We start from the raw sequence: 55,920 nt of genomic DNA, 5'->3' as shown, positions 1-55,920 counted from the left end.
GCACTACAATTTCGAATCAGGCGGTGATGTCGGGTGGTTGGCGTACGGCAACAGCGTGTTGCTGGCAAGTCTAACCGCCGTGATCGGTACACCGGTGATTTTCACCTGTGCCTACCTGATGGAGAAAACCCGCAGCGGCTGGCTTGATAACCTGCTGCGATTGCTGTGCATGTTGCCGATGGCAGTGCCTGGTCTGGTCATGGGACTTGGGTATGTATTTTTCTTCAACCATCCTGCCAACCCCTTGAACGGCATGTACGGTGGCATAGCGTTAATGGTTGTGTGCTGCGTAATGCGGTTCCTGACGCCGGCACAAATGACCGCGACCACAGCCTTGCGCCAACTGAACGAAGAGATTGAATCCGCTTCGCTTTCTCTGAAAGTGCCACTGCTCACCACCTACCGGCGAGTGACGCTGCCCATCTGCCTGCCTGCATTGCTGGAGGTGTTTCGCTACCTTTTCGTCTCCTCGATGACCTCGGTATCGGCGCTGATTTTTCTATACAGCCCCGACACAATTTTGGCGGCAGTCGCGGTACTCAATCTGGACGACGCAGGCAACATCGGCGCGGCTGCCGCCTTGTCTACGCTGATCCTCCTGACTTCAGCCCTTGTGTCCATAGTGCTTTACATGCTGTCGCGCGGCCTGGTCAGGTACACCCAACACTGGCGAACCGGAACCGCTTGAATCGGTAATTTCTGCTGTCACCCTCCCACTGAATGAGACCTACCATGATCAAATCCTGGACTACCCTCGTTGCCGCCATTCTTGGTGCCGGCATCGCCAGCACGGCTTTCGCCAGCACGGAACTGACCGTCTACACGGCCATGGAAAACGAGCAGCTTGCTGGATACAAAAAAGCCTTTGAGGCCAAGAACCCCGATATTCAGATCAAATGGGTGAGGGACTCGACAGGGATCATCACGGCCAAGTTGCTGGCTGAAAAAGCCAATCCGCGGGCAGATGCCATCTGGGGCCTGTACGCATCGAGTGTGGCGTTGCTGGGCAAGGAAGGCATGCTTCAAGCGTATGCGCCCAAAGATGTTGAGAAAGTAGATCAGCGCTTTCGTGACAGGCAAAATCCGCCTCAATGGGTCGGCAATGGAGTGGAAGCGACCGCCGTCTGCGTGAACACGGTAGAAGCCAAAAAACAGGGCCTCCCGATTCCCACCAGTTGGGAAGACCTGACCAAGCCGATTTACAAAGGCAAAATCGTCATGCCTAACCCTGCCTCCTCAGGCACGGGCTATTCAGCCGTCAATGCATGGTTGCAAATAATGGGTGAAGACAAGGCCTGGGCTTTCATGGATAGGCTCCACGCCAACATTGGCCAATACACCCACTCCGGCTCAAAGCCCTGCACTCAGGCAGCAATGGGTGAATACCCGATCGGCATTTCCCTCGATTACCGGGCAGTCACCTTGAAACGTCAAGGTGCGCCGCTGGACATTGTGCTGCCGACCGAAGGCCTGGGTCTGGACATCAACGCGGTGGCGCTGATGAAAGGCAGCAAAAACCTTGAAGCGGCCAAAAAACTCGAGGATTTCGCAGTCAGCGAACAAGCGTTCCTGCTGTATCAACCCAATGCAGCCGCATTGGCTCGCCCGGAATTCAACAGCAAGTTGGCGGAAATGCCCGACGCATACTACGACCGACTGATTACTGTCGATTTCGACCAGGCGGGCGGGCAGCGGGCCGCAGTGCTGGAGAAATGGCGAGCGCGTTACGACGGTAAAACCGAAGCAAAAAACTAACGCAAAGTAAGCGCCACGCGGCGCTGCAGCCTGCTGCGCCGCATGGGGTAAAACCCAATGGCTCCCCCGCCGCAAACAACCAATGAACCACACCGCGCCGATTGTACTTACCCCACGCCCGCTTACAGCACCCACTCGAACCCGTCAGGCAGTGATGATGGTTTGGGAGGCATAGGGCAGAAACATCGGAATACCTTACGTTGGCTCAACATCCGAATGTACGTGTTCTGGGCCAGGGCCGCCGAGTTGTCACTGCCGCCCAGGCGTCGGCGCAACCAACTGCACAGCCCGATATTGCGGACACCTCCCTGTAAGAGTTGGCTTGCCCGCGATGGCCGTTAACGATGACGCGGAGTAACTGGAGCTCCGCGGCAGTCTCGGGTTCATCGCAGTCAAGCACGCTCCCTCAAAGGCATGAACCGCCTACGCTGATCCGTCAGGATTTACCACCAACCCGCCCCACATAGTTCAACACAAACTGCACATGCGCCTTGACCCCAGTGGTCAGTGTTCCATCGTCCACCGAAAAATACGGGCTATGGTTGGGTGCCGCCTTGTTCATGTCCTGCGCCTCAGGCGTCGCGCCGAGAAACACGAACAGCCCCGGGACTTTTTCCGCGTATAGCGAGAAGTCTTCGCTGGGCGACAGTGGAGCCGGCAGCCGCTCGACTTTGCCCGGCGCCGCCAACTCCAGCGCCGGGACCATCGCTTCGGTCAAGCCAGGATTATTGGTGGTCACCGGTGCGTAGTGCATCACTTCCAGGTCGGCCTTGACCTCATAAGCAGTGGCGATGCCGCTGACCAGGGTCGGCATTTTAGCCAGGATGGTGTCGCGGATATCGGCGTTGTTGGTGCGGATGGTGCCGGACAGGATCACGGTTTCTGGAATTATGTTGGTCGCGGTGCCGCCGTTGATCGAGCCGACACTGATCACGCCCATACCCTTGGTCAAGTCGATGCGACGGCTGACTAGGGTCTGCAGGCCGTCGACGATTTTCTCGCTGGCGACAATCGGGTCGACCCCGGTCCAGGGTGCCGAGCCATGGGTCTGCTTGCCGTTGACCGTGATGCGGAAATCGTCGGCACTGTTCAACGCGGTGCCTGGCTTGTAGTACAGGTGCCCGCTCGGGTAGCCGGACATCACGTGCACGCCGAACACCGCTTCAACTTTGGGTGAATCCAGCGCGCCGTCGCGGATCATCGCCTTGGCGCCGATCACCGCGTGAGTATCGAAATCGTCGACGTCAGCCGCGCCCTCTTCCGCCGGCTGGAACAGGAACACCACGGTGCCTGGCACATCCTCACGGTGTTCGGCCAGGACCCGGGCAGCGCCCAGCAACATCGCGGTGTGAGCATCATGGCCGCAGGCATGCATTACCGGCACGGTCTTGCCCAGGCGCACGCCCTCCGCCTTGCTGGCGAATGGCAGGCCGGTCATTTCCTTGACCGGCAATGCATCCATGTCGGCACGCAGGGCGACTACAGCGCCAGGCTTCCCACCGCGCAATACCCCGACTACACCAGTCTTGCCCACGCCGGTGCGTACTTCGATGCCCCAGGATTTCAGTTGCTGGGCGACCAGCGCGGAGGTCTGGGCCTCCATGTTTCCCAGTTCCGGGTGTTGGTGAATGCTGTGGCGCAGGTCGATCACTTGCGCACTGGCTGCGGCGACGGCCGGATTAACCCAAGGTGCATCGGCAGCGTTGCACAGCGTGGGCGCCATGGCCGCGAATATGGCGAGGCCAAGAGGGGCTGGAAATTTCATCGGTAGGTATCCCTTTTGTTTTTTGTTGTTGGAAACGGTTTTGGATCGGCAGCACTGCGGTCAGAAGATCCGCAGCGGCCACTCGACCACGACAATGTTCATGGTGATGTCCCCATCCGGCTGGCCGCCAATGGCGTTGTGCATGCCCCGGCGTAGGCGCACGCGCATGTCCTTGGCCGGACCGCTTTGCACGACGTAGCGTGCTTCCAGGTCCAGTTCCTTGTGCGAGGCGCCGTCGGCATTGGCCCAGGCGCCGTAGTGCGGATTGGGCGAGCTGGTGATGTCGTAGCCGTAAACATAGCGCCCCATAAAGCTTAAGCCGGGCACGCCGTAGGGAGCCAAGTCGAGGTCGTAGCGCACTTGCCAGGACTTTTCATTGGGACCGTTGAAGTCGGACGCCATGACTGCGTTGCTGAGGAAGATAGAGTTGCCGAAGGCTCCGGAACCATTGTTGCCAAAGCCGATGTAGTCGAACGGGGTATCGCCGATGACGTGTTGGAAGGCGACGGTGAGCTTGTGATTGAGCAGCGAGTAGGCCATCAGGCCGGACCAGGCCGTGGTGTCGATCGCGCCGGCATTGGACTGACCCTGGTCCCGTGAGTGGTAGAGGTTGCCCTCCAGGTCCAATCTGCTGCCTGCGCTGGGCTTCCAGGCATAACTGCTGCCGATGTATTGCTGGCGCCACAGATCTTCGAACTCAGAGCCGTACAGACTGATGGCCCCCTGCTCGCCCAGCGCATAGCGGCCACCGGCGAAGTCGACAGCGGCGGTCTGCACATTGGCGTAGTTGGCCCACAGCCCGCCCCGGCTGCTGGTCGAGGCCGGCTCGATGCCCGCGGTAAAATGCCCGCCTTCGAGCAGCAAATCCTTGACGTCCTTGCTGCTCAGCAGAAAGCCGGTCGCGGTGCTGGGTAAAACCCGTAAGTCCGCGGTAGCGAACACCGGATTCAGCACTTCCATTTGACCGTAGCGTAATTGGCTTTGCGCGTACCGCAGCTTGAGCGAGGCGCCAGCACGGCCAAAAACATCTTTGGGCTCGCTCTCGTCATTGAGCTGGATGTTGCCGTAACCGGCGTGGCCGGCGCCACCGTCCAGTTTGAATGCGGCGTAGCCGAACGCATCGACGCCAAGTCCGACCGGGCCTTGGGTAAAACCGGAGGCAAAACTCAGGCGTTCTCCCAGGGCGACGTCGCGGGGATCGCGCCGATTGTGCTGGCGCTGATCATGACCGTCGCCGGAGATCCGGGTGTTCAAAACATTGAAACGGTTGACCAGGGTCAGGTGACTGTCCGCGAGGAAGCCCTGCTCATCGGCCACGCAGATTCCGGAAAAAATCGCCGTGCAGGCAGCAGCCAACGGCCACAACTTTGAAGTATGGGACATGCACAAATCCATTAGATTTAAGAGCGCTAAAGCGCCTGTTTTTATTATTCGGCCGTGGATCGGTGCCAAGGCCGTCGGGGGATTGCTCAGTCGAGGCGTTTGCCTGCGGTTTCCCTGGACATCGTCACGCCGACGAGGGTGGCGCAGAGACAGATCATCACGTACAGCGCAGGCGCATGATTGTTCCCAGTCAGACTGATCAGGCCGGTGGCAAAGAACTGGGCGAAACCGCCAAAGATCGAGACGCCGAGGCAGTAGACCAGGGACAGGCCAGTGGCGCGGATGGCGCGAGGGAACATCTCAGTCAGCATCACCACCGACGGCACGGTGATCATCACCAGCAGGAAGGTGTTGAAAATCGATACCAGCATCAGCGTGATAATCGTCGGGAAATGGGTCATCAACAGGAAGGCCGGGTAAATCAGGATCAGCATCGGCACGCTGCCCAGGACAATGGTGCGACGCCGGCCGATCCGGTCACTGAGCTTGCCGGCCCATAGCGACAGAATAATCTGCACGAGGGCGCCGAGGCAGGATGCGCCAATACCGACCTGCAGCGGCAGATGCAACACTGCAACGGTGTAGTTGGTCATGTAGTCGAGGACGATGTAACTGCTGGCGGTACCACCGATCGCCATCAGTATCCCGGCGATAAGTACGCCGCGATGATGGGTGAATATCTGCCGCAGCGGTGACGCCTGATGCGCGCTGGGCTCGGCTGCGGTTTCCTGCAGGTGACGACGGATATACACGCCGACCGGCAGCACCAGCACCCCCACCAGGAACGGGATGCGCCAGCCCCAGCTTTCCAGATCAGCGTCGCTGAGGCCAGCACTCAAGGCCAAGCTCACCAGCGAGCCCATGAGAAAACTCAAGCCCTGGCTGAAGAACTGCCAACTGCCATAGAAGCCGCGGTTGTGGTCATCGGCATACTCCATGAGCATCGCGGTCGAGGCGCCGACTTCACCACCGATGGCAAAGCCTTGCACCAGCCGCGCCGCAACAATCAACAGCGGCGCCGCCAGACCGATCTGCGCGTAGGTTGGGGTCAGCGCCAGTGCCGTTGAACCCAGCGCCATCAGGCACAGGGTCAGCAACATCGCCGGCTTGCGTCCGGCGCGATCGGCGTAGGCACCAATGATCAGGCCGCCCAGCGGGCGCATGACGAAGCCCAAGCCGAAGGTCGCCAGCGCCAGCAACAACTGGCCGAGCTCGCTTTGCGCGGGAAAGTACTGCCGACCGATCACAGTGGCAAAAAAACTGAATACCGAAAATTCAAAGAATTCCAGCGCCGAGCCGAAGGTAATGGCGGCGATTGCACGGGAACTCAGGGCAGGACGACGGGCGCTAGCCTCGCCTCCCTGCGCGGTTGCAGTAACGGACATGCTTTCTCCTTTGCCAGGCGCAGCGACTGCCCCGGCCGACAGTGGGCGATCAGGCCAGGAAGGATTCAACCAGGCGCACCCAGTAGCTCGCCCCCAATGCCAGGCAGTCATCGTTGAAGTCATAACCGGGGTTGTGCACCATGCAGCCGCCCTCGCCGTCACCGTTGCCAATCACCAAGTAGCAACCCGGACACTGCTCCAGCATCACTGCGAAGTCTTCGCTGCCCGTGAGCGGTGACATGTCGGTGATCACCCCGTCGCTTCCCAGCCAATCCAGCGCTACCTGGCGGGCAAATACTGTGCTCCGGAGGTCGTTGATCAACGCCGGGAAACGCTGCGTCTCATCGACTTCGACCGTCGCGGTGGCGCCGAAGCTGGCGGCTTGAGCCTGGACCACCGCAGTGATGCGCTCGATCAGCAGATCACGGACGTCGGGCTTCAGCGCCCTGACGCTCAGTTGCAATTCGGCGTGGTCAGGGATCACGTTGGGGGCGATGCCGGCGTGAAAGGAACCGACCGAGACCACTGCACAATCCAGCGGGTTGACGTTGCGCGAGACGACACTCTGCAGCGCCTGGACAATCGCAGAGCCGGCGAGGATGGCGTCGATGGCCTTGTGGGGCATCGCCCCATGACCGCCCACGCCATTGACGGCAATGGTCAGAGTGTCGGTGGACGCCATGAACGGGCCGGGCAGAAAACCGAACTTGCCTGTTGGCAGTCCCGGCATGTTGTGCATCGCAAATATGGCGTCACAGGGAAATAGCTCGAAGAGACCGTCCTCGATCATTCGCCGGGCGCCGCCATCGCCCTCTTCCGCCGGCTGGAAAATCAGCACCAGGATGCCGTCGAACTCACGGCTCTGCGCAAGATGCTTGGCGGCCGCCAGCAGGATTGCGGTATGGCCATCGTGCCCGCAGGCATGCATCACGCCTTCATTGCGGCTGGCGTACGGCAGGCCGGTCTGCTCGACGATGGGCAATGCGTCCATATCCGCGCGCAGGCCGATGACGCGGTTACTGGCACCCTGGCGCAAGCGTCCAACGACGCCCGTACCGCCCAGACCACGGTGCACTTCGTAGCCCCACGCCTCAAGCCGGGAGGCGACCAGGTCGCTGGTGGCGAACTCTTCAAAGCTCAATTCAGGATGGGCATGCAGGTGTCGGCGCAACGCAATCATTTCTTCTTCAAGCGCTGCGATACCGGATAATACGCATGGCTGGGTCATGGGTTTTCCTTGTTGTTATTAACGGGCATGCTGCGGGTCCGATAATAGGCAGCCGGCCCATCCGCCGGCAGTCGCAAAATGGTTGGACTGAAAACCATTGGTTTACGCCTGACGAAGGAATAAGACATGAAACTGCATCAGTTGCAGGCATTGGTGGCGATCGCCGATTGCGGCAGCATCCGCGCTGCAGCCCGCAAGATCGGAGTCTCGCAGACCGCCGTGGCGAAGTCGCTGCGGGAACTGGAGAGCCACCTGCAACTGCCGCTGCTAACGCGCAACGCCAGCGGCGTGATGCTCACCCAATATGGGCGCTCGTTGCTGCTGCACGCCAGGCAAATGCTAGGCCAACTGGCGCTGGCACAGCTGGAGCTGACTCACCTGCGGGGCCAGACTGAAGGTCACCTGCGCCTAGGAATTTCGCCGTGGATGGGCATGACCCTGCTGCCCGAGGTGGTGCAGTTGTTCCGCCAGCACATGCCACAAGTTCGGCTGGAGATTTTCGAGGGTTTGATGGCAGTCACCTTGCCGCGGCTAAGGGACGGCACCATGGAATTGGCGGTGGGCCTGGTCTCAGCGCTGATGCCGCGCCCGGAGTTCGCCTGCGACCCGTTGTTTTCCTACGAAATGACGGTGATTGCTCGCCATGGCCATCCCAGGCAGGATTGCCGCTCGATCCACGATTTGCTGGATCAGGATTGGGTCGTCAACTATCCGGACGCCAACCACGACAGTTTCATGCACGAACTCTTCGGGCAACACGGCGCGCAGATCGCCGTGGAGCATGTGCAGCGTGCCCACTCGCTGCAACTGATGCTTTCACTGACCGAGCAGACCGACATGCTTAGCTATTGCCCCGAGCCGATGCTGACCGTGCCGATCTTCGGCGACCGCGTGACCCGGTTGAACCTTACCGAATCCTTCGCCACCGACACCATCGGCATCGTCACCCCGCGCAACAGCCAGCCGGGCAGCGCCGCGCAGTGCTTCATCGAATGCATCCTGCAGGTGGTGCGTCGCCGCTCACGCTCGTCGAAGGCCGAAGACCGACGTCTGTTTGATGCCTTGCAATTGCTGATCTGAATCAGGCCGCTCGAACCACTACGACCGCGCAGCCAATGCTGCCGTCATCCACCTGTGACAGGCCTTGAGGACTTCGTCAGCAAACGGCGAGTCGTCCGGCCACGCACAGGGCAATCATTTTCTCGCGCCAATCCGCGGGCGGCGCATTGACAGCCTTGGGTCCAGGCTGTGTGAAAACGCTATAAATACGTCGAAAACTGAGAGTCACGAGCGAGACCTCTTAAAAAAGGCTCAGATCCAACATCAAAAACAGCATCAGATTGACGCCGTTTGGCTGATTTCGCTGTCCTCGAGTCCGGCAAAATTTCTCGGCTAACTTCATCCCGCGCGAGCTCAAGTGAATCGGGCTCCGGTGACTGGTTCAGTTCGCTTGGTGGCCGCCAATTGCTTTCATTCGCGGCTTCACAGGACGAAGTACCCGGAGGACTAATCCAAATCGTGTTTCGCTCGACATTTGGGGTAGGCGCTGCAGCCCCAGAAACGCTCTCCTGCTCTATTACCTGTCTTACGGATACGAATTTTGAAAGCGCTCCCACACCGCGGGCAACGGCGTTCCGCAAAAGGGTCGTTTCGCTCTTTCAGGCGTTGTACATGCTCGTAGTGGGTAGTGAGCGTACTGTCCCTCTTCCCGCTCTCCAGCGCCTTCACCATTGCACTCACCTGCACTTCGTTGAACACAGGCTGCTCAAAGGACTTGATATAGCGGATGAAGCTGACGCCTTGGGTGACATTGTCCGGCATGGCGGTCTTGAAGCTGCCGCCGCCGACGAAGGCGATTACCGAATGGATGTGCCCGGGCGGAACGCCTAGCAGCGCTTCTAGCTCCTTCAAGTGCTTGTAATTCTGCCGCAGAGGGTTCTGGAACCTTAAGCGATGCCGGAAAATCTGCTGTGTCTACTGGGCCTGGCGCTCACCTCGGAAAATCGTACGTCCGGCCAGGTCATCTACCCAGCACCGCAAAGGTGATTAAAGCTGTGGTTTATGACTTCGGCCCGAGCCGGGCCGGTGAGCATGCGCGTAACTTCCTCGGCACGTGCCAATCGTCACGTATGAATGGGCACGATCCGTATGCCTACCTCAAAGAGGTGCTAACGCGACTGCCGGCGCAGCGGGCGAGTGAGATTGAACGACTGCTGCCGCATCGGTGGGTATCTGCCTGAGTCATGCAAGGTAACTTCGGCGGACGCTTATAGATCTCCGAAGCTTCGTGCGTGTCTAGAAACCCGGGGGCGATTCACCACATTTGGAAGCGCAAAGTGGCAGCAGCGGCCTTACAAAACTACAGCTTCGTCACAAAAGTCCGCGCCTGATACAGCGCAAAGCTGCTAAGCACGATAATAAGGGCGACTGCGAGCATGTCGGCCCCCGGAAAACCCCAGAATTCAGACATAGTGCTTCCTTATTGATAATAGTAAGTAGCAACAACCATCAGGCCAGCGCAGTGTCGCGCATGCGTTGACGACCAAAGTCGTTAACCCTGAATTTGAACAGCACTCGGCCGGCACCAAAATAGGCCTGATCATCTAGCTTCTCCTCAACACTTTCGATGATGCCGCTGGAGAACAGGTCCGTCAGGGTGACACGGGTGTTACCGCGCCAGTAGGCACCGCTAATACCGTACTCACTCATCAGCGTATCGGTGATTTGCCAGTCCCAGATACCGACGTCCTGCTGATCGTTGATCAACTGGAGAATGCGGCCCTTCATATGCAGTTTATTCATGGCTTGCTCCCATCATCACGAGGTAACTGCATCAGCGGCAGTGCCAGTTTTTTTGCGGTCGGTTGATACGGCGCGCACGACTTCGAGCACCTCATCACTTTCGGTGAACATCACAAACCCGCCCGCCACAAACAGCACCAAACCTGCCAGGAAGTTCCACTCGGGAAACTTCAGCGTGAAGGCGGCGAGGAAGATCACCGCAAACAAACCATACAGCGCGGCAATAGCTTGCCCGCGGCCGACGCCAATCAGTGGGAACGACTTGTACCAAGAGACGTAGCAGAAGGCGAAAGTCACGCCCGCTAACGTCAGCCAGCCGATGGCGGCCCAATTGAATGTGGCGACCACGAGTTCGACTACCGGCTGATCGGTAAACAAATAGATGGCAGGCAAAATCAGTGCGACCCAATACAGCACTTCAGCGGTAAAACGCACTGTAATGCCTACATCCGGGTCGGCAACATCGAGCCCGCGACCGGCGATTGCGCCCTCTACACCCCAGCCAATAGCAGCCATTGCACCGCCTAAATAACCCAGCCAGCCGGTGTCACCGGTGCCGGTGATTTCAGCAATGATGCCGGGTGCATACACCGTCACACCGCCGGCTAAGATGATGAAAATACCCACAGCTGCACGCAGGGTGATTTTCTCCTGGTACCAGAGCCTGGCCAGCGTTGCGCCGATGACGGGGTACATCAATGCGGAAATCGCCGCGAAGGCCCCGCCGATATAACCGATCGCCAAATACGAGCCAAAGATGGCCATCGGGCCGCCAAAGATGGCGCCGATGAAGAACCACTTAGAGATGTAACGCATCTGTTTGATGGTGCGAACGTACTCGCCCCACTTGCCCAGTACCCCGTTCCAAACGAACAAGAAGAACAACACGGCAACGGCGTTGAAGGTGGTCAACACGGCTGCCGCCAACAGGAACTCGGCATTGGTGTCGTACTTCAGGTCTACATAAGGCGCTTCGAACCAAACCGCGGAGCCTGGCACGTACCAAGCCCCCCAGAGCACGGCGCACCACAACGCCCACGTAAAACCCCAGCGGATGCTGCTGGTGGTAAAGCGCGACCGCGCCTGGCTCAGGCTTGGCTGATTCATGTAGATACCTTTGCTGGCTTCGATTGCTTGCCGTGCAGGAAGGCTTCCAGTGAATCGTCCATCGCATCCATCCACGGCGTGTGATGCACGGGCGCCATGGTGCCGGTCAGCGTGGAGCGGTAGCTTTTGTTGCGATAGCCGAGGATGTCCGCTGCTTTGTGATGCTCCCACTCCTTGAAAATATCAGACACGGCGAGAACATCGAAGGGTGGGTAATCGGTCGACTCAAGCAGGTCGAGTATGTAGGCACCCTGATAGTCGATGGCTTCAAAGGGATCAGCCACTTGCTCTTCGCGGGCCACCCATTCACGGGTGTCGCTGGCCATGGCTTGTTCTGCTGGCAGCTTGATACGACCCAGCATAATGTCCCGGGCATACCAGGCCTGGGCATCGAACATGTTGAAGGTGTAGTACTGATCCTGCATGCCGAGGAACATTAGCTTCGGATTAGCCAAAGACACGATGCCTTTGTACAAACCTTCCGGGTACAGCCGGTTGTGCGTGGTCAGCGTCAGCTCGTTGGGCAGAAACGGGAAATGATGCCGATACCCGGTGCACAGGATGATCGCGTCGACCTCTTTGCTGGTGCCATCCTTAAAATGTGCGGTCTTGCCGACCACACGGGTGAGCAACGGCACTTCGGCAAAGGACTCTGGCCAATCAAAGCCCATAGGCTTGGTGCGATAGCTGAAAGTAACCGACTTGGCGCCGTACTTGTGGCACTGCGTGCCGATGTCTTCTGCCGAGTAACTGCTGCCAACCAGCAGCAAGTTTTTGCCTTGGAACTCGCACGCATCGCGGAAATCATGGGCGTGCAATACGCGACCGGGAAACTGCTCCAAGCCTTCGAAGTAAGGCGCGTTGGGCGTCGAAAAGTGTCCCGTGGCAACGATTACGTGATCGAATTCTTCGGTGATCAGTTGGTCTTGGTTGAGGTCGCGCACGGTGACTGCGAACTTGCTGGTGCTCTCGTCATAGGCAACCCAGTGCACCGCTGTATTGAAGCGGATGTGCTGGCGCACGTTGCTTTTGGCTACGCGGCCGATGATGTAGTCACGCAACACGGCGCGTGGCGGATAGGAAGGAATCGGCCGGCCGAAGTGTTCTTCGAAGCTGTAATTGGCGAACTCCAGGCATTCCTTGGGGCCGTTTGACCAGAGATACCGGTACATGCTGCCATGGACGGGCTCGCCATACAGATCCAAACCAGTGCGCCAGGTGTAATTCCACATACCGCCCCAGTCACTCTGCTTTTCGTAACAAACGATCTCGGGGGATTCAGCGTCGTCGCAATGGGCGGCTTCGAAAGCACGTAACTGTGCCAAGCCGCTAGGGCCGGCGCCAAGAATGGCAACTCTAAAAGTCATAAAGACTCCTTCCTTCAGGCGCTTCATCGCACGCGGGATCTTGGCCCAAGCGACGACTGAACGCGGAAAAGAGTGACGCTCGTACCGGTATCGGTCGGGCCATCAAGCTCTGAGTGATGCGCACTAAAATCGGCTTAACCGATGGCGCGATGTGATGAAGGCTGCATCTGTCGGTGAAACAGAAGGCCGGGGGTGGGCAGGCCACCAATGAAGCGAAGGTTCTCGAGAAAACGCTGGAAGGCAGCGTTCGATCCGGTCAAACAGGAGAAAAAGTGCTTGAAACCGTTCACAACGTTAACACAGCTGACGTAGGGATAAGCCTTTTTCCTGCAAATAACCATTGATGATGGTGAAGATCGCATGGGCCAATTTATGTATTTCCAGCAGGAGCCGAAGGTCATGATCGTGGTGTCTTCGGAGGTAGGCGCGCTGAGGGTCAGGCGTGCAGACTGGCGTATTGGCGTGATTTCATACAGCGCTTCCATCGTCGGGTCGCTCAGGGAGAGCCAGTTTTGCAGCAAATGAATGCGCAACATGGTTTCCAGCGGATAGGGTTTTCGACCACCGGTCGCGGTAGGGAAGGCAGTTACCTGCTGCCCCCGCACAGATCCGTACGTGCGGAACTACCACATACGGCTCGTGCCGAGTCTGCACGGCTGGTTTTGAGTTTGTCCGATAGCAAGAAAGCCCAAACATAAGGTTGATAGAGTCAGTCTTATGTTCGGGCTTTTACGCTGCAGGCCTCGCTGCGTTTTACCCTGGGCAAAGGTTGCTTTACCTCAAGACGCAAAACTCAGGGTTTATTTCCTGATGTTATCGGAAGCCCTCTACTCTCTTGAAGAGGCGGGCTCTTTGTCCATGCGCCGCGCGATGACATCAAGAACGTCGCATCCGTCGCGCAGCGGGATACATCAGAGCAAAGCGAAGTCACTGAGGATTACAGAGTCGGTGTTGATGTCACCACGCATCGCGAGATTTTCCAGCATTTGGGTGACGGCACCAATTGTATAGCTGGCGGTGCTGAGTAGAGAATGGAGCGGCTGCGTGGTATTCACGTAAAGCGAAGGAAGGTCGTCGGCGTTGCTTGTTAAAGCCATGTATTCATTCATGAGTAAATCTCCACTATTTAGAGGTTTACCAACCAATCGTCGCCAAATGAAGGGGTGGCAACTGTACGCAGGTTGGCGAACCGGAGTGGAAGCCGGCAGACCCGAAGGTCTCCCGCGCACAGCTGCCATTACGACAACTTTGCGCATGCAAAAACGCCTGCAACGAAGCAAACGCTTTTGCATTCCACTGCGGGTCGCCAAACCCGGACGCCATATGGGCGACGGGCGGACTATAAGTCGCGTCGGGGTGCTGTGCAAGGGATTGATGGAGATGGGGATACCGAGAGCAATGCAGGATTTTTCACGAGCCCCGTGAAGCACAGGACACCGTTTCCCCCTACGATAAGGGATCGGCAAACGGGTAAAAGGGAGGCGGCCGAAACGAGCAGCCAGGCTTGAAGAGCGACGACGAGCAACTGGTGGTGCCGAATAACCCGGCTGAGTCGATCATCGAGCTGGATGATGGGCATGTGGACGTGAAAGTGGTGAGCAAACAGGTTCGCGATCGCCAGGCCCGCTTCAAAAACCGCAAGGCCCTCTCCAGACGGTGCCATGACGATACCCTGGTCCTTGCCGACGGCCACAACGGCGACTGGACTCCGCATGACCTGCGTCGTACGGGGGCGACCATGATGCAAGCCTTAGGCGTTAGCCTGGATGTCATCGATCGCTGCCAAAATCATGTACTGGCCGGCTCTCGGGTGAGGCGCCATGACTTGCACCACGACTATGCACAAGTGAAGAAAAACGCCTGGAACCTGTTAAGCGACCGACTCAATGCCGTGCTGTCCTCAACTTACGAGCACACGCCAAACGAGTCGATGTTGTCTTTTCCATCGTAAGCGGCGACAGCGACCCATCGCTTGCGGTAATCGTTCGTTGCTGACTTACCGAGCGGCCTGATTGACCCCGGGCAGCGCGCCCGGGTTTCACAAACCGGTTGCTCCTAGTTACCCTGCGCCCGCGCTTTGAAACCATGAAAAGAGGTAAACGCGGCCACCGGTTCGCGGTGTGTCTGCAGGCTGTTTTCCGGAGCGTCGCGGTCTTCATGCCCCAGTGCGATACCGCACACCAGAATATCCTCGTCCGCGAGCGGCACATGGCGGCGGACGATCTGGTGATACGAGGCGAATGCTGCCTGTGGGCAGGTGTGTAATCCCTGGCCGCGAGCGGCGAGCATGATGTTTTGGATAAACATGCCCAAGTCTATGTAGCTGCCGGTATTGAGTCGGCGATCAAGGCTGATCAGCAAGCCGATCGGCGCGTCGAAGAAGTGAAGGTTGCGCAGGTTCTGGCGCTCGCGTGCCTGCAGGTCGTTGCGGTCGATGCCGAGCGCTTCATACAGACCAAAACCGGAGGCGCGGCGACGGCTCTGGTAGGGCTCGAACCAGCTGTTCGGATAGTACTGATATTCGGGATCATGTCCCTCGGCCTCAAGCGCCGTGGATTCCAGGATATCGGTACACAGCGCCTGCTTGGCATCGCCGGTCAGCACATGCACATGCCAGGGCTGTAGATTGTTTCCGCTGGGCGCCCGTGAAGCTACTTGCAAAATATGTTCAATCACCGGTTTCGAGATGCCCAGGGGCAGGAAGCGGCGGACCGACTTGCGTGAACGTATGGCATTATCTACATGCATGGATAGTCTCCGGATTTAGAACAAATAGCCCTAGGCACGCGTTCTGCTTCGATTTTCTGTGATGGGTGACGGTACTGATCCATCAGTCCGGTTCAGCATCTCTATCAGGTTGCGAGTGATGGTGCCTGCCTGGTCTAGCCTTGGGCGCCGGGTCAATACCTATTGACCGAGCCGGGCACATCGCCGGTGGCAATCAGCCTGAAGGCGGTTGATTATTTCGTCCGGCACCTCGAACCAATCACTGTGTTCATACCCGGAAAACCGAGGATTGCTGCTGACCCACTAACGCAGTTGCTGCACTGCGACAGGCGCGAAAAAACGCACCTGGCCTGACCAACCAGTTGCTGATATAGATGTGAAATTCCACATCCCTGAAGATCAGCGAGCCTATCGCGGTGCCGTGCTTGGGCACGGTACGCCAGCACGAGAAATGGCCCTCTACGAACAATCTGTATTCAGAACCACTCGGCCAATCACTTCGCTCAGGCTTGACACCCACATGGGTATCGGGCCTAGCGAAAAACCTTTTCAGGCTAGCATCAGAAAAATGCCTGGATACCGGTCTGCGCGCGGCCGAGGATCAGCGCATGCACGTCATGGGTGCCTTCGTAGGTGTTGACCACTTCCAGATTGACCAGATGACGGGCCACGCCGAACTCATCACTGATGCCGTTCCCACCCAACATGTCCCGCGCCAGGCGCGCGATGTCCAGGGACTTGCCGCAGCTGTTGCGCTTCATGATCGAAGTGATTTCGACCGCGGCAGTGCCTTCGTCTTTCATCCGTCCCAGGCGCAGGCAACCCTGCAGGGCCAGGGTGATTTCGGTCTGCATGTCCGCCAGTTTTTTCTGGATCAACTGGTTGGCAGCCAACGGTCGACCAAACTGGTTGCGATCAAGCACGTACTGGCGCGCCGTGTGCCAACAGTCTTCGGCCGCACCCAGCGCGCCCCAGGCGATGCCGTATCGCGCCGAATTCAGGCAGGTGAACGGACCGCGCAGGCCGCGCACTTCAGGGAAGGCGTTCTCTTCAGGGCAGAACACGTTGTCCATGACAATTTCGCCGGTAATCGACGCACGCAGCCCAACCTTGCCGTGGATAACCGGAGCACTCAGACCCTGCCAGCCCTTCTCCAGGACAAAGCCGCGAATCTGGCCTTCGTCGTCCTTGGCCCAGACCACAAAGACATCGGCGATCGGGCTATTGGTGATCCACATTTTGCTCCCGGTGAGACGGTAGCCGCCGTCGACTTTTCTCGCCCGGGTAATCATTGAGCCCGGATCAGAACCATGGTTCGGTTCGGTCAGACCGAAGCAGCCAATGTAATGACCGCTGGCCAGCTTCGGCAGGTACTTCTGTTTGGTGGCTTCGTTGCCGAACTCATTGATCGGCACCATCACCAGCGAGGACTGCACGCTCATCATCGAGCGATAACCAGAGTCCACGCGCTCGACCTCACGGGCAATCAGGCCATAGCACACATAGTTCAGACCGCTGCCACCGTAGGTCTCGGGAATGGTGGCGCCGAGCAAGCCGGTCTCGCCCATCTCGCGGAAAATCGCAGGGTCCGTCTGTTCGTGACGAAAAGCCTCCAGCACCCGGGGCGCGAGCTTGTCCGCCGCGAACTGTTGGGCACTGTCGCGGACCATGCGCTCTTCTTCGGTGAGTTGCTGATCCAGCAGCAGTGGGTCGATCCAGTTGAAGCTTGCCTTGTTGGCCATGGGTAATTCTCCGGGTTAGTTCTTGTGATGTTTGTTAGTCGAGGCGTTCAATTACGCAGGCAATGCCCTGGCCCAGGCCAATGCACAAGCTGACCAGGGCGAAGCGCCCGTTGCTGCGTTCCAGTTGACGCACCGCGCTGTAGGCCAGACGGGCACCGGAAGCACCGAGCGGGTGACCGATGGCAATGGCACCACCGTTTGGGTTCAGGCGCGAATCATCGAAGGCCACGCCGAGTTGTCTGGCACAGCCGAGCACTTGCGCGGCAAACGCTTCGTTGATTTCGATCAGGTCCATGTCGGCCAGGCTCAAGCCTGCGCGCTGCAAGACCTTGGTGCAGGCAGGCACCGGGCCGAGGCCCATCAAGCGCGGTTCGACACCGGCCACGGCACCGGCCAGGATGCGTGCGCGCGGCTTGAGGCCGGCCTTCTCACCGATGGCGCGCGAGCCAATCAGCAGCGCAGCAGCGCCATCGTTGATGCCCGAGGCGTTGCCGGCGGTAACAACGCCGCCGTCAAACAGAGGCTGCAGGCCTGACAGCACTTCGAAGTTACTTTGGGGACGCGGATGCTCGTCACGTTCGACCCGCTTCGGTGGCTGCTTGCGCCCTTGGGGGACCTCGATCGGCAGAATTTCACCGGCCTGGAAACCGTCCCGCACCGCCGCGTCGAACAGCACCTGACTGCGAGCGGCGTAGGTGTCGGCTTCTTCGCGAGTGATGCCCAGTTCATGAGCGATGTTGTCCGCCGTCTGCGGCATCGAATCGGCACCGAACCCGGACTCTACCTTCGGGTTGGGAAAGCGAGCTCCGATGGTGCTGTCGTAGACATGGAAGTCACGGGACCAGGCGCTTTGCGCCTTGGCCACCACGAACGGCGCCCGGCTCATGCTCTCGACGCCGCCTGCAATAAACAGCTCGCCTTCGCCGGTGCGCACGGCGCGGGCAGCATCAAGCACGGCGGCGAGGCCGGAGCCACATAAACGATTGACGGTCAAACCGCCCACGGCCGTCGGCAGACCGGACAACAGAGCCACATGACGCGCCAGGTTGCGCCCGTCCTCACCGGCCTGGCTGCTGCAGCCAGCGATCAGGTCTTCATAGTCGCCCACGTCGAACGGGTTACGCGCCACCAGGGCACGCACCACACTGGCCAGCAGGTCATCGGGGCGCACACCGGCCAAAGCCCCTGCGTGGCGACCGAACGGCGAACGCAAACCATCATAAATATAGGCCGTCATGCTCAATCCTCAGCAGTGGTCAGTGGCAGGCCGAGCTGGACCCGACGACGCAGCCAGGGGCTGACCCGATAGCGTGGCTCCTGATACAGCTCATGCAGTTGGTGCAGGATCTGCTGGATCTGCAACGCACCGTAATGGTCACCGAACCCCAGCGGGCCATGGGGGTAACCGAGGGCCAACTGCACCGCACGGTCCAAAGTGGCGGGCTCGGCGATACGGCGCTGGGCAATCTCGCAGCCCAGGTTGACGATCCCGGCGAGCACACGCTGGGCGATGAAGCCCGGCGAGTCATTGATGACCTCCACCGGTACGCCATCGGCGCCCAGGGCCTGGCGTGCCTGCGCCAGCACCTGCGCGTCGAGCGCCGGTTGGCGCATCAGTACGCGGCGCGTGTCGAAGCCGGCGAAGGTCTCCAGCGCCAGGCTGCGTCGCGGCGGCAGTCGCTTGCGGGCGATCACGCTGCTGGCATCCTCGCCCAGCGGCGTCACCAGGCAGATGGCGCTCGCACTGGGCTGATCACCCTGTTCCAGCACCACGCCGGCAACAGACAGAACCGCCGCTATCCGCTCGCGCATTGTCGAGTCACCGCAGTCCAGCCAGAATGGCTGGGTGATGGCCACCTGCGGCGGCGTCTGCTGCGCTTCCTCCACGACACTGCCATCCTGGTAGCGATAGAAGCCCTGCCCTGTTTTGCGCCCCAACAAGCCACTGGCCAGACGGGGTGGCACCAGCGCCGACGGGGTGTAGCGCGGGTCCTGATAAAACTGGGTATGAATCGACTCCATCACCGCATGGGAGACGTCGAGGCCGACCAGGTCGTACAGCTCGAACGGCCCCATGCGAAATCCGAGGCAGTCCTTGAGGATGCGATCGATTTGCGCCGGGGTGGCAATCCCCTCGCCCAGGATACGCAATGCCTCCGGACCGAAGGCCCGACCGGCATGATTGACTAGGAAACCCGGAGAGTCTGGCGTCGTCGCGGCAAAATGTCCCGCATGCCCGGCCAGTGTCGCCAGGCGTTCGATCACCTGCGGATCGGTCAGCTCGCCGCGTACCACTTCGACGATCTTCATCAGTGGCACCGGGTTGAAAAAGTGAAACCCGGCCACCCGCTCGGGATGCTGACAGGCACTGGCAATCAGGCTCACCGACAAGGAAGAGGTGTTGGTTGCCAGCACCGCATCGGCCCTGACCACTTGCTCCAGCGCGCGGAACAGCGCCTGCTTGGCGTCGAGGTTTTCAACGATCGCCTCGATCAACAAATCACAATCGGCCAGGGCCTCAAGGCTTACGGCCGGTCGCATGCAAGCCAGTGCGGTCGCCAGTGCTTCACTGCTCAACTTGCCCTTGGCTGCGGAGCGCTCAAGCAAAGCCCGGTTGGCTTGCAGCGCCTCTTCCGTCGCTTCGCTGCGGCTGTCGTACAGCAGAACCGGAACGCCTGCGGTGGCGAACAACTGAGCGATCCCCCGGCCCATGGCGCCGCTTCCGATCACACCGATTTGTTTGAAAGTATTCACAAGCACCTCCTCAGATCGCCCGTTCCAGTTCCGGCACGGCGTCGAACAGATCCGCCACCAGGCCGTAGTCGGCCACCTGGAAGATCGGCGCCTCTTCGTCCTTGTTGATCGCCACGATGACCTTGGAATCCTTCATGCCAGCCAGGTGCTGGATCGCGCCGGAGATGCCCACGGCGATGTACAACTGCGGCGCCACGATCTTGCCGGTCTGGCCGACCTGCATGTCGTTCGGCACAAAACCGGCATCGACGGCGGCGCGCGACGCCCCAACGCCCGCGCCGAGCTTGTCCGCCAGCGCATAAAGGTGTTTGAAGTTGTCGCCGTTCTGCATGCCACGCCCACCCGACACGACGATCTTCGCGGCGGTCAGCTCCGGGCGATCGGACTTGGCCAGTTCTTCACTGAGGAAAGTCGACTGACCGCTATCGATGACCATGGCGAGCGTTTCGATGACGGCTTTTCCACCTTCGGCGGCAGCGGCGTCGAACCCGGTACCGCGCACAGTGATCACCTTTACGGCGGCAGACGACTGCACCGTCGCGATGGCGTTACCTGCATAAATCGGGCGCTTGAAGGTGTCGGCGCTTTCGACCGCGATGATCTCGGAGATCTGGTCCACATCCAGTTGCGCGGCAACTCGCGGCAAAATGTTTTTACCGTTACTGGTGGCGGCAGCCAGGATGTGGCTGTAGCGGTCAGCCCCTGCTTCTTGAACAAGAGCGACTACCAAAGGAGCGACGTTTTCCGGCAGTTGGTGAGCGTAGGCGGCGTTGTCGGCCAGCAGCACTTTCGTCACGCCAGCCACCTTCGCCGCCGCTTCTGCCACGGCACCAGCGCCCTGACCTGCGACCAGCACATGAATGTCGCCACCGATCTGATGCGCAGCGGTCACTGTATTAAGGGTGGCAGCTGCCAGTGCTGCGTGGGTGTGTTCAGCGATAACCAGGATAGCCATTAGATTACCTTCGCCTCGTTTTTCAGTTTCTCGACCAGTTCGGCCACCGACTTGACCTTGATCCCGGCGCTACGAGCGGCCGGCGCTTCGACTTTCAAGGTGTGCACGGTGCAAGCGCAGCTGACGCCCAGAGCGCTGGGCGTGAGCACCTCTAGCGGCTTCTTCTTGGCTTTCATGATGTTGGGCAGCGACGCGTAGCGCGGTACGTTCAAACGCAGGTCGGTGGTGACGATGGCCGGCAGTTTCAGAGCAACCGTCTGTGCGCCGCCGTCAATTTCGCGGGTCACCGCAACGCTGTCGCCGCTGATGGCGACTTTCGAAGCAAAAGTGCCCTGACCGTAGCCGCTCAACGCGGCAAGCATCTGGCCGGTCTGGTTGTTATCGCTGTCGATAGACTGCTTGCCGAGGATCACCAGTTGAGGCTGTTCCTTGTCGACAACAGCTTTCAATAGCTTGGCCACGGCCAGGGAAGTCAGATCTTCGGCAGATTCGACGAGGATGGCGCGGTCGGCACCCAGGGCCAGCGCCGTGCGCAGTTGCTCCTGTGCCGCACTGCTGCCGATGCTCACGACCACAACCTCAGTGGCAATGCCCTGCTCTTTGAGGCGTACCGCTTCTTCCACGGCAATTTCACAGAAGGGATTCATCGCCATCTTGACGTTGGCCAGGTCGACGTCGGAGTTGTCCGCCTTGACGCGGACCTTGACGTTGAAATCCACCACACGCTTTACCGCCACCAGTACTTTCATAGTGTGTTCCCGTCTTGGCGCGGTGACCTGTGCCCGAGGCGGTCACCGCTTTTGCAGTGATTGATCAGGCGCTGCGCAGCAAGTCTGCGTAGGCCTGCAAATGGTGGTCGTCATCACCCAACTGATGACCCAGCATCACTAGGCGCTTGGCGTGATGGGCCAGGTTGTATTCCCAGGTCATGCCGATACCACCGTGCAACTGGATCGCTTGCTCGGCGATCAGGCGTGCGGCGCGGACAATCACGAATTTGGCGGCGGCTAGTTGCCGGCTGCGCTCATCGCTATCGGCCTGATCGGCCACGCAGGCGGCAAGGATTGCCATCGAGGTGGCCATTTCCAGTTCGCCGCGCATGTCGGCCATGCGGTGTTGCAACACCTGGAACTTGCCGATCGGCGCACCGAACTGTTTGCGCGTCTTGAGGTAGTCGAGGGTCAGGCGAAAGGCTTCCTGCATGCCGCCGATGGCTTCGGCGCACTGTCCAGCAATGGCTCGGCCCTGCTGATAACGCAAGGCCGGCAAGGCCTCGCCGACATCGCCCAGCAGCGCAGCGCTGGCCACAAACACATCGTCCAGGATCAGGTCGCTGGCACGCGGGCCATCGATGCAGGGGTAATCGCGACGCTGCAGCCCCTGGGCTTGCGCCTTGACCAGAAACAGGCTGATGCCTTGTTCGCAACGAGCATCACCGCCGGTGCGCGCCGACACCAGGATCAACGCCGCACTGGCAGCGCCAACCACAGCAATCTTGCGTCCGGACAGACACCAGCCCCCCTCGACCGGGCGCGCCTGGGTCAGCACATCGTGCAATTGGTAGTGGCTTTGCAGTTCTTCCAAAGCCACCGCCAGTTGCAGCGAGCCTTCAGCCACTTGCGGCAACAGGTCTGCCTGCTGGCTGGCATCGCCCAGTTGCTGCAGCAGACCGGCCGCGTGAATCTGCGACTGCAAGAACGGCTCCAGGCACAGGTTGCGACCGAGCTCGGTCATGATCAGCATGTTGTCCACGCCGCTGCCACCGAAGCCGCCATGTTCCTGGGCAACCGGCACCGAACACAGGCCCAGTTCGGCCATCTGGTTCCAGAACGCCGGGCTCATGCCGGCTTCGCTGTGGTAGTAGCCTTCGCGGGCTTCGAAGCTGTAGTGATCGCGGGCCAGTCGGGCCACGGTATCTTGTAGCATCTGCTGCTCGGAGCTGAGTGTGAAGTCCATTGCTTACCTCCTTAAAGCTCAAGAATCATCTTGGCGATGATGTTCTTTTGAATTTCATTGGAGCCGCCGTAGATAGACAGCTTGCGCAGATTGAAATACTGGCTGGCGGGGGCGGCGCTGTAGTCGGTGTGCAATGGGGTTCCGGCAAAATCGTCATGCAGTTCCGCTTCGACGAAAGGCAACGCCTTGGCGCCCAGCGCCTTGCGCAGCAAGTGGCTGATGGCTTGGCGGATTTCCGAACCCTTGATCTTCAGGATCGAACTTTCGGCGCCCGGAACCCCGCCGGCCTGGGCTGCGGCGAGGATGCGCAGGGTGCTCATCTCGATGGCCAGCAGCTGAATTTCCACTTCGGCGACCTGCAAGCGAAACTGCGGGTCGTCCAGCAACGGCCGACCGTTGCGCAGCTCCTGCTCGGCGACCTGCTTGAGGTGTGCCAGTGCGGCCTTGGACTGGCCGATGCCGGCCTGCCCGGTGCGCTCGTGGGTAAGCAGGTACTTGGCGCAGGTCCAGCCCTGATTCTCTTCACCCACCAGGTTTTCCAGCGGTACGCGGACGTTGTCGAAGAAGACTTCGTTGACTTCGTGCTCGCCTTCAAGGGTGATGATCGGCCGCACGCTGATACCGGGCGTGGTCATATCGATCAGCAGGAAGGAAATGCCCCGCTGCTGCTGGGCTTCGCTGTCGGTGCGCACCAGGCAGAAAATCATGTTGGCGTGCTGGCCCAGGGTGGTCCAGGTTTTCTGGCCGTTGACCACATAGTGGTCGCCCTGACGCACGGCGCGGGTCTTGAGGCTGGCCAGGTCCGAGCCTGCGCCCGGTTCGGAATAGCCCTGGCACCACCAGTCTTCGCCGGACAGAATCCGCGGCAGGTAATGCGCCTGCTGCACTGGGCTGCCGAACTTCATGATCACCGGCGCAACCATGTTGACGCCGAAGGAGATCAGGCGCGGCGCACCGAAGGCGGCGCATTCCTCTTCGAAAATGTGTTTTTGCACCACGCCCCAGCCAGTGCCTCCAAAGGCCCTTGGCCAATTGGCTGCGTACCAGCCGCGCCGGGCGAGGATCCGCTGCCAGCGTTGGTGGTCTTCTTTGCTCAGACGCTTGCCCAGGCGAACTTTGGTGGCGATGTCTGCCGGCAGCGCGTCACGAAGAAAGGCGCGCACCTCAGTGCGGAACTCAAGTTCGGCAGGTGTGTAGTGAATGTCCATGCAAAGTCCTCGATCGATGGTCAGGCCAACACCAGGCTGGCCGCGGGTTCAGCTCTGGCGGTTCTTGGCCGCCTGGCGCCGGGCAAAGAAGTCTTCGATCAGCGCCGCGCGCTGGGGTGAGGCCATGCATTCGAGAAACAGCGCGCGCTCATGTTGAAGGCCTTCGATCAAGGGCAGCCGGGTCGCCGCCTCGATCGCGGCGACGCAGCGCGGCGCTGAAAAAGAATCGGGCCGAGTGCGGGCGATGTCGCTGCGCTGCGCGGCAAACAAGGCGTTCGCCTCGGCAGGTTCAGTGGGCACCGCAGCCTGGCCAACGCGCCGCACGGGGGCCTTTTCGGCCAGCAGTTGCCGGGCATGCTTGAGGCCAGCAACCAGCGGCTCGTCGCTGTACAGAGCATCGACAAGGCCAAGATCCAGCGCTTGTAGCGCCTCGATCGGCTCTCCTCCGATGATCATCTCCAGCGCTGTGGCCACACCTACCAGGCGCGGCAGGCGCTGGGTGCCGCCACCACCGGGCAACAGACCCAGGCGGGTTTCGGGCAAGCCAAGCCGGGTGGCGCCGTTGGCAATGCGGTAATGACACGCCAGGGCAACTTCCAGTCCGCCGCCCAGCACTGATCCGTGCAACACCGCCAGCACAGGCTTGTTGCAGTTTTCAATTGCCAGGGTCAGTTCTTGCAGGATCGGCGCTTGGGCAGGCTGGCCGAACTCGCGAATATCAGCACCGGCGATAAAAGTCTTCCCTGCGCAACAGAGCATGATCAACTCGACCTGCTCGTCGCGCTGCGCCTCCATGAAGGCTGCCAGCAGCCCGGCGCGTACGGCGTGGCCCAAGGCATTGACCGGCGGGTTGTTGACCAGGATCAGGGCCACGCCGCCCTCGCGGGTCAGTTGCACGACTGAAGTCATCGGACAGCTCCTATTGCTCTTGTTGTTTGTATGTTGCTGGTCCATCAATCGCGGGAATCAGCGATGGGTCCACACTGGCTTGCGCTTCTGCGCGAAGGCCTGCATGCCTTCCTTCTGGTCCTGACTGGCGAAGCTGGCGTGCATCAAGCGCCGCTCGAACTGCACACCCTCGGCCAGCGTGGTTTCGAAAGCGCGATTGACCGCCTCCTTATTCAGCTTTACCGCAATGGCCGGGTGACCGGCGATTTGCGCAGCCACGGCCAACGCTTCATCGAGCAGATCGGCCAGGGGTACCACACGGCTGATCAATCCCAGGCGCTCGGCCTCATCGACCTCCATGAAGCGCCCGGTCAGGCACAAGTCCATGGCCTTGGCCTTGCCGATGGCCCGGGTCAGCCGTTGGGTACCACCGGCACCGGGCAACGTGCCTACCTTGACTTCGGGCTGCCCAAAACGGGCGTTGTCGGCGGCGATAATCATGTCGCACATCATCGCCAGCTCGCAGCCACCGCCCAGTGCCAGACCGGCAACCGCTGCAATCACCGGTTTGCGGCAGCGAGTGACGGTTTCCCAGTTGGCCGTGACGAAATTCTCCAGGTACACATCGGCAAAGCCCTTGAACTGCAATTCGCTGAGGTCGGCGCCGGCCGCGAAGGCTTTGTCGTTGCCGGTAATGACGATGGCTCGAATCTGCTCGTCGGCCTCGAAGGCAAGCAACGCCTGGCCCAGCTCGATCATCAAGGCGTCGTTGAGCGCGTTGTAGACGGCCGGGCGATTAAGGCGGATCAGGCCAACGGCCGCTCGCTGTTCGACAAGGATGTTCAGGAAAGCCATGTCACCTACCTCTTGTTATTCGGGGCTGGCTTCGACTATATCCACCGAAAAATATAAAGACAACATGTTGACATATTAATTTTCAAAGCATTATCTTCAGCACATCGAAAGGGCACATCCAGATTCAATGAAAACAATAACTGCAACCCTGAAGAGTCGACCTCGAAATGAATATCTGCACAGGCTCACCACCAGATCGTCATTCCAGAACTAGTGCGCATAATGACATGTCCATTACAGATTTATGGAGCACGCAGCTTGTCCGAGGCGCAGATGACCTCGCCCTGACCAGCTATCAGGCGGGTGAGGACAGTCCTGTCTCGTTTACCTACGCCGAGCTGAATACAGTGGTCACTCGCATGGCAGCCGGGATGGCCGCCATGGGTGTGGAAAAAGGCGGCGTGGTGTCTTGCCAGTTACCGAACTGCTGGCAGATGACCGCCTTGCTCCTGGCCTGCGCCCGCCTCGGTGCGGTGTTCAATCCGCTGATGCCGATCTTTCGTGAGCGCGAGTTGCGCTTCATGCTCGACCACGCCCGCAGTCACTTGCTGATAGTGCCGCAACGCTTCCGGGGGTTCGATTACGCCGGCATGGTGGAAGGCCTGCGCGCAGAACTGCCGGAACTGCGCCACGTACTGGTGATCGGTGCTGACGGCGACAACAGCTTTGAACAGCAACTGCTGAACCAGGAATGGGAAACACGCTGCGATACCCAGAGCCTGTTTGCCCAGCGCCACCCCCATGCCGATGACATCGTCCAGCTGCTCTTTACCTCCGGCACCACCGGCGAGCCCAAGGGCGTGCTGCATACCTCCAGCACCCTGCTGAACAACGTCGGCCCCTACGCCGAACGCCTGGCGCTAGGCCGCGACGACATCATCTTCATGGCCTCACCCATGGCGCATCAGACCGGTTTCCTGTACGGCATGCTGATGCCCATCTACCTCGGTGCGTCAGCGGTATTGCAGGATGTCTGGGATGCGCACACCGCGCTGAAGATCATCGCCGCCGAGCGCCCGACCTTCACGATGGCGTCGACACCTTTTCTCGCCGACCTGATCGAGCTTGCGCCTGAGCATCGTGATGCGCTGTCGAGCCTGCGGATTTTTGTCTCGGCGGGCGCGCCGATTCCGGAAAACCTGGTGGAAAAGGCGGGCAACAGCCTCAACGCGAAAATCGTCTCGGCCTGGGGCATGACCGAAACCGGTGCCGTCACCATGACCCGCCCGCAAGACGATCCCCAGCGAGCCATTTTCACCGACGGCGTGGCCCTGCCCCTGGTGGCAGTACGGGTGGTCGACGATGCCGGGCTTGAGATTCCAGCTGGCAGCGAAGGTCATCTGCAAGTCCGCGGCGCCAGCCTGTTCGTCGGTTACCTCAAGCGCCCCGATCTTTATAGCGTCGATGCCCAGGGCTGGTTCGCCACCGGTGACCTGGCCCGCATGGATGACCAGGGCTATATCCGCATCACCGGGCGGACCAAGGATGTGGTCATTCGTGGCGGCGAAAACATCCCGGTAGTGGAGGTCGAGAACCTGCTCTACAAGCACCCGGCCATTTCGGCGGTGGCACTGGTCGGCTGCCCCGACGAGCGTCTCGGTGAACGTGTCTGTGCCTACGTCACCTTGCATGGCGGTTATACGGACCTGAGCCTCGAAGACGCCGTGGCCTTCCTGGTCGAACACCACCTGTCGCGCAACTACTTGCCCGAATACCTGGAAGTGCTGCCTGCCCTGCCCCGCACACCGTCCGGAAAAATCCAGAAATTCAAACTGCATGAGCGGGCCGCGAGCATTCGCATCGACCCGGTCAGGCGCCGCTGACGCACTCACTCGAATCATGCATTACAACTGACTTGGAGAATGCCCCTATGAAAGGCCTTAGTGGAAAAACCGTGATCATCACCGGCGGTGGCGGTGGCATCGGTCGCGCCGTCTGCCAGCGTTTCGCCGCCGAAGGCAGCCTGGTTGCCGTGCTCGATCGCGACAGCGCCGCCGCGCAAACCACCGTCGACCTGATCCGCGAAGCCGGTGGCGAAGCGGTTGCCTACGCCGCCGACATCGCCGATTACGCCGCCATCACCGACACCGTGGCCTCGATCGAAAAAGACCTGGGCGTACCGACGGTTCTGGTCAACAACGCCGGTTTCGACCGTTTCATGCCCTTCCTCAAGACCGAGCCCAAACAGTGGGAGCAGCTGATTGCGATCAACCTGACCGGTGCCCTGAACATGCATCACGTGGTGTTGCCGAAAATGCTTGAGGCCGGTGGCGGCAAAGTCATCAACATCGCTTCCGATGCCGCCCGCGTCGGCTCCTCGGGCGAGGCCGTGTACGCGGCCTGCAAGGCGGGCCTGGTGGGCTTGAGTAAAACCCTGGCGCGGGAACTGGCGACCAAGAACATCAACGTCAACGTGGTCTGCCCCGGCCCGACCGACACTGCGCTGCTCAAGAGCGTGGCCGAAACCTCCAGCAACCCGGAAAAGCTTCTGGAAGCGTTCAAGAATGCCGTACCGATGCGTCGCCTCGGCCAGCCCGAAGACTACCCGGGCATCATCGCCCTACTCGCCAGCGACGATGCCAACTTCATCACCGGACAAGTGATCAGCGTGTCCGGCGGACTGACGATGGCCGGCTAAGCCCGACGACCCACTACCAGGAGTTATTGCAATGAACTACGAAGACATCCTCTACCAGGAACTCAACGGCGTCGCCACCATCACCATCAACCGCCCGGAGCGCTACAACGCGTTCCGCGGCCAGACCTGCATGGAGTTGCTCGACGCCTTCAACCGCGCCGGCTGGAACAAGGAAATCGGCGTCATCGTCTTCACTGGCGCTGGCGACAAGGCTTTCTGCACAGGCGGCGACCAGGGCGCCCATGAAGGACAGTACGACGGTCGCGGCTTGATCGGCCTGCCGGTCGAAGAGTTGCAGAACCTGATCCGCGAAGTGCCCAAGCCGGTGATCGCCCGGGTCAACGGCTTTGCCATCGGCGGCGGGCACGTATTGCACGTGGTCTGCGACCTGAGCATCGCCTCCGACAAAGCCGTATTCGGCCAGGTCGGCCCCAAGGTCGGCTCGGTCGATCCGGGTTACGGCACCGCGTACCTGTCTCGCCTGATTGGCGAAAAACGTGCCCGCGAGATCTGGTACCTGTGCCGCAAGTACAGCGCCCAACAGGCACTGGACTGGGGCTTGGTCAACGCCGTGGTGCCTCACGAGCAGCTCGATGAAGAAGTGCAGAAGTGGTGCGAGGAGATTCTCGAGAAGAGCCCGACCGCCCTGTCCATCGCCAAGCGCTCGTTCAATGCCGACAGCGCCAACATCGGCGGTATCGGTGGCCTTGGCATGCAAGCCCTGAGCCTGTACTACGACACCGAAGAATCCAAGGAAGGTGTCGCAGCCTTCAAGGAAAAGCGCAAGCCCGAGTTCCGCAAGTTCTACAAGTGAGCCCTGTGCCGGCAGCCATCCCGTTGCCGGCACAGCACCTGAATGTCCTGGAGAGCATCATGAATTTCGCCTTCACAGAACAACAAAATGCCATCCGCGAAAGCGTTGCACGATTCAGCGCCGACGTCCTCGCCCCCGGTTACCGTCAGCGTGATCGCGAGGGCCGCATCGAGCGTGAAGTCATTGCGCAAATGGGCGAAATGGGGCTGCTCGGCGGCGAACTGCCGGCAGCCTTCGGCGGCAGCGACCTGGACTGCGTCACCGCCGGCCTGATCATCGAAGAACTGGCCCGTGGCGACTTCAATGTGGCGTATATCCCGCTGCTGACTTCGCTCAACGGCCAGATCATCGCCCAATACGCCGAGTCCTCGCTGGCCCGAGAATGGCTGGGCGAAATGACCGCCGGGCGCAAGGTTGCCTGCATCGCCCTGACCGAACCCAGCGGCGGATCGGATGCCGCCAGCCTGCGCCTGAAGGCCGAGCTCAAGGGCGATGTCTATGTGCTGAACGGCGAGAAAACCTCCATTTCCATGGCCGACCAGGCTGATGTCGCCGTGGTCTTCGCCCGCACCGGCACCGTGGAACAACGCGCCAGCGGCATCAGTGCCTTTCTTGTACCGATGGACCTGCCGGGCATCAGCACCACGCGTTTCGAAGATACCGGCGAGCGCGCCATCGGTCGCGGCTCGATTTTTTTCGACAACGTCCAGGTACCGGTCAACCATCGCCTGGGCGATGAAAACAAGGGCTTCAAGCAAGTCATGCAAGGCTTCGATTACAGCCGCGCCCTGATCGGCCTGCAGTGCCTGGCCCTGGCCCAGCAGTCGCTGGATGAAACCTGGCAGTGGCTGACCGAGCGCAAGGCCTTTGGCCAGGCCTTGTCAACCTTCCAGGGCTTGACTCACCCTCTGGCAGAATTGCAGACCTACGTGCATGCTGCGCGCCTGCAGTGTTATTACGCCTTGTGGCTCAAGGATAATAAGATGCCGCACAATGCCGAGGCGGCCATGAACAAATGGTGGGGGCCGAAGCTCGCATTCGATGTGGTCAAGCAGTGTTTGCTGGCCCACGGGCACACTGGTTACGGTGAGGATCTGCCGTTTGCCCAGCGCTTGCGCGATGTACTTGGCCTGCAAATCGGTGACGGCACCGCGCAGATCATGAAAAATATCATTGCCCGTGAGTTTGTCCCCCATTGACGCCCTGCCTGCTCTACCAGGCCGGGCGCTCATGCAACCGCGCTTGACCTCACGGAGCCGACAAGGAGCATCCATGAACAACAGCGACACCCGATCCGTCCCGAACAGGTTGTTTTTCCGGTTGTTCCAGACCGGCAACGTCCTGCAAAGGCAGGTCCAGAAAGAAATGGGCATCAGCACGGTGCAATGGGCCGTGCTTGGCGCACTTTCACGCCAAGGCTATGAAGGCGGTATCTCGTTCTTTGAACTGACCGAGTACCTGGTCGTCAGCCGACAAAGCCTGGACGGCGTGCTCAAGCGCATGGAGCGCGACAACCATGTGCTGCGCGTGCCGCACCCGGACGACGGGCGCGCGCGCCTGGTGCAATTGACTGACACCGGAAAGGCGTTCTGGGATTCATTGCAGGAGCGGATCCAGACGTTTTACGAGCAGGGCCTGAAAAGCTTCAGTTTCGACGACGGCATCAGCCTGCTGCATTTTCTCAACAAACTACAAGACGACATGGCGGCCATATCGCTCGGCAACGAGCAGCAAGACGACGAGGCGCAATAGGCTGACCCCATCCTTCCTGCCCTCGCCGAAGCGTCACTGTTCATGAAAACCTGAAAGCCCCTGTGCGGGGCTGCTGAACAACAACTACTCACAGCAGGCAGGAACTTCTCATCATGCGTACAGCCAATCCCGTCACCGGGCATCTGGCCGGGCCGACTCGTGCCCGGTATTTCTTGAAAGTCCCTTTTGTCTCGGCGTTATTGCTCACCACCCAGGCCCAGGCGGACCTGCTCGGCGACAGTCATCTGAGCTTGGAAACACGCAATTTCTACATGAACCGCGACTACCGCGATGCGGGTCTGTTTGATGGCCCGCGCCATGACGGGAAACCGCAAAGCAAAGCTGAAGACTGGGCACAAGGCTTCATCCTGCGCGGCAATTCGGGATTCACCGAAGGGACGGTTGGTGTAGGCCTGGATGTACTGGGGCTGGTCGGCGTCAAGCTCGACTCCGGTGGCGGCAGCAGCGGGACCGGCGTGCTGCAGCGCAATCAACGGACCGGCGAACCCGTCGATGAGTACAGCTTCCTGGCACCGACCGCCAAGCTCAAGGTCGCCAAGACCCTGGTTACCCTCGGCGACCACGAACCGGTGATGCCGGTACTGTTTCGCAATGACACGCGCCTGCTGCCACAAACCTATCGGGGTGGCCAGGTCGTCTCCACCGACATTCAGAACCTGAGCCTCACTGCCGGGCAATTTCGCCAGGCCCATCAGCGCGACTCGTCCGACTACGAAGACCTGCGCATGGCGGCCGACGGTTCCACCGGCGGCGTGCCCACCGACCGCTTCAACTATGGCGGAGTGACCTACGCCTTCCTGCCCAACCTAAGTGCTACGTTTTATCGTGCCGAACTGAAGGACAACTACAGCCAGAATGCCGCCAGTCTTCTGTACAAGACGCCTTTAAGCGAAAGCGTCAACTTGAAGGCCGACCTGCGCTACTTCGGCAGCGCTGATGAGGGCCGGACCAACGTCGATAACCGCTACCTGGGCAGCATGTTCACCTTGAGCAGCCGCGGCCACTCCCTGGGCCTGGGCTATCAGAACCAGCGCGGCGACACTGGCCTGCCCTACCTGTTGGTCGCCGACCCATGGGCCTTGAACAACGGCACTTACCAGCCCTTCGTCCGCGCCAAAGAAGACTCATGGCAACTGCGTTATGACTTTGACTTTGCCGTCCTGGGCATCCCCGGGCTCACCCTGATGACCCGCTACATGCGAGGCGATGATTTCGATATTCGAGGGGTTGCCGCCAAAGAGTGGGAGCGTAATACCGACATCGGCTACGTGATCCAGAGTGGGCCTTTACGAAACCTGAGCCTGCGCTGGCGCAACGTCACTTATCGCGGAAGCGAAACGACGGATGTCGACGAAAATCGCCTGATCGTCGCTTACACGTTCAAGTTCTGGTAATCCGTTAGGGTATTGGTCTTCGCCAATTGTCCCTGAATTGGATTCAGACTGCGTGGCATCACCATAACCCAGGTACGGATATACCTGGGTTGTGCCACCGCGACGTCGAGGGCCTGCTTCAATTGCTGCCCTTCGCGACAGGCAAGAGTCGGCCAAAAGCAATGGGATGGACTCTTCCTCACTTCGGCATCTTGAGTGCCAGACTGAAGGTGCGAACCACAGTCAGCTGGCCTAAACGGACGCTGCCTGCACGCGGGTTTGCCCGTAGAGCTCAACCGTCGCCGCCGAGCCACAGCGCAGGATGTAGCGTCTCGGGTAACTGGATCACGGCCTCGCGGTGCCCTGAATGGGCAACGCGTACCACCATTTGTCCCGCGCAAACCATGTCTTGCGTGAGGAAACAGGGTGAAGGGAAAAAAGGCTGCAGGTGCAGCCTCAAGGATGGGGGGGCAGAGATGACTAAGCATCACTCATGTTTTCTTATAGAGCGTAGCTTTGTCGGCCAGGCAACAAGATCAATCGACTACATGGAACCTGGGTAGCATCCATTTCCAACGAATGGCGGCAATACGGCTGACAAAAACGAACGCAATGGCGATTGCAGACGCCACTTCAAGAGAAATCTGAAAATCCAACAGCGTGATGTAGGCGACTGCACCCAAAATACTGATGGATGCATAAACCTCACGTTTAAACACCAACGGTATTTCGTTACACAACACATCACGCATCACACCCCCGGCGACTGCGGTAGCTACACCCATGATCACTGCGATGCTGGGGGGGAGGTTTTGCTGAAGAGCTATATCTGTTCCTCTGACCGTAAATACAGCCAATCCAAATGCATCGGCTACCAACAGCACCCTCTCGTTGAAGGTTTTCAAGGTCCTCGCCCAAATCATGGTTCCTAGCGAAGCACTAACCCCTACCAAAAAGCCATTCTCATTGGAAACCCATTCGATCGGATAATGTGCCATCAGTACGTCACGCAAGGCACCGCCGCCTAAAGCGGTGACTAAACTGATGGTGATCACACCGAACCAGTCCAACGATTTTCGCCCTGCCATCAGGGTGCCAGTCACTGCGAAGGCTGCAACGCCTGACAACTCACAGTAATAAATCACCCAACCAGCGTGGTAAACCTTCATTTACGGAACCAGCCTGTACTGCAAATGGGAGAAGTTCTTGAAATGAAGCACCCTCAAAGACTCACATTTAGGTCTAATCACATTATCATAGCATGATAATAAAATCATAACTGAGGCGAGCGATGAATACAGGGCAATAGACACAGCCGCGTATCGTCATGAGGGTTATCCACTTGGAAAAACCACTGTCGAATCAAGCGTGCGGGTCGAAACGATAGGTGACCTGGCAATGGCGTATAGCCCAGGGGTCGCGCGGCCTTGCTTGGCAATAGCCAAAAATCCGGACGACGTTTCCCAAGCCGTTGGATGGGCGCCTGCATTCGGGGGTAGCTGGAGCAGAGGCTAGATCGGCAATTGATTCGGGCGAGGCCATCTATCCCTTCATTTACCCGTTTCTGGTAAGCGTACCGTCGCCATTTTCTGATCACGGTCAATCTAGTTAACTGTCACGAACCTAATCGGTGACAAATAAATCCCCGACCATTACAATTTGATTAACATCGACCGTTTTAGGGTACTGGCAATTCCATGGAAAATAAGACTGCACGACTAACTGTGCTCATTGATCCCGTCAAGAAAAAAGCGCTTGAAGAGCTGTGCGCGTCTCAGGATCTGACGCCCTCTCAGGTCGTTCGTCAGCTTATTCGGGACTATCTGGAGACGCATGGCGTGTCCTACGCCACCAAAAGCAAAACTGCGGCCAATGGTAAGTGATTCATCTGCGCCTGAGCGGGCACGACGAATGCCTGCTCATCGCTCCTTCTACTCTCTTGCACCTATCTCTAGCCCTGTGGCTCGGAGTAGCTGCCCAGTGCACCACTGAAGTCAGCATGATAATGCTGTGAGCCGAGTGCCTGAAGAACCCCTGCCTTGTCGAGCTTGCCAAGGACTTTTTCGTTGGCTTCACACAACTTCACGACAATGCTGCGTTTACGCACTGCTCAATAACTTCGAGCAGAGTGATCAACGTGACGGCGTGCGCAAAACCCGCAATGGGGCTGTTGCCGCCGTTGCGGATGTCGGTCGCAGTTCGAGCGATCGCGCCTGTCGCAGCAAAGCCACCCAACAGAGGAGTGACCAGGCTGGCAATGCCTTGTCCGATTAACTCCTGATTGGAGTCATGTTTGGTGCCGGCCATCCCGTCGGCGACAGCAGCAGACAACAGCGACCCGATCGCCCCCAGCATCGCGATCGCGAACGCAGGACCAATCAATTCAATGATCTGCGGCAGCGTTATTTCAGGAAGGCCAATTTTGGGCAGTCCTTGAGGAATCGGCAAGCCCAAAAAGTCTTTCCACTGCCCGACCCAAATGATCACGCCGATGCCGGCGGTGAACCCAACGATCACGGGATCGGGAATGAACTTGATAAGTGCGCCAAGCTTGGTGATGCCGGCAGTAACAATATTGCACCCGCCATCATTGTCGCGATCTGCAAGCCATCAATGCCGTACTTGGCTGTCACGCTGGCCAAAATGACGATGAACGCCTCAGTAGGGCCGGCAATCTGTAGTCGACTCCCGCCGAAAAGCGAAACCAATAAGCCACCAACAATTGCCGTGTAGATTCCTTGCTCCGGCTTGACGCCCGGGGCGATGGCAAACGCCATGGCCAAGGGTAACGCCACGACGCCGACTATGACCCCCGAGACGATATTTCGGAGCCAGTGCTTGCGCCCCTAGCAAGCCCGCTTTCCAAGCTTCTCGTATGGCAATCATGACTAGCCTCACGCTGGCGGCATGTGCATACTATTCACACGTAGTGATAATACCAAAGCAATTGGCCTAGCCTCTTACGACACCAGCGACCCTGTAGATACAGTGTCGAGAGCGCAGCAACATATGCCCGGAGACCCCGAATGAAACGCGAAGACGTCAAAACCAAACACGGTGAAGGCATGCACTTCGACACGCATGTGATAGTCAACCCGGCCAATACACACGAGTGGATCATTCTTTTTAAAAAGGAAGCCGGGAGAAGCTATTTTCTGGTCAATGACAATGAGGAAATTGAGTCATTTGGACACCTCGATGAACTGATCCGCGAGCTTCGAGAGCTGGGTATCAAGTCCGCCGAAGTTCATTTTTGATTGTTCCACCCAAGGCGTTCGATCATGTCAGTAAAGGTTGATCATGGCCTCCTCCCCTTTCGCTCCCCGCTATTTTGATCCGCTACACCGCGCTCATCCGCGCCACTCGTTCACCCCATGACTTGAGTGTCTGACGCGCAGGGCATTCGAGCGCGCAAAAAAAATGGCCACACAAGGTGGCCTAAGACGGGTTCAAGCATAGGAGGATCTCTATTGACCAATAGATACAGGCCCACCCTGAAGTCTTAGGGCCAATAGAGTGGGTCCGCTGGCTGATAAACCCCTTCATCAGCAGCGCGCAACTGACAATTTGATCCTGGTCTGTGGATCAGGACCTCGTTGCCTATCATTATAATAGTGTTAGCATGTGATTGTAATCAACATCTAATTAGGTGCTCGCATGACTACCGACTTCAAGAAGGCTGCACTGGATTACCACGAATTCCCAATCCCAGGAAAAATCAGCATCGCGCTGACCAAGCCTGCCGACACAGCCGCCCAGCTCGCACTGGCCTACAGCCCAGGCGTAGCGGAGCCCGTACGCGAAATTGCGAAGAATCCAGAGAACGCTTACCGCTTCACCGGTAAAGGCAATCTGGTGGCCGTGATCACCAACGGCACGGCCATTCTGGGCCTCGGCAATCTAGGCCCCTTGGCCAGCAAGCCGGTAATGGAAGGCAAAGCATTGCTGTTCAAGCGTTTCGCCGGAATCGATTCGATCGATATCGAAGTCAATGCCGAGAGCTCCCAGGCCTTTATCGAGACCGTCGTGCGCATTGCCGACACCTTTGGTGGCATCAACCTGGAAGACATCAAAGCGCCTGAGTGTTTTGAAATCGAAGAAGCACTGATCGAACAGTGCAGCATCCCAGTCTTCCATGACGACCAACACGGTACGGCCATCGTCACTGCCGCCGGCATGCTCAATGCACTTGAGATTCAGGGCAAAACCCTGGGTAATGCGAGAATTGTTTGCCTCGGCGCCGGTGCAGCTGCCACTGCTTGCATGCGCCTGCTGCTTAGTCTCGGCGCTCAAAAAAGCAACCTATACATGGTCGATCGTGTCGGTGTTATCCACTCCGCTCGGGAAGGCCTCAATCAATACAAAGCACAGTTCGTTAACGACGGTGGCCCTCGTACGCTGATGGAAGCCATGACCGGTGCTGACGTGTTTGTCGGCCTGTCTGGAGCCAATCTCCTCCCGGCAGAAGCATTGGCAGCGATGGCACCTAACCCGATCGTGTTTGCCTGCTCGAACCCGGACCCTGAAATCAGCTACGAGCTGGCCATGGCCACACGTGATGACCTGATCATGGCGACCGGTCGCTCTGATTACCCTAACCAGGTCAATAACGTTCTGGGCTTTCCGTTCATTTTCCGCGGGACGCTGGATGTTCGCGCAACCCGGATCAACGAAGCGATGAAAATTGCGGCAGTGGAAGCACTGCGCCAATTGGCCAAAGAGCCGACACCGGTGCAAGTGCTGCAAGCATTCAACGTCGATAAACTTGAGTTTGGCCGCGATTACATCCTCCCCAAAGCGCTCGATGCTCGCCTGCTCGGAGCAATAGCCGGTGCAGTGGCCAAGGCCGCTATCGACACCGGCGTTGCGAAGCTGCATTACCCGGCGCACTACCCGCTTTAAGCTGACGTCAATCATGCAGAAGTGCAGCAGCTACAAGACCTTTTTCACGGTTGGCAGCTGTTGCACCCCGGGTTATCCAGCCGCTGCACCTCCTGAATATCGACAGTCCGCCATTTTGCAAAATTACCCGCTTTTGGCCTATCGCCAAGTGAAGCTATCGCGATCCCCGGCAGGCAATCAGCACGCAGGTTTGCCATCCCAGGCAGTCCTGATCACCGATCAGAAGAAACGGCAGCCATCGGCTTCAACACTCAACGCGCAGCTCCGTCCAAATCGCGAGGACCAGGTGATATCAGATATACATAATCGGTTGGCTTTTTTGCTCCTCATCTGCTTGAGACAAGGGTGAATAAATGCCGATCAAATATGTCAGGAGTCTCACCGGGCGAAGGCGTACCACCGCCGCAAACCGACATCTTGGCTTCTCCTTGGCCTTCGTCGCGGGAGCAATCAACGCTGGCGGTTTCCTGGCAGTGCATCAGTACACCTCACACATGACGGGCATCGTCTCTTCGATGGCAGACAACAGTGTGCTGGGAGCCTACGACCTGGTACTTAGTGGCGCCGGCGCATTGTTGTCTTTTCTGGTTGGGGCTGCGTGCTCTGCGGTCATGGTCAATTACTCCCGACGCAGACGGATGCACAGTGAGTTTGCAGTGCCACTTTTGGTCGAGGCCTTTCTGCTTATCTGCTTTGGCTTTCTGGGCGCCCAACTATCCACAGTGAATGGTTTGTTCGTGTCAGTCACCGTGATGCTCCTGTGCTTCATCATGGGGCTACAAAACGCGGTGATCACCAAAATTTCAAAAGCCGAAATCCGAACGACACACATCACCGGCATCATCACGGACATCGGAATTGAGCTGGGAAAACTCCTCTACTGGAATGCCGCCAGCACATCGACACACCCAAAAGTTCTCGCCAATCGGACCCGGCTCAAAATACTGATACTGCTGGCGCTGAGTTTTTTCTTCGGCGGCGTGATGGGGGCATTTGGGTTCAAGCACATTGGTTACATCTCAACGGTACCGCTCGCGATGGTTCTGGTGACGCTGGCAATCGTGCCTGCCTTTGATGACGCCAGGCTTTTTGTCCGCCGCGCCATGCGAAAGTGAGCCAATGACTTTTGCTGAGCGCGCCCACCGCAAACATTAACATTATATGTTAATGTTATGCGCGTATTCGGTGGAGCAGTGACAGCACGCTTGATCCGGTAGCTCGCCCCGTAACAGCAGCATCCTCGAGTAGTTCTGTGCGGCGCGAGATCTGACATCCGTCTCAGGATGACCGTCATTTGATCCGCGATGACCTGCGCAGTCACGGCGCGGAGGATGAAACACAGCACACTGGCGCGGTGAAAGCCGTCAGACAGTCAATGCCTATCAGCAGACTCGTGACACCAGTCTCAATGACCCAATCAATACAGCAGGCTGACAAAGCTCTGTTAAGGAAGAGACCATGAGCAGAACAATCGCAATCATCAAGGGCGACGGCATCGGCCCCGAGATCATGCAAGCGACGCTACGCGTACTCGACGCCCTTGACTGCAATCTTCGCTACGACTTCGTTGAGGCCGGCCTGGAGGCGTTGCAGCAACATGGACAGCTGATGCCACCCGCCTCTATCGATACGATCGCCAAACATGGCATCGCACTTAAAGGCCCTCTGACGACACCGATTGGCCGTGGGTTCTCATCGATCAACGTTCACCTTCGCCGCCATTTCGATCTCTACGCCAATGTTCGACCAGCGATCAGTTTCCCGGGAACCCGTTCGCGCTTCGAAGATATCGACATCATCACAGTGCGCGAAAATACCGAGGGGGCTTACTTACCCGAAGGACAGAGTATTTCAGAAGACGGCGAAGTCGCTTTGGCGAGCATCCGCGTAACACGCACCGCCTCCGAACGCATCGTGCGATACGCGTTCGAGCTGGCTCGTAGCAAAGGCCGCAAGAAAGTTACCGCGGTGCACAAGGCCAACATCATAAAGTCTTGCTCCGGTTTGTTTCTTGAGGTTGCGCGCGAGGTCGCTGCGGATTATCCGGAAATCGAATTCCACGAAATGATCGTCGACAACGCCTGTATGCAGTTGGTAATGAACCCCCATCAATTCGATGTCATTGTCACCACCAACCTGTTTGGTGACATCCTTTCAGACTTGTGCGCAGGCCTGGTGGGTGGATTGGGCTTGGCGCCCGGGTCTAACATCGGCGCCGATGCGGCCATCTTCGAAGCGGTCCACGGTTCGGCACCGGACATCGCTGGCAAGAATATCGCAAACCCTTGTGCATTGTTGTTGGCTGCCGCGGACATGCTTGATTATATGGGCATGGTGGACAAGGGGACACGCATTCGTACCGCTATCCGCGTTGTTTTGAAAACCGCCTGCGATCAGGTGACACCGGATATGGGGGGAACCGGAACGACTGAGTCCTTCGCTGACGCCTTGGTGGCCTACTTGCGTGACTAGATAGACGTAATCGCCAGCTCAGTCAGAGCTGGCGTTTTTATATCCTGCGCTACGCCTACCGCCCCTCTTTGATTGAAGAGAAATCAAAATGCCCAAGAGGGGTAGGTCTTTACCCATCAGCACCGACTACAGGCAAAATTACCCACGAATCACTGGCGCCCCTTCGCAACAGGAAGACAGGCAACCCGATTAAAAAACCTCCTGGTGCTCCTCTGATTGGAACTTATAACTCGTCGAGTCTTGCACCACCCTCAAGCAGGGAATCTTGTTATTTTTTTTATGTTTCAATCTTTATAATAAAACAAGGGCAACACATTTAATTACTTACTGCAGTTTCTGTCGCCGGTTGCCGGCACTGCATACGGGTATATATGTGGAGCTTCTATACGCTCTTTCAGCTTTGCCGCATAGTCCTTTGCACCCTGCTCATTGCGGAACTGAATTCGCCGGACACCTACACACACGGACCATAGATCTTCACTCTGACTAGACAGATGTTCGACCCTGACAGACATGACGACACTCCAAGAAAAAAAATTCAAAAATGAATTTCAGCCACCTTGATACCGATTTCACGCAGCTCATGAATCAAATCATCAAGGTGTCGGAAGGGTTCAATTTCTTCATTGTCATTGACCAGGAAAAAGCTTCTTCCTGCTTCCTTTTTAAAGAATGCGATCCACTCCTGGGTGTTGGCCGGATTGGCAATTAAATGGGTGTCAAACTGAATGCCTTCAGCGTGTTTGATTTTTACGTCCTCACGTTTCATGCAGCTCTCCAAGCGCTCACATCTTTCTGTTCTCATGCGTGATTTGCCTCCCGGCAGTTGAGCAAAGCCGTCGCTCCCGCCTGAGGCAAGGTCGAGCAGATTGCCTTTCTATTATCACCGCATGATAATATTATGCACATATGAACCCCCGGAGGCTAGTCATGAACAAAACCACCGATCTCTATGAGGTACGCCGGCCTGAGCGCTGCCACCCAATTCTTTGTCTTTGAAAGCCCACAACCTTGCGGGTAAGCGTCAAGTGATAAAGCTCTGACGGCCAGATCGAGGACATAGCCGAACCCAAAAAGCTCTCACGATCAGCAATGAGCTATCAGCTCCACACCCTGGAGGTAATTGCCTGTACGGGTTCATAGTGACTTACTTCACCGTGATGATTGCACCTTCAAGTGCACATAGGACGTCATTTTAAAAGACATGAGATGAGTCCCTCGCCACAACGGATCGCCTTTGCTTTTGATTTACCGCGTACGGTTTCTGAATTTTAAGGACGAAAGTCATCATGCGAAAAACAGAAATTAAAATGTGTGTCCCGCTCAATGTGCCGACACTAGAGCCCGGGCAGCGATTGTTGGTTTGCCTTGAGCAATGCGTCGTCGTCCAGCAGCGAGAAACAAAAATCTATCAGGTTGTTTTTGACTGCAAAGCACCTAAAACAACACGAATTCTTTGGACAGAGGACGAGTGGATTTTCATCGGCAGGCACAAGCAAAATGCTGAAAAAGATCCTTTGCTGGCTACATTTGTATCAACACTAAAAACTGAGTAGAGGGTTTCCTACATAATGTTAAAAATAACTATCAGTGTAGGGCATTAACTGCTTAAAGACGCTTAACGCTGATTACTTGCAGGGGCGTACTTTAAATATTCTCTCGAATCAAGCCCGTGGCCATTGATCACCAACAATGGAACTCCCATGGAGCGCTCATAATCTGCGCGAAGCGCGAAGAAGCTGTCCTCCGCCCGGCCGTCGAGCAGCGGCATCGGGTCAGTTTCTGTGCATATAGAAAAGCTGCCCATGTCTCACACGCCAGCTTTGGCGCCTGGCAGCTTGCCCCATGGATAACCGCAAACCTGCAGGGCTGATACGAGCATCATCATGTGGTTTGGGAATGACGATCGGTATCGCTCTAATGCAGCTGACTGTCGATCCATTGCCCAGCCGCCACCATCGCCTCGGCCAGCGCACTGGGGCCGAGAAAGCCATCAGATGCTGGGGTGTAAAGCTGTATGGATATCGTGAAGTTTCCACCTAGAGCCAGTGGTTTTGTGGGGGTAAAAACAATCAAAAATAAAAAAGGGTCGCGAGATAAAATCTCGCAACCCTTTGAATTATATGGTCGGGACGGAGTGATTCGAACACTCTACCCCTAGCACCCCATGCTTGCAGGGGCGCTAAAGAGCTATACAGAACAGTCCTTTGGAACGGCGCCCACTGCAATCGATGGTTGAACATGACTAACCGTGTTTTACGAATCCCCGCAAAAGTCCCTACAGGGTTTCGACAAGAAAACCCCTGCATCCCGGCGTCCTGCCGACCGCACAAACATCAACCTCGCCAAATATTTCAGCAGCTTTTCTAGCTCTGCTTCGAAAATCACAAAGAGTGTTTCCGCGCCACCCAGAGCACTGTTTTTTTTGACGTCAAAAATTGATGCTTTGCCATTATTTCGCCACCAGCTACGATCCGCAGACGACCTATGCATTGGGTAAAATATGAGCATCGCACCGAAGCATGGCTGGAAATGGGCCTACAAAAAACTGCGCGGACTGGACTGCTCACGACGAGCGGCCTTTTACAGGGCGACGCTCTATTCAATTCGAGGCGATACGGGATCGTTTTACGTCGACCGGAGCTGGGAGAAGGTCCGCCTTCGTCGTTAATTGTGTGCCATCAACAGGAAGTCCGGATCATTCTTACTCCGGGCGTCTATGGCCCAGCCCAAGACCACACTTCAGTAATGCAGCAGTAACATCGGGAATGGCCTGCAGGTCTTTTGTTTCGCGAGTATGCATTGACGATTATCTAAAACCTTCTGCCGACCGAATACCAACCCTTTTTTTGACTGCTACGCCGACCTCTTCACGGAGGAATCTCGATGCCCAACCCAGACCTGCTTCCTTCACTGCTCTTCAAAATCAACGAAAACCAGCTTGCCCTGGAGGCTGCCATCATGGAGCTAAAGATTTGGGTCGAGCAGCGCGCTGCAACCGAGGTCGGTGGCAATGTGAGAGGTGCCTTGGAAACGATCGACAAAAATGAAGAGTTCATCAAGATGACGCTGGCGGTGATGATGACGCCGGAGTGATCGCTCACAGGCAGAAATCGGCCGATTCTGTTGAAAAAATCGGCCATGGTTCTTGCGGCATAAAAGTGCGCGTCACAGGATGAGGGTTCAGCGACAGTGGCCTCGAAACGCGGGGCCATGGAAAACATAGGCGTGTCTGAAAATGGCACAGTTCTACCGATGACCGCCCATCAGCTAGATTCCGCGCCCGGAGCAGGCCACTAAACTTCACAAGGGGGATGAAATCAACGCACTTCAAATCAGGAGCTCTGTGATGAACAGAAAATCTTGGCTGGCGTTGGTAGTGACGGTAGGGGCGATTTCAGGTTGCGCAAGCAGAACCGAGATTGTCGATGTCCCCCTCAATGCTACCCCGCAAAACGCAGAGCATGTCGCTCGAGCCACCCTCAGTCCGGTGGGCAACCAAACCAGTATCTGGCTCACCGTCGCTGGTGTCCCTCACGACTTGGCCGTACCTAGCCGCCTCGTTAGTGCTATCTACTCTGGCTCGTGCCAGCGGTTGAGTGCACAACCGGTGTACGAGACCCGTCAGGCCAACAGCGTCGAGTATCCATCGTTGGCCCCGCGTACCCAGCATTGGGCCCAGGCGCCGGTGGCGCTGAGCGAACTGACCAAGGGTGACTATGTCTTGCTCGTTCGCACCAGCTCAGCGGACGGTAGCCGCCCCCTTTTCTGCGGCAACATCAGCGCGAGCTAGGGGCACATCAAGCAAATCGCTCGGAACCGTGGCCTGCTCAAATCTGCCAGGCCACGGTGAGGCCTTCATCAGTACTGCCGCCAATACTGAGGTGCCAGTAGCCGCAAGGTCCACGCACGCCATCGGCGTAGCTTGTCAGGGTGGCGATACCAAGCCTTCGATTGATCGAAAGGTGGCGTCAAGCTCAAGCCTGATCACGCCGCAAAAGCCTGCGAATCTGCGGTTATACAACCTCGAGCGAATGATGAGCATCTTTGGCATTTGGGGATTGCTTGAAGCGATCAAGGCATGATCATATCGCTGCAACGTCGGTAAGAGGCTATGTTGACCGCACAGGCCAATCGTTACTTCCTACTACCAACTTCACAGGCAATCCAAAAAATCTCAGCCTTGAACGTATCAAGTGTGTTTTCGCACAGTCTGGGTCGATTGTAGCCCCCAATCATCAGCGCAAAACTTCCCTTACATATGCCTGGCATGAAGCGAGCGCAATCAATCCTTGGTCGCCGGCGTCGGTGATTCCGATAATTCGTTGAGCATGCGCTGGGTCAAGTCGGGCGCGCGCTCCTCCATGAACCACGCCGCCGGCGCCGGTATCGGCTGGCACTGAACAGCCACTGGCTGTATCCGTTGCGTCGAGAAGGACTGACAGCCGCAAATCAGAAGTGGCAAGGCGATCGCGCAGGCGACCTTGGTCTTTTTGAGCACCGCTCAGCTCCTTGTAGTGGGTTTGGTCGCTGGCCGCCAGTCGCTGCTCGAGCGCCAAGCGTTGTTCCTGATCCGCGCGCACCTGGGCGGCGGCTGCGTTGCTGATGAAGGTCAGGTCTGCCTGATACGTGGCGGACTGCTCGGCGAGTTGCTTACCGTAGCGCCAGTCCAGCACCTTCCATGCCCCGCCTACGTGCGGCTGGCGTGACGGAGGAAGATCGGAAAGCGCTGCTCGGCCACAAGAACGGCAGCATCACCAGTCACTACTCGGGCGCTGAGCTCGGGCATTTGATCGAAGCTGCGAACATGGTATCAGCAACCGATTCGCGTGGACCGGTCCTGACAATCTTGAAGAGGAGGCAGGCGTGAAAAATCGAGAAGTCACGCAAAAGTCACGCACATGAAAAAGCCCAACTCGCTAAAGTTGGGCTAAGTCATTGAATAATATGGTCGGGACGGAGTGATTCGAACACTCGACCCCTAGCACCCCATGCTAGTGCGCTACCGGACTGCGCTACGCCCCGACTAGGCGTGAAACTCATCCTTCACCTCGAAGGACGCTCAAGAATATATCGCAAGCTTTTGAAAACTGGAAGTATTTAAAAGCAAAAAATCATTTCTTGAGTACAACCAGCACATCTTCCAACTCGGCAATCATCTGCCGGATCATCTGTTTGTACTGGGTGGTGTCATCTTTGGCTTCGTCGCCGGACAAACGCAAGCGTGCGCCGCCGATGGTGAAGCCATGATCGTAAAGAAGCGCGCGGATCTGCCGGATCATCAGCACGTCTTGTCGCTGATAATACCGGCGGTTTCCGCGGCGTTTGACGGGGTTGAGTTGAGGAAACTCCTGCTCCCAATAGCGCAGAACGTGCGGTTTTACCGCACACAGCTCGCTGACTTCACCAATGGTGAAGTAGCGTTTGCCTGGGATGACGGGTAGCTCGTCGTTATGACTTGGTTCCAGCATAAGCCTCAACTCGGGCCTTCAACTTCTGCCCTGGACGAAAGGTGACCACACGGCGAGCCGTGATCGGGATTTCTTCTCCCGTTTTCGGATTGCGGCCAGGCCGCTGGCGTTTGTCCCGAAGGTCGAAATTGCCGAAACCGGACAATTTGACTTGTTCGTTGTCTTCCAGAGCGTGCCTGATTTCTTCAAAAAACAGTTCGACCAATTCCTTGGCCTCCCGTTTATTCAGGCCCAACTCCTCATACAGACGTTCCGCCATCTCAGCTTTCGTCAGAGCCCCCATACGTCACTTCCTTAACGTGGCGTTCAACCTTTGTTCGAGCGAGGTGAGGATATTTTGCGTCGTGGTATTCACCTCATCGTCATTAAGAGTGCGCGATGGATGCTGCCAGGTCAAGCCGACTGCAAGGCTTTTTCTATCAGGATCAATGCCTTTACCCTGATACACGTCAAATAGCCTGAGGTCTGTCAGCCATTCGCCTGCATTTTCACGGATTACGTCGAGAACGGCGCTGGCTGCGACGTCTTTTTCCGCGATCAGGGCCAGGTCACGTCGCACTTCAGGAAAGCGCGATAACTCCTGGAATTTAGGCATTTTACCCAGTGCCACTTCCGCCAGAACCAGCTCGAATACGAACACCGGACGGTCGAGACCGAGGGTTTTCGATAATTCCGGGTGGATGGCGCCGACGAAGCCGACCAGGCGACCTTCGCGTTCGATGCGCGCGGTTTGACCCGGGTGCAGCGCTGGGTGTTTGCCCGGCACGAACGTGAACGAATCCAGTGCGCCGGCGAAGCCCAATACGGCTTCCACGTCGGCCTTGACGTCGAAGAAGTCGACGACGTCGCGACCTTGCGCCCAGCCTTCCGGCAGGCGGCTGCCGCACACTACACCGGCGATCATCGGCTCTTGCTTGAGGCCGTCGAGTTGACCGACGAACCGCAGGCCGCTTTCGAACAGGCGCACGCGATCCTGCTGGCGGTTCAGGTTGTGCTGAAGCGCCTTGACCAGGCCTGGCCACAGCGACGAACGCATGGCAGCCATGTCGTTGGAGATCGGGTTGGCCAAGAGCAGTGGTTCAACACCTGGATTAAACAACTCGAACTGTTTCGGATCGATGAAACTGTAGGTGATCGCTTCCTGGTAACCACGGGCGACCAGCAGTCGACGCAGTTCTGGCAGGTCACTGCGGGCTTCGGCCTTGGCTTGCGGCGCCAGGCGGGCTTGCGGGTAGCGCACCGGCAGGCGGTTGTAGCCGTACAGGCGAGCCAGTTCTTCGATCAGGTCGACTTCCAGGCTGATGTCGAAGCGATGGCTTGGCACTTCTACGCGCCACTGCCCTGCCCCGTCGGCGGAAATTTTAAGGCCCAGGCCGTTGAGCAGGCGCTCGACTTCGGCCGGTTCCATTTCCATGCCGAGCATCTGGCTGATGCGCTGGGCACGCAGGGTGACCGGTGCGATCGACGGCAGGTGCTGTTCGCTGACGGTTTCGATGATCGGGCCGGCTTCGCCGCCGGTGATTTCCAGCAGCAGGCCGGTGGCGCGCTCCATGGCTTCACGGGCCAGCTGCCAGTCCACGCCACGCTCGTAGCGGTGCGAGGCGTCGGTGTGCAGGCCGTAGGAACGGGCCTTGCCAGCGACGGCGATCTGGTCGAAGAACGCGCTTTCGAGGAATACGTCGCGAGTGGTCGCGGTGTTGACGCCGCTGTGCTCGCCACCCATGACGCCGGCAATCGCCAGGGCGCGGGTGTGGTCGGCGATGACCAGGGTATCGCTACGCAGGCTGACTTCCTGACCGTCGAGCAGTACCAGTTTTTCGCCTTCTTCGGCCATGCGCACGCGGATGCCGCCATTGATTTCGGCGAGATCGAAAGCGTGCAGCGGTTGACCCAGTTCCAGCATCACGTAGTTGGTGATGTCGACGGCAGCGTCGATGCTACGGACGTCGGAACGACGCAGGCGCTCGACCATCCACAGTGGCGTTGGCTTGGACAGGTCGACGTTACGGATCACGCGGCCCAGGTAGCGCGGGCAAGCGGCCGGCGCCAGGACTTCGACCGAGCGCACTTCGTCGTGCACGGCGGGCACAGTGGCCACGACCGGACGGGTGACCTGGGCGGCGTACAGCGCGCCGACTTCACGGGCCAGGCCGGCCACGGACAGGCAGTCGCCGCGGTTCGGGGTAAGGTCGACCTCGATGCTGGCGTCGTCCAGGCCCAGGTATTCACGGATGTCCTGGCCAACCGGTGCATCGACCGGCAATTCCATCAGGCCATCGTTGCCTTCGCCAACCTGCAGTTCGGCTTGCGAGCACAGCATGCCGTTGGACTCAACGCCACGCAGCTTGGCTTTCTTGATCTTGAAGTCGCCTGGCAGCTCGGCACCGATCATGGCGAACGGGATCTTCAGGCCCGGACGCACGTTAGGCGCACCGCACACGATCTGGAAGGTTTCGGCGCCATTGCTGACTTGGCACACACGCAGCTTGTCGGCGTCCGGGTGCTGCTCGGTGCTCAGCACCTCGCCCACGACCACGCCACTGAATTCACCGGCGGCCAGCGTGACGCTGTCGACCTCAAGACCGGCCATCGACAGACGAGCAACCAGCTCGTCGCGACTTACCTGCGGGCTTACCCAGCCGCGCAGCCATTGTTCACTGAATTTCATCCTGCTCTCCTAAGAATTCGTTACGACTAGCGAAATTGCGCGAGGAACCGCAAGTCGTTGTCGAAGAACAGACGCAAGTCGTTCACGCCGTAACGCAGCATGGCCAGACGCTCGACGCCCATGCCAAAGGCAAAGCCCGAAAACTCTTCCGGGTCGATCCCGGACATGCGCAGCACGTTCGGGTGAACCATGCCGCAGCCCATGACTTCCAGCCAGCCAGTCTGTTTGCAGACACGGCAGCCTTTACCGCTGCACATCACGCATTCCATGTCGACTTCAGCGGATGGCTCGGTGAACGGGAAGTACGAAGGACGAAAGCGCACCGCCAGTTCCTTCTCGAAGAACACCCGCAGGAATTCTTCGATGGTGCCCTTGAGGTCGGCGAAATTGATGTCGCGATCGACCAGCAGGCCTTCGACCTGGTGGAACATCGGCGAGTGGGTGATATCCGAGTCGCTACGGTACACACGGCCTGGGCAGACGATGCGGATCGGCGGCTGTTTCGATTCCATGGTGCGGACCTGTACCGGCGAGGTATGGGTGCGCAGCAACATGTTGGCATTAAAATAGAAGGTGTCATGCATCGACCGGGCCGGGTGGTGGCCTGGGATGTTGAGCGCTTCGAAGTTGTGGTAGTCGTCTTCGACCTCAGGGCCTTCGGCGATGCCGTAGCCGATGTGGGTGAAGAACTGTTCGATTCGTTCCAGAGTACGCGTAACCGGATGCAGACCACCCGAGGTCTGGCCGCGGCCAGGCAGGGTCACGTCAATGGACTCGGCAGACAGTTTGGCGGCCAGGTCGGCCTCTTCAAACAGTGCCTTGCGGGCATTGAGAACCTCTGTGACACGCTCCTTGGCAACGTTGATCAGGGCGCCGACTTGCGGACGCTCTTCTGCCGGCAGATTTCCCAGGGTCTTCATCACCTGAGTCAATTCGCCCTTCTTGCCAAGGTAGTGAACCCGGATTTGCTCCAGGGCATTGATATCTTCAGCGCTTTGCACAGCCTCTAGTGCTTGAGAGACGAGCGCATCCAGGTTTTCCATGTACAGACTCCAGATACAAAATAGGGGAAGAGCTTGAAGGCTCTTCCCCTATTTATGACGTTTAACACCTGGCCCCACAAAGGTGAGGCAGGGTGACTGTCGGGGGTACTTAAGCCAAGGTGGCTTTAGCTTTCTCGACAATCGCAGCAAACGCCGCTTTTTCGTTCACTGCCAGATCAGCCAGAACCTTACGGTCGATCTCGATGGACGCTTTTTTCAGGCCGGCGATGAAACGGCTGTAGGACAGACCGTTGATACGTGCACCAGCGTTGATACGAGCGATCCACAGAGCGCGGAACTGACGTTTTTTCTGACGACGGTCACGGTAGGCGTATTGGCCTGCCTTGATTACCGCTTGCTTGGCAACACGGAATACGCGCGAACGAGCGCCGTAGTAGCCTTTAGCAAGTTTCAGAATTTTTTTGTGACGTTTACGGGCAATGACGCCACGCTTTACACGAGCCATGAGTTACTTCCTCTATTCTTGACTAAATTAACGAAGGCGCAGCATGCGCTCGACTTTTGCCACGTCACACGGTGCCAGCAAGCTGCTACCGCGCAGTTGACGCTTACGCTTGGTCGACATTTTAGTCAGGATGTGGCTCTTGAAAGCGTGCTTGTGCTTGATACCGTTAGCAGTTTTCAGAAACCGCTTAGCAGCACCACTTTTAGTTTTCATTTTTGGCATGTTCGGATACTCCGCATTCAGTTGATAAACATAATCAGTAGGCCTGCCGTGCCCAAATGATTACTTCTTCTTTTTCGGGGCGATGACCATGATCAGTTGGCGTCCTTCCATCTTAGGATGCTGTTCGACAGAACCGTACTCGAGCAAGTCACCTTCAACTCGCTTGAGGAGTTCCATCCCCAGCTCCTGGTGGGCCATCTCACGGCCGCGGAATCGCAAGGATACCTTGGCCCTGTCCCCATCACTCAGGAAACGTACCAGGTTGCGCAGTTTTACCTGGTAATCCCCTTCCTCCGTCCCTGGACGAAACTTGATTTCTTTAACCTGGATCTGCTTCTGGTTCTTCTTGGCTGCGGCAACCTGCTTCTTCTTTTCGAAGATCGATTTGCCGTAGTCCATCAGCTTGCAGACAGGAGGTACAGCATCGGCGGAAATTTCCACCAAATCGAGCTTGGCTTCTTCAGCCTTAAGAAGCGCGTCTTCAATTGACACAATCCCAAGCTGCTCGCCTTCAGCCCCAATTAACCGAACCTCGCGTGCCGAGATATTCTCGTTGATCGGGGCTTTCGGTGCAGCTCGTTTATCTTGTCTCATTTCACGCTTAATAGTAATTACTCCGAATCTGGGCGACCACGCCGGGAAACCGCTTGCGCGAGAAACTCAGCGAACTGGGCGACGGGCATCGAGCCCAGGTCAGCACCTTCACGAGTACGCACAGCGACAGTCTGCATCTCGACTTCCCGATCTCCGATAACCAAGAGATAGGGAACCTTGAGCAAAGTATGCTCGCGGATTTTAAAGCCGATCTTTTCATTTCTCAAGTCAGACTTGGCACGAAATCCGCTTTCGTTGAGAGTTTTTTCAACTTCAGCGGCAAAATCAGCCTGCTTGTCAGTGATATTCATGATCACTGCCTGGGTCGGAGCCAGCCACGCAGGGAACGCGCCCTCGTAGTGCTCGATCAGGATTCCAACGAAACGTTCGAAGGAGCCGAGGATCGCCCGGTGCAACATAACCGGGTGCTTGCGACTGTTGTCTTCGGAGACGTATTCGGCTCCCAGACGGACAGGCAGGTTAAAATCGAGCTGCAGAGTACCACACTGCCAGACGCGGCCAAGGCAATCTTTCAGCGAGAACTCGATCTTCGGACCGTAGAAAGCGCCTTCGCCCGGCTGCAGATCGTACGGCAGGCCCGCGCTATCAAGGGCTGCAGCCAGGGCAGCCTCGGCGCGATCCCACAGTTCGTCGGAACCTACGCGTTTTTCCGGACGAGTGGACAACTTCATCTCGACGTCTTTAAAGCCGAAATCGGCGTAGACGTCCATGGTCAGCTTGATGAATGCGGCGGATTCGGCCTGCATCTGCTCTTCGGTGCAGAAGATGTGGGCGTCGTCCTGGGTGAAGGCACGCACGCGCATGATGCCGTGCAACGCACCCGATGGCTCGTTACGATGGCAGGCACCGAACTCGGCCAGGCGCATCGGCAGCTCACGGTAGCTTTTCAGGCCCTGGTTGAACACCTGCACGTGGCACGGGCAGTTCATCGGCTTGATGGCGTAGTCGCGGTTTTCCGACTGGGTGGTGAACATGTTGTCGGCGTAGTTGGCCCAGTGCCCGGATTTCTCCCACAGGCTGCGGTCAACGACTTGCGGAGTCTTGATCTCCAGGTAGCCGTTGTCGCGCTGAACCTTGCGCATGTACTGCTCGAGCACCTGGTACAGGGTCCAGCCGTTCGGGTGCCAGAACACCATGCCCGGCGACTCTTCCTGGGTGTGGAACAGGCCCAGGCGCTTGCCGATCTTGCGGTGATCGCGCTTTTCAGCTTCTTCGATGCGCTGGATGTAAGCCGCCAGCTGCTTCTTGTCAGCCCAGGCGGTGCCGTAGACGCGCTGCAATTGCTCGTTCTTGGCATCGCCGCGCCAGTAGGCGCCGGACAACTTGGTCAGCTTGAAGGATTTGAGGAAACGGGTGTTCGGTACGTGCGGGCCGCGGCACATGTCGACGTATTCTTCGTGATAGTACAGACCCATGGCCTGTTCGTTCGGCATGTCCTCGACCAGGCGCAACTTGTAGTCTTCGCCACGAGCCTTGAACACTTCGATCACTTCGGCGCGCGGAGTGACTTTCTTGATCACGTCGTAATCTTTCTCGATCAGCTGCTGCATGCGCTGTTCGATCGCGGCCAGGTCGTCCGGGGTGAAAGGACGCTCGAAGGCGATGTCGTAATAGAAGCCTTCGTCGATGACCGGACCGATGACCATCCTGGCGGTCGGATACAGCTGCTTGACCGCGTGGCCAACCAGGTGGGCGCAAGAGTGGCGAATGATCTCCAGCCCCTCTTCATCCTTTGGCGTGATGATTTGCAGCGTGGAATCGCTGCTGATGATGTCGCTGGCGTCGACCAGCTGGCCATTGACCTTGCCGGCCACGGTGGCTTTGGCCAGGCCAGCACCAATGGATGCGGCGACCTCGGCTACGGAAACCGGGTGATCAAATGAACGTTGACTGCCGTCGGGAAGAGTAATAGTTGGCATGGCGCCTCCTCTCCTAGTGGTGACCCCTACCAAAGGTCACGTGGGTTGGGATGAGCCAGTACAAGATCCGGTCCAGGCCATTCAATGACGAACGCCTGCCTTACAGCGGCAGGAGCCTTGCGGCCAACCGGAAACCGAACCAGAGTGACTGGGATTCAAATCAGGGTTATTCGGGCCTGTGCCGCCACCGGGACTGAAGGTCATCCGGAGCCTGCTAAACGCCCGAGCGAGGCATGCTAGCACAGATGAACGGTCGTCGACGCCATGCAGCGCGCCGCTAGGGCAAATCAGGGCTTTTTATGCCAGAGTGCTGAACTTGAACCGGGTTTTACCCCTCAGATAACAAGACATTGACCCACAAGGAGCATCCCAGCATGCGTCTGAATCGTTTATTCGCCATCGTCGCCCCCGTCGTCCTGCTGCTGCCACTGGCCGCCCACGCGGACTGGCCGAAGGGCGAGCGCGAGAAATACATGGCTCAGTGCACCCAGGCGGCCACGCCGCAGATCGGCGCAGCTGCTGCCAAGTCCCACTGCGCCTGTGGCGCCGATGCGATCAAGTCGTACCCGGCCAGCGACATCCAGGCATTGATGGACAACAAGGCCAGTGACGCGCTGAAACAGAAAGCGCTGACCAAGATCGCCTCCTGCAAAGCCGATCCGAAGGCGAAAAAATAAGCCCATCGGAGCTCCTTTTCAGCCTGGACGAGCGCCTAAAAGCCCCTGAAAACCGCCTTTTACTACAAATTTTTCAGGTTTTTACGGTTTTTTTATCGTCTTTACTTTCGGCTGAAAGCCTTTTAAATCGGGGCTTTCAGCCAATATGAGCAGCAAAGCAAGCGTGACGGCAAGGCAAACAGCACCTGCGGGGGGCTCCCAAAGCGAACATTTCGACTATGATACCCCGGTGTGCCCAGTTGGCCTGAGCAGCACAGTACTGAAAAAATATATGTTTCTTGGAGATACACCATGTCTAATCGCCAAACCGGCACCGTTAAGTGGTTCAACGATGAAAAAGGCTTCGGCTTCATCACTCCTCAAGGTGGCGGTGACGACCTGTTCGTACACTTCAAAGCTATCGAAAGCGACGGTTTCAAAAGCCTGAAAGAAGGCCAGACCGTTTCCTTCGTGGCTGAGAAAGGCCAAAAGGGTATGCAAGCTGCACAGGTTCGCCCAGAGTAAGTTTCTGGCGCACTAAAAAAACCCCGTCCATGTGACGGGGTTTTTTATGCGTGCAACAAAAGCCGGACGCTGTCAGCCGCAGTTGACGCGGGTGACCACTCGAGCCGCATCGGTATTGAGGTTCAGGCGGTCGGAGCGATATTCCAGGGTGACCATGTCATCGGGCATCAGGAACCGGGCATTCTGCGCGCCTGCGCGAGTGCGGGCCTGCTCCAGCAATTCAGATGAAGCCTTCCTGCCGATGGCGAATTCGGCAGCCTTCGCTTCACAGCGGCTGTGACCCGTATCGGTCGACGCTACAGGGTTTGTTGCCGACTCGGAGGACGTACTGCTGCAGCCAGCCAGCAACGTGGCGGCCAACAAAGTACCCAATGACGCGAGCTTCCAAGGCATGAAGCCTCCTCTTTTCAATAGTTAAGCTGAGATCGTGCGACCGCCATTCTGGTGATTGGTTTCACCGTGGCTGATAGCACCCTGCCCCCAGACAGGATAATTGCCAAGTTTGCCTGAGCACCAGCAGGCTGATCATTGTTCAATCGTGACTGAATATGAACAAGCCTCAGTAGACGTCGATGTAGTCGAACGGCGGGTTCGGCCAGTTCTCTTTCAGCGCGTTGTAGATCTGCATCACCCACACCTCATCGCTGGCGGCGACGCGCCCGACATAACCGGAACCCTTGGCCCAGGTCTCCAGGCGAAACAGCAGGTCGCCGATGTCGGTACCGCCGACAACACCTGAGGATATATAGGCAATGCCGGCTTTAGTCACCCGCAACTGGGTGTGCTCATCGTCACTGGCTGAGGCCAGCAAATGGCGAACGGCATCCAGGGTCAAGCCGTCGGGCGTGTTCAAATCAATCTGCACGGGGTGGTCCTTGGACATTGTTCGAAGACCAAGTGTCGCATAGCCCTCCCCTCATGCCTAAGTCGGAGTGCCAAACGTCGCGCAAAATGGTTAACTTCGCAGACAGACTTCTACCCATTCACGAGCGCTATTCATGACCACCGTAAGTATCGATGCCGACATCAAAGCCAAGTGGCCGCAGGGCCACAGCTCCTACAGCCCCGGCAGCCCTGAAGAATTGGCAATCATCGGCATAGATCTTCTGGTCAAGGAACTGGGAACCGAAGCGGCCCAGTCGTTCATCACCCAGGTATTTGAGAAGTACCCGGTGAACTACATGGGCGCCGCGTACACGGCGGCCAAGTAACTCCCGCAGGCTGGCACCTGCGGGAAGCGACTGCTGCTTACTTCAAACGCGCCAGACGCTGGGTCAGCAGGTCAAAGAAACCCTGGGCGTCGCCGTTTTCAACCCAGAACGCGTTTTTCGGCGCCTTCAGGCCGTCGTACCAGTCGACGATGGTCTGGCCGAAGGTCGGGCCTTCGCGGCTGTCGACCACCACATTGACCGCACGACCGCTGAACAGCTCGGGTTTGAGCAGGTAGGCGATCACGGTGGCGTCATGCACCGGGCCACCGGTCATGCCGTAGTGTTCCATGTCACCCTTGACGTATTCATTCAGAATATCGCCCACCAGCTTGCTGGCATTGTTGTTCAGGGCAGCGATCTGCTTCAGGCGCGATTCGCTGGTGAGGATCTTGTGGGTCACATCCAGTGGCAAATAAGTCAGCTTCACACCGCTCTTGAGCACCACTTCTGCCGCCTGGGGATCGGCGAACAGGTTGAACTCGGCCACTGGGGTGATGTTGCCACCGTTGAAGTGCGCGCCGCCCATGATCACTACTTCCTTGATGCCCTGGACGATCTCGGGCTCCTGGATCAATGCCAGCGCCAGGTTGGTCTGTGGGCCGAGCATGGCGATCGTGATGCTGTGGGGCTTGGCGGCTTTCAAGGTGTCGATCAGGTAGTTGACCGCGTTGCCCTCGGCCAGGCCTGCTTTCGGTTCGTGCACGGTGACACCCGACAGGCCTTCCTTGCCATGGATGTTCTCGGCGTAGATCGGCGTGCGCATCATCGGCCGGGCTGCACCGGCGTACACCGGCACCTCCTCGCGCCCTGCCCACTCGCGTGCCAGGCGGGCATTGCGCGAAGTCTTGTCCAGGCGCACGTTGCCGGCCACGGTGGTCAGCGCACGAATGTTCAATTCTTCAGGGGAAGCCAGGGCAAACAGCAAGGCAACCACGTCGTCGGCACCGGGGTCGGTGTCGATGATCAGGTCGATCTTTTCCGCCGCCTGGGCGCCTGTTGCAGTAATCAAGGACAAAAGCAGCAAACTCCGGATCAGTTGGTGCAGTTTCTGAGCATAGCGGTGCATGGCGCACTCCTTGTGCGTGAGGAAACAGTGATGTCGAATGTCTAGAAGGTCACTCCGGCGATCAGCACGATGTTGCAGTACGGCTGGCACTCGCCCGTACGAACCACCGCCCGCGCCTGCCGGCTGAGCACCTTGAACTGGTCGTGGCTGAGCAGCTCGCGCCGGCCCAGTTCGCCGGCGGCATCAAGCTCGTCCAGAGTGGCCAGCGC

At 58.1% G+C, this 55,920-nt stretch carries 51 protein-coding genes, 1 tRNA gene and 9 pseudogenes (2 of these 61 cut by a window edge); 23 read left to right on the top strand and 38 right to left on the bottom strand.

Annotated features, from left to right (window positions below):
- Together AAEZ05_RS24025 and AAEZ05_RS24020 are read left to right on the top strand one after the other, a co-directional pair.
- A protein-coding gene (locus tag AAEZ05_RS24025) for a putative 2-aminoethylphosphonate ABC transporter permease subunit (RefSeq protein WP_045060722.1) crosses the window boundary here: on the top strand, positions 1–688 show its final stretch. Its footprint begins 1,016 nt before the window's first position; 688 of the gene's 1,704 nt are visible here — the last part of the coding sequence; its start codon lies off the left edge, out of view; its stop codon occupies positions 686–688.
- A 44-nt stretch (positions 689–732) separates the two neighbouring features.
- Positions 733–1,755 (top strand): putative 2-aminoethylphosphonate ABC transporter substrate-binding protein, encoded by a 1,023-nt coding sequence (locus tag AAEZ05_RS24020; protein ID WP_045060708.1) that lies wholly within the window; start codon positions 733–735, stop codon positions 1,753–1,755.
- 436 nt (positions 1,756–2,191) lie between these two features.
- Here the strand turns inward: AAEZ05_RS24020 and AAEZ05_RS24015 are convergent, their stop codons facing one another.
- From AAEZ05_RS24015 to AAEZ05_RS24000, 4 genes are all read right to left on the bottom strand, one after another.
- Complete coding sequence (locus AAEZ05_RS24015) at positions 2,192–3,520, bottom strand: amidohydrolase (protein WP_045060707.1); 1,329 nt, start codon at positions 3,518–3,520, stop codon at positions 2,192–2,194.
- 60 nt (positions 3,521–3,580) lie between these two features.
- On the bottom strand, positions 3,581–4,903 hold the full coding sequence (locus tag AAEZ05_RS24010; protein WP_052673005.1) for an OprD family outer membrane porin: 1,323 nt from the start codon (positions 4,901–4,903) through the stop codon (positions 3,581–3,583).
- Between the two features lie 86 nt (positions 4,904–4,989).
- Positions 4,990–6,288: an MFS transporter gene (locus tag AAEZ05_RS24005; protein WP_045060706.1), complete on the bottom strand. Its 1,299-nt coding sequence runs from the start codon at positions 6,286–6,288 to the stop codon at positions 4,990–4,992.
- Positions 6,289–6,337: 49 nt separating this feature from the next.
- Positions 6,338–7,516 carry a M20 aminoacylase family protein gene (locus tag AAEZ05_RS24000; RefSeq protein WP_045060705.1) on the bottom strand — a complete coding sequence of 393 codons (1,179 nt, stop codon included), beginning with the start codon at positions 7,514–7,516 and terminating at the stop codon, positions 6,338–6,340.
- Positions 7,517–7,642: 126 nt separating this feature from the next.
- Between AAEZ05_RS24000 and AAEZ05_RS23995 the strand changes: the two genes are divergently transcribed.
- On the top strand, positions 7,643–8,596 hold the full coding sequence (locus AAEZ05_RS23995) for a LysR family transcriptional regulator (protein WP_045060704.1): 954 nt from the start codon (positions 7,643–7,645) through the stop codon (positions 8,594–8,596).
- Between the two features lie 426 nt (positions 8,597–9,022).
- Here AAEZ05_RS23995 and AAEZ05_RS23990 read toward each other — a convergent pair.
- Positions 9,023–9,520, bottom strand: a pseudogene (locus tag AAEZ05_RS23990) (nuclease-related domain-containing protein); the annotation flags it as partial.
- Between the two features lie 65 nt (positions 9,521–9,585).
- Here AAEZ05_RS23990 and AAEZ05_RS23985 point away from each other — a divergent pair.
- Positions 9,586–9,756 (top strand): annotated as a pseudogene (locus AAEZ05_RS23985) (transposase domain-containing protein); the annotation flags it as partial.
- Between the two features lie 268 nt (positions 9,757–10,024).
- Here the strand turns inward: AAEZ05_RS23985 and AAEZ05_RS23980 are convergent.
- The 5 genes and pseudogenes from AAEZ05_RS23980 to AAEZ05_RS23960 all read right to left on the bottom strand — a co-directional run bounded on the left by AAEZ05_RS23980 (position 10,025) and on the right by AAEZ05_RS23960 (position 13,901).
- Entirely contained in the window at positions 10,025–10,318 is a 294-nt protein-coding gene (locus tag AAEZ05_RS23980; protein ID WP_045060703.1) for a hypothetical protein, read from the bottom strand.
- Positions 10,319–10,333: 15 nt separating this feature from the next.
- The gene (locus tag AAEZ05_RS23975) at positions 10,334–11,425 is read right to left on the bottom strand and encodes a DMT family transporter (RefSeq protein WP_045060702.1); all 1,092 of its coding nucleotides are present in this window, start codon (positions 11,423–11,425) and stop codon (positions 10,334–10,336) included.
- The gene (locus AAEZ05_RS23970) at positions 11,422–12,792 is read right to left on the bottom strand and encodes a trimethylamine monooxygenase (RefSeq protein WP_045060701.1); all 1,371 of its coding nucleotides are present in this window, start codon (positions 12,790–12,792) and stop codon (positions 11,422–11,424) included. The genes AAEZ05_RS23975 and AAEZ05_RS23970 overlap by 4 nt, the downstream gene beginning before the upstream one ends.
- A 303-nt stretch (positions 12,793–13,095) precedes the next feature.
- Positions 13,096–13,373 (bottom strand): annotated as a pseudogene (locus AAEZ05_RS23965) (transposase); the annotation flags it as partial.
- A gap of 246 nt (positions 13,374–13,619) precedes the next feature.
- A pseudogene (locus AAEZ05_RS23960) lies at positions 13,620–13,901 on the bottom strand (short-chain dehydrogenase).
- Positions 13,902–14,356: 455 nt separating this feature from the next.
- On the opposite strand from AAEZ05_RS23960, the pseudogene AAEZ05_RS23955 reads away from it, so the two are divergent.
- Positions 14,357–14,743: pseudogene (locus tag AAEZ05_RS23955) on the top strand (site-specific integrase); the annotation flags it as partial.
- A gap of 104 nt (positions 14,744–14,847) precedes the next feature.
- Here AAEZ05_RS23955 and AAEZ05_RS23950 read toward each other — a convergent pair.
- The 10 genes from AAEZ05_RS23950 to AAEZ05_RS23905 form a co-directional block, all read right to left on the bottom strand.
- Entirely contained in the window at positions 14,848–15,540 is a 693-nt protein-coding gene (locus AAEZ05_RS23950) for a nitroreductase (RefSeq protein ID WP_350598258.1), read from the bottom strand.
- Positions 15,541–16,079: 539 nt separating this feature from the next.
- Positions 16,080–17,261, bottom strand: a complete 1,182-nt coding sequence (locus AAEZ05_RS23945; protein ID WP_045060699.1) for an acyl-CoA dehydrogenase — start codon at positions 17,259–17,261, stop codon at positions 16,080–16,082.
- Positions 17,262–17,295: 34 nt separating this feature from the next.
- A complete protein-coding gene (locus AAEZ05_RS23940; RefSeq protein ID WP_350598255.1) occupies positions 17,296–18,498 on the bottom strand; it encodes a 3-oxoadipyl-CoA thiolase in 1,203 nt (400 codons plus the stop codon).
- Between the two features lie 2 nt (positions 18,499–18,500).
- Positions 18,501–20,015, bottom strand: coding sequence for a 3-hydroxyacyl-CoA dehydrogenase (locus AAEZ05_RS23935; protein ID WP_350649195.1), 1,515 nt, complete (start codon positions 20,013–20,015; stop codon positions 18,501–18,503).
- A gap of 10 nt (positions 20,016–20,025) precedes the next feature.
- On the bottom strand, positions 20,026–20,970 hold the full coding sequence (locus AAEZ05_RS23930; protein ID WP_045060697.1) for an electron transfer flavoprotein subunit alpha/FixB family protein: 945 nt from the start codon (positions 20,968–20,970) through the stop codon (positions 20,026–20,028).
- A complete protein-coding gene (locus tag AAEZ05_RS23925; protein ID WP_045060696.1) occupies positions 20,970–21,719 on the bottom strand; it encodes an electron transfer flavoprotein subunit beta/FixA family protein in 750 nt (249 codons plus the stop codon). The genes AAEZ05_RS23930 and AAEZ05_RS23925 overlap by 1 nt, the downstream gene beginning before the upstream one ends.
- A gap of 64 nt (positions 21,720–21,783) precedes the next feature.
- On the bottom strand, positions 21,784–22,926 hold the full coding sequence (locus tag AAEZ05_RS23920) for an acyl-CoA dehydrogenase family protein (RefSeq protein ID WP_045060695.1): 1,143 nt from the start codon (positions 22,924–22,926) through the stop codon (positions 21,784–21,786).
- Positions 22,927–22,937: 11 nt separating this feature from the next.
- The gene (locus AAEZ05_RS23915; RefSeq protein ID WP_045060694.1) at positions 22,938–24,134 is read right to left on the bottom strand and encodes an acyl-CoA dehydrogenase family protein; all 1,197 of its coding nucleotides are present in this window, start codon (positions 24,132–24,134) and stop codon (positions 22,938–22,940) included.
- A gap of 48 nt (positions 24,135–24,182) precedes the next feature.
- Positions 24,183–25,043 carry an enoyl-CoA hydratase-related protein gene (locus AAEZ05_RS23910; protein ID WP_350598246.1) on the bottom strand — a complete coding sequence of 287 codons (861 nt, stop codon included), beginning with the start codon at positions 25,041–25,043 and terminating at the stop codon, positions 24,183–24,185.
- Between the two features lie 57 nt (positions 25,044–25,100).
- Positions 25,101–25,877, bottom strand: coding sequence for an enoyl-CoA hydratase (locus tag AAEZ05_RS23905; protein ID WP_045060692.1), 777 nt, complete (start codon positions 25,875–25,877; stop codon positions 25,101–25,103).
- A gap of 227 nt (positions 25,878–26,104) precedes the next feature.
- Between AAEZ05_RS23905 and AAEZ05_RS23900 the strand changes: the two genes are divergently transcribed.
- The 6 genes from AAEZ05_RS23900 to AAEZ05_RS23875 all read left to right on the top strand — a co-directional run bounded on the left by AAEZ05_RS23900 (position 26,105) and on the right by AAEZ05_RS23875 (position 32,496).
- Positions 26,105–27,700, top strand: a complete 1,596-nt coding sequence (locus AAEZ05_RS23900; RefSeq protein ID WP_350649192.1) for an AMP-binding protein — start codon at positions 26,105–26,107, stop codon at positions 27,698–27,700.
- 47 nt (positions 27,701–27,747) lie between these two features.
- On the top strand, positions 27,748–28,515 hold the full coding sequence (locus AAEZ05_RS23895; RefSeq protein ID WP_350649190.1) for an SDR family NAD(P)-dependent oxidoreductase: 768 nt from the start codon (positions 27,748–27,750) through the stop codon (positions 28,513–28,515).
- A gap of 31 nt (positions 28,516–28,546) precedes the next feature.
- The gene (locus tag AAEZ05_RS23890; RefSeq protein ID WP_019689441.1) at positions 28,547–29,329 is read left to right on the top strand and encodes an enoyl-CoA hydratase-related protein; all 783 of its coding nucleotides are present in this window, start codon (positions 28,547–28,549) and stop codon (positions 29,327–29,329) included.
- Between the two features lie 59 nt (positions 29,330–29,388).
- Positions 29,389–30,528, top strand: coding sequence for a cyclohexanecarboxyl-CoA dehydrogenase (gene aliB / locus AAEZ05_RS23885; RefSeq protein WP_045060718.1), 1,140 nt, complete (start codon positions 29,389–29,391; stop codon positions 30,526–30,528).
- 73 nt (positions 30,529–30,601) lie between these two features.
- Complete coding sequence (locus tag AAEZ05_RS23880; protein WP_045060689.1) at positions 30,602–31,081, top strand: MarR family winged helix-turn-helix transcriptional regulator; 480 nt, start codon at positions 30,602–30,604, stop codon at positions 31,079–31,081.
- Positions 31,082–31,194: 113 nt separating this feature from the next.
- Positions 31,195–32,496: an OprD family porin gene (locus AAEZ05_RS23875; protein WP_350649188.1), complete on the top strand. Its 1,302-nt coding sequence runs from the start codon at positions 31,195–31,197 to the stop codon at positions 32,494–32,496.
- 261 nt (positions 32,497–32,757) lie between these two features.
- On the opposite strand, the pseudogene AAEZ05_RS30860 reads toward AAEZ05_RS23875, so the two are convergent.
- Together AAEZ05_RS30860 and AAEZ05_RS23870 are read right to left on the bottom strand one after the other, a co-directional pair.
- A pseudogene (locus AAEZ05_RS30860) lies at positions 32,758–32,881 on the bottom strand (efflux RND transporter periplasmic adaptor subunit); the annotation flags it as partial.
- A 130-nt stretch (positions 32,882–33,011) separates the two neighbouring features.
- Positions 33,012–33,644 carry a trimeric intracellular cation channel family protein gene (locus tag AAEZ05_RS23870; RefSeq protein WP_350649186.1) on the bottom strand — a complete coding sequence of 211 codons (633 nt, stop codon included), beginning with the start codon at positions 33,642–33,644 and terminating at the stop codon, positions 33,012–33,014.
- Between the two features lie 528 nt (positions 33,645–34,172).
- Here AAEZ05_RS23870 and AAEZ05_RS23865 point away from each other — a divergent pair.
- Positions 34,173–34,358, top strand: a complete 186-nt coding sequence (locus tag AAEZ05_RS23865) for a ribbon-helix-helix protein (protein WP_045060687.1) — start codon at positions 34,173–34,175, stop codon at positions 34,356–34,358.
- Between the two features lie 238 nt (positions 34,359–34,596).
- Here AAEZ05_RS23865 and AAEZ05_RS23860 read toward each other — a convergent pair.
- Positions 34,597–35,361 (bottom strand): annotated as a pseudogene (locus tag AAEZ05_RS23860) (SulP family inorganic anion transporter); the annotation flags it as partial.
- Between the two features lie 140 nt (positions 35,362–35,501).
- On the opposite strand from AAEZ05_RS23860, the gene AAEZ05_RS23855 reads away from it, so the two are divergent.
- The 4 genes from AAEZ05_RS23855 to AAEZ05_RS23840 all read left to right on the top strand — a co-directional run bounded on the left by AAEZ05_RS23855 (position 35,502) and on the right by AAEZ05_RS23840 (position 39,849).
- A complete protein-coding gene (locus AAEZ05_RS23855) occupies positions 35,502–35,732 on the top strand; it encodes a hypothetical protein (RefSeq protein ID WP_045060686.1) in 231 nt (76 codons plus the stop codon).
- A 400-nt stretch (positions 35,733–36,132) separates the two neighbouring features.
- Complete coding sequence (locus AAEZ05_RS23850) at positions 36,133–37,377, top strand: malic enzyme-like NAD(P)-binding protein (RefSeq protein WP_045060685.1); 1,245 nt, start codon at positions 36,133–36,135, stop codon at positions 37,375–37,377.
- A gap of 353 nt (positions 37,378–37,730) precedes the next feature.
- Positions 37,731–38,492: a YoaK family protein gene (locus tag AAEZ05_RS23845; protein WP_045060684.1), complete on the top strand. Its 762-nt coding sequence runs from the start codon at positions 37,731–37,733 to the stop codon at positions 38,490–38,492.
- A gap of 343 nt (positions 38,493–38,835) precedes the next feature.
- The gene (locus AAEZ05_RS23840) at positions 38,836–39,849 is read left to right on the top strand and encodes an isocitrate dehydrogenase (RefSeq protein WP_045060683.1); all 1,014 of its coding nucleotides are present in this window, start codon (positions 38,836–38,838) and stop codon (positions 39,847–39,849) included.
- A gap of 538 nt (positions 39,850–40,387) precedes the next feature.
- On the opposite strand, the gene AAEZ05_RS23835 is transcribed toward AAEZ05_RS23840, so the two are convergent.
- On the bottom strand, positions 40,388–40,618 hold the full coding sequence (locus AAEZ05_RS23835) for a hypothetical protein (protein WP_045060682.1): 231 nt from the start codon (positions 40,616–40,618) through the stop codon (positions 40,388–40,390).
- A 520-nt stretch (positions 40,619–41,138) separates the two neighbouring features.
- On the opposite strand from AAEZ05_RS23835, the gene AAEZ05_RS23830 reads away from it, so the two are divergent.
- From AAEZ05_RS23830 to AAEZ05_RS23820, 3 genes are all read left to right on the top strand, one after another.
- On the top strand, positions 41,139–41,405 hold the full coding sequence (locus tag AAEZ05_RS23830) for a hypothetical protein (protein WP_149658773.1): 267 nt from the start codon (positions 41,139–41,141) through the stop codon (positions 41,403–41,405).
- 1,330 nt (positions 41,406–42,735) lie between these two features.
- The gene (locus AAEZ05_RS23825; RefSeq protein WP_350649184.1) at positions 42,736–42,945 is read left to right on the top strand and encodes a hypothetical protein; all 210 of its coding nucleotides are present in this window, start codon (positions 42,736–42,738) and stop codon (positions 42,943–42,945) included.
- Positions 42,946–43,444: 499 nt separating this feature from the next.
- Complete coding sequence (locus tag AAEZ05_RS23820) at positions 43,445–43,642, top strand: hypothetical protein (protein ID WP_350649182.1); 198 nt, start codon at positions 43,445–43,447, stop codon at positions 43,640–43,642.
- Positions 43,643–44,087: 445 nt separating this feature from the next.
- On the opposite strand, the pseudogene AAEZ05_RS23815 reads toward AAEZ05_RS23820, so the two are convergent.
- Positions 44,088–44,534, bottom strand: a pseudogene (locus tag AAEZ05_RS23815) (lysis system i-spanin subunit Rz); the annotation flags it as partial.
- Between the two features lie 2 nt (positions 44,535–44,536).
- Between AAEZ05_RS23815 and AAEZ05_RS23810 the strand changes: the two are divergent.
- Positions 44,537–44,719: pseudogene (locus AAEZ05_RS23810) on the top strand (tyrosine-type recombinase/integrase); the annotation flags it as partial.
- Between the two features lie 78 nt (positions 44,720–44,797).
- On the opposite strand, the gene AAEZ05_RS23805 reads toward AAEZ05_RS23810, so the two are convergent.
- The 9 genes from AAEZ05_RS23805 to thrS form a co-directional block, all read right to left on the bottom strand.
- A tRNA-Pro gene (locus AAEZ05_RS23805) sits at positions 44,798–44,874 on the bottom strand.
- A gap of 89 nt (positions 44,875–44,963) precedes the next feature.
- Positions 44,964–45,320 carry a MerR family transcriptional regulator gene (locus AAEZ05_RS23800; RefSeq protein ID WP_350649178.1) on the bottom strand — a complete coding sequence of 119 codons (357 nt, stop codon included), beginning with the start codon at positions 45,318–45,320 and terminating at the stop codon, positions 44,964–44,966.
- Positions 45,301–45,603, bottom strand: coding sequence for an integration host factor subunit alpha (gene ihfA, locus AAEZ05_RS23795; RefSeq protein ID WP_002553164.1), 303 nt, complete (start codon positions 45,601–45,603; stop codon positions 45,301–45,303). Before ihfA ends, AAEZ05_RS23800 begins: the two co-directional genes overlap by 20 nt.
- 3 nt (positions 45,604–45,606) lie before the next feature.
- Entirely contained in the window at positions 45,607–47,988 is a 2,382-nt protein-coding gene (pheT, locus tag AAEZ05_RS23790) for a phenylalanine--tRNA ligase subunit beta (protein ID WP_205893185.1), read from the bottom strand.
- 26 nt (positions 47,989–48,014) lie between these two features.
- Complete coding sequence (pheS, locus tag AAEZ05_RS23785) at positions 48,015–49,031, bottom strand: phenylalanine--tRNA ligase subunit alpha (RefSeq protein ID WP_007905876.1); 1,017 nt, start codon at positions 49,029–49,031, stop codon at positions 48,015–48,017.
- A 109-nt stretch (positions 49,032–49,140) separates the two neighbouring features.
- A complete protein-coding gene (rplT, locus tag AAEZ05_RS23780; protein WP_007905879.1) occupies positions 49,141–49,497 on the bottom strand; it encodes a 50S ribosomal protein L20 in 357 nt (118 codons plus the stop codon).
- A 27-nt stretch (positions 49,498–49,524) separates the two neighbouring features.
- Positions 49,525–49,719: a 50S ribosomal protein L35 gene (rpmI, locus tag AAEZ05_RS23775; protein ID WP_008145659.1), complete on the bottom strand. Its 195-nt coding sequence runs from the start codon at positions 49,717–49,719 to the stop codon at positions 49,525–49,527.
- 60 nt (positions 49,720–49,779) lie between these two features.
- On the bottom strand, positions 49,780–50,331 hold the full coding sequence (infC, locus tag AAEZ05_RS23770; protein ID WP_176469887.1) for a translation initiation factor IF-3: 552 nt from the start codon (positions 50,329–50,331) through the stop codon (positions 49,780–49,782).
- On the bottom strand, positions 50,331–52,253 hold the full coding sequence (gene thrS, locus AAEZ05_RS23765; protein WP_045057908.1) for a threonine--tRNA ligase: 1,923 nt from the start codon (positions 52,251–52,253) through the stop codon (positions 50,331–50,333). The genes infC and thrS overlap by 1 nt, the downstream gene beginning before the upstream one ends.
- A 374-nt stretch (positions 52,254–52,627) precedes the next feature.
- Between thrS and AAEZ05_RS23760 the strand changes: the two genes are divergently transcribed.
- Positions 52,628–52,930, top strand: coding sequence for a hypothetical protein (locus tag AAEZ05_RS23760; protein WP_045057909.1), 303 nt, complete (start codon positions 52,628–52,630; stop codon positions 52,928–52,930).
- A gap of 291 nt (positions 52,931–53,221) precedes the next feature.
- Entirely contained in the window at positions 53,222–53,434 is a 213-nt protein-coding gene (locus tag AAEZ05_RS23755; protein WP_003179963.1) for a cold-shock protein, read from the top strand.
- Positions 53,435–53,506: 72 nt separating this feature from the next.
- On the opposite strand, the gene AAEZ05_RS23750 is transcribed toward AAEZ05_RS23755, so the two are convergent.
- On the bottom strand, positions 53,507–53,827 hold the full coding sequence (locus AAEZ05_RS23750; RefSeq protein WP_045057910.1) for an I78 family peptidase inhibitor: 321 nt from the start codon (positions 53,825–53,827) through the stop codon (positions 53,507–53,509).
- A 166-nt stretch (positions 53,828–53,993) separates the two neighbouring features.
- The gene (locus tag AAEZ05_RS23745) at positions 53,994–54,299 is read right to left on the bottom strand and encodes a hypothetical protein (protein WP_045057961.1); all 306 of its coding nucleotides are present in this window, start codon (positions 54,297–54,299) and stop codon (positions 53,994–53,996) included.
- Positions 54,300–54,432: 133 nt separating this feature from the next.
- Between AAEZ05_RS23745 and AAEZ05_RS23740 the strand changes: the two genes are divergently transcribed.
- Positions 54,433–54,645 carry a hypothetical protein gene (locus AAEZ05_RS23740; RefSeq protein ID WP_045057911.1) on the top strand — a complete coding sequence of 71 codons (213 nt, stop codon included), beginning with the start codon at positions 54,433–54,435 and terminating at the stop codon, positions 54,643–54,645.
- Between the two features lie 37 nt (positions 54,646–54,682).
- On the opposite strand, the gene AAEZ05_RS23735 is transcribed toward AAEZ05_RS23740, so the two are convergent.
- Both AAEZ05_RS23735 and rbsD read right to left on the bottom strand, forming a co-directional pair.
- Positions 54,683–55,711, bottom strand: a complete 1,029-nt coding sequence (locus tag AAEZ05_RS23735) for a nucleoside hydrolase (protein ID WP_045057912.1) — start codon at positions 55,709–55,711, stop codon at positions 54,683–54,685.
- A 41-nt stretch (positions 55,712–55,752) separates the two neighbouring features.
- Positions 55,753–55,920 carry the 3' end of a D-ribose pyranase gene (gene rbsD, locus AAEZ05_RS23730; RefSeq protein ID WP_045057913.1) on the bottom strand. It continues 237 nt past the right edge of the window, so the window shows 168 of its 405 coding nt (coding positions 238–405); its start codon lies off the right edge, out of view — the gene reads right to left on this strand; its stop codon occupies positions 55,753–55,755.

Source organism: Pseudomonas sp. HY13-MNA-CIBAN-0226 (assembly GCF_040310305.1).
Lineage (GTDB): Bacteria > Pseudomonadota > Gammaproteobacteria > Pseudomonadales > Pseudomonadaceae > Aquipseudomonas > Aquipseudomonas gregormendelii.
The sequence above is the reverse complement of the archived record's forward strand: the minus strand, read 5'-3'. Positions and strand labels throughout refer to the sequence as shown.

Bases quoted from the DNA above. Each gene is read 5' to 3' on its own strand.
- AAEZ05_RS24020 (WP_045060708.1), top strand. From the start codon at position 733: ATGATCAAATCCTGGACTACCCTCGTTGCCGCCATTCTTGGTGCCGGC.
- AAEZ05_RS24015 (WP_045060707.1), bottom strand. From the start codon at position 3,520: ATGAAATTTCCAGCCCCTCTTGGCCTCGCCATATTCGCGGCCATGGCG.
- AAEZ05_RS24010 (WP_052673005.1), bottom strand. From the start codon at position 4,903: ATGTCCCATACTTCAAAGTTGTGGCCGTTGGCTGCTGCCTGCACGGCG.
- AAEZ05_RS24005 (WP_045060706.1), bottom strand. From the start codon at position 6,288: ATGTCCGTTACTGCAACCGCGCAGGGAGGCGAGGCTAGCGCCCGTCGT.
- AAEZ05_RS24000 (WP_045060705.1), bottom strand. From the start codon at position 7,516: ATGACCCAGCCATGCGTATTATCCGGTATCGCAGCGCTTGAAGAAGAA.
- AAEZ05_RS23995 (WP_045060704.1), top strand. From the start codon at position 7,643: ATGAAACTGCATCAGTTGCAGGCATTGGTGGCGATCGCCGATTGCGGC.
- AAEZ05_RS23980 (WP_045060703.1), bottom strand. From the start codon at position 10,318: ATGAATAAACTGCATATGAAGGGCCGCATTCTCCAGTTGATCAACGAT.
- AAEZ05_RS23975 (WP_045060702.1), bottom strand. From the start codon at position 11,425: ATGAATCAGCCAAGCCTGAGCCAGGCGCGGTCGCGCTTTACCACCAGC.
- AAEZ05_RS23970 (WP_045060701.1), bottom strand. From the start codon at position 12,792: ATGACTTTTAGAGTTGCCATTCTTGGCGCCGGCCCTAGCGGCTTGGCA.
- AAEZ05_RS23950 (WP_350598258.1), bottom strand. From the start codon at position 15,540: ATGCATGTAGATAATGCCATACGTTCACGCAAGTCGGTCCGCCGCTTC.
- AAEZ05_RS23945 (WP_045060699.1), bottom strand. From the start codon at position 17,261: ATGGCCAACAAGGCAAGCTTCAACTGGATCGACCCACTGCTGCTGGAT.
- AAEZ05_RS23940 (WP_350598255.1), bottom strand. From the start codon at position 18,498: ATGACGGCCTATATTTATGATGGTTTGCGTTCGCCGTTCGGTCGCCAC.
- AAEZ05_RS23930 (WP_045060697.1), bottom strand. From the start codon at position 20,970: ATGGCTATCCTGGTTATCGCTGAACACACCCACGCAGCACTGGCAGCT.
- AAEZ05_RS23925 (WP_045060696.1), bottom strand. From the start codon at position 21,719: ATGAAAGTACTGGTGGCGGTAAAGCGTGTGGTGGATTTCAACGTCAAG.
- AAEZ05_RS23920 (WP_045060695.1), bottom strand. From the start codon at position 22,926: ATGGACTTCACACTCAGCTCCGAGCAGCAGATGCTACAAGATACCGTG.
- AAEZ05_RS23915 (WP_045060694.1), bottom strand. From the start codon at position 24,134: ATGGACATTCACTACACACCTGCCGAACTTGAGTTCCGCACTGAGGTG.
- AAEZ05_RS23910 (WP_350598246.1), bottom strand. From the start codon at position 25,043: ATGACTTCAGTCGTGCAACTGACCCGCGAGGGCGGCGTGGCCCTGATC.
- AAEZ05_RS23905 (WP_045060692.1), bottom strand. From the start codon at position 25,877: ATGGCTTTCCTGAACATCCTTGTCGAACAGCGAGCGGCCGTTGGCCTG.
- AAEZ05_RS23900 (WP_350649192.1), top strand. From the start codon at position 26,105: ATGTCCATTACAGATTTATGGAGCACGCAGCTTGTCCGAGGCGCAGAT.
- AAEZ05_RS23895 (WP_350649190.1), top strand. From the start codon at position 27,748: ATGAAAGGCCTTAGTGGAAAAACCGTGATCATCACCGGCGGTGGCGGT.
- AAEZ05_RS23890 (WP_019689441.1), top strand. From the start codon at position 28,547: ATGAACTACGAAGACATCCTCTACCAGGAACTCAACGGCGTCGCCACC.
- aliB (WP_045060718.1), top strand. From the start codon at position 29,389: ATGAATTTCGCCTTCACAGAACAACAAAATGCCATCCGCGAAAGCGTT.
- AAEZ05_RS23880 (WP_045060689.1), top strand. From the start codon at position 30,602: ATGAACAACAGCGACACCCGATCCGTCCCGAACAGGTTGTTTTTCCGG.
- AAEZ05_RS23875 (WP_350649188.1), top strand. From the start codon at position 31,195: ATGCGTACAGCCAATCCCGTCACCGGGCATCTGGCCGGGCCGACTCGT.
- AAEZ05_RS23870 (WP_350649186.1), bottom strand. From the start codon at position 33,644: ATGAAGGTTTACCACGCTGGTTGGGTGATTTATTACTGTGAGTTGTCA.
- AAEZ05_RS23865 (WP_045060687.1), top strand. From the start codon at position 34,173: ATGGAAAATAAGACTGCACGACTAACTGTGCTCATTGATCCCGTCAAG.
- AAEZ05_RS23855 (WP_045060686.1), top strand. From the start codon at position 35,502: ATGAAACGCGAAGACGTCAAAACCAAACACGGTGAAGGCATGCACTTC.
- AAEZ05_RS23850 (WP_045060685.1), top strand. From the start codon at position 36,133: ATGACTACCGACTTCAAGAAGGCTGCACTGGATTACCACGAATTCCCA.
- AAEZ05_RS23845 (WP_045060684.1), top strand. From the start codon at position 37,731: ATGCCGATCAAATATGTCAGGAGTCTCACCGGGCGAAGGCGTACCACC.
- AAEZ05_RS23840 (WP_045060683.1), top strand. From the start codon at position 38,836: ATGAGCAGAACAATCGCAATCATCAAGGGCGACGGCATCGGCCCCGAG.
- AAEZ05_RS23835 (WP_045060682.1), bottom strand. From the start codon at position 40,618: ATGAAACGTGAGGACGTAAAAATCAAACACGCTGAAGGCATTCAGTTT.
- AAEZ05_RS23830 (WP_149658773.1), top strand. From the start codon at position 41,139: ATGCGAAAAACAGAAATTAAAATGTGTGTCCCGCTCAATGTGCCGACA.
- AAEZ05_RS23825 (WP_350649184.1), top strand. From the start codon at position 42,736: ATGCCCAACCCAGACCTGCTTCCTTCACTGCTCTTCAAAATCAACGAA.
- AAEZ05_RS23800 (WP_350649178.1), bottom strand. From the start codon at position 45,320: ATGCTGGAACCAAGTCATAACGACGAGCTACCCGTCATCCCAGGCAAA.
- ihfA (WP_002553164.1), bottom strand. From the start codon at position 45,603: ATGGGGGCTCTGACGAAAGCTGAGATGGCGGAACGTCTGTATGAGGAG.
- pheT (WP_205893185.1), bottom strand. From the start codon at position 47,988: ATGAAATTCAGTGAACAATGGCTGCGCGGCTGGGTAAGCCCGCAGGTA.
- pheS (WP_007905876.1), bottom strand. From the start codon at position 49,031: ATGGAAAACCTGGATGCGCTCGTCTCTCAAGCACTAGAGGCTGTGCAA.
- rplT (WP_007905879.1), bottom strand. From the start codon at position 49,497: ATGGCTCGTGTAAAGCGTGGCGTCATTGCCCGTAAACGTCACAAAAAA.
- rpmI (WP_008145659.1), bottom strand. From the start codon at position 49,719: ATGCCAAAAATGAAAACTAAAAGTGGTGCTGCTAAGCGGTTTCTGAAA.
- thrS (WP_045057908.1), bottom strand. From the start codon at position 52,253: ATGCCAACTATTACTCTTCCCGACGGCAGTCAACGTTCATTTGATCAC.
- AAEZ05_RS23760 (WP_045057909.1), top strand. From the start codon at position 52,628: ATGCGTCTGAATCGTTTATTCGCCATCGTCGCCCCCGTCGTCCTGCTG.
- AAEZ05_RS23755 (WP_003179963.1), top strand. From the start codon at position 53,222: ATGTCTAATCGCCAAACCGGCACCGTTAAGTGGTTCAACGATGAAAAA.
- AAEZ05_RS23750 (WP_045057910.1), bottom strand. From the start codon at position 53,827: ATGCCTTGGAAGCTCGCGTCATTGGGTACTTTGTTGGCCGCCACGTTG.
- AAEZ05_RS23740 (WP_045057911.1), top strand. From the start codon at position 54,433: ATGACCACCGTAAGTATCGATGCCGACATCAAAGCCAAGTGGCCGCAG.
- AAEZ05_RS23735 (WP_045057912.1), bottom strand. From the start codon at position 55,711: ATGCACCGCTATGCTCAGAAACTGCACCAACTGATCCGGAGTTTGCTG.